Genomic DNA, 54133 nt, shown 5'->3' on the forward strand with positions numbered 1-54133 from the left:
TGACGGCGAGGCTTGGGCTTTCTGCGCCAGACTACACGCCGCATGCCCAGCGCGACCGTATCGTCGCCCTCGGAAGCTGGCTGTCGCAGGTCACGGGCGCGCTCGGCAAGATGGGCCAGGACGCAGCCCTGATGGCGCAGAACGAGATGGCCGAGATCGTGATGTCGGGCGGCGGCGCCTCCTCCGCCATGGCGCATAAGCAGAATCCGGTGCTGGCCGAGACGCTGGTGGCGCTCGCCCGCTTCAACGCCGTGCAGATATCGGGCCTGCATCAATCGCTGGTGCATGAGCAGGAGCGCTCCGGCGCCGCCTGGACGCTCGAATGGATGATCCTGCCACCGATGCTGAATGCAACCGCGACCGCGCTCGCCCATGCCGAAACGCTGGTCGCCTCGATCCGATCGGTGGGCAAACCCAATCCTTGAGCCGGATTGTGGCTGGCATTCCCGGGCGAATCCGCTAGCGTCAGCGAAACTCAGTTGGAAATCCGCATGCGCGTCCTGATCGTCGAGAATATTCATTCCACCCCCTGGGGCAATGTGGGCATCGCGCTCGAAGAGGCGCAGGCGGAAACCGTGCTCTGCCGCGCCTGGCAGGGGGATCCGCTGCCCGAGCCTGACGGCTATGACGCGATCGTGGTGCTGGGCGGCGAACAGAGCGCTCTCGATGACGACAAGCACCCTTATCTGCCCCATCTCGCCGCTTTGATGCGGCGCTTCGGCGAGGCGGACAAGCCGGTGCTCGGCATCTGCCTCGGCAGCCAGTTGCTGGCGCGGGGGCATGGCGCAACCAATCTTCTCGGCCAAGCGAGGGAAATCGGCTGGCGCGAAGTGCGGCGCACCGAAGCGGCGGCTGATGATCCCGTCCTGTCGGTCGTGGATGACGCTTTCCCGATCTTTCAATGGCATTCCGACACGTTCACCCTGCCGGAGAGCGCGGTGCGGCTGGCGACCAATGACACGGCGACCAATCAGTGCTTCCGGGTGGGTCGGGCGAGCTATGGCATGCAGTTTCATTTCGAAGCCAACCGGGATGTGGTCGCGAGCTGGGTGAAAACCTTTCCCGAGGCCGTGGCGCGCATGGACCCGGACTGGCTGCCCAGCTATCCCCAACGCGCCGAGACCGACGGCCGGACGGCCGATGCCATGGGGCTGGCGCTCGCCCGCGCCTGGGTGCTGCTGATCGGCGCCTGATCACCCGCCATGCATTGTTGCGGCTTTCTGGCGGCGACGAATTGCTCTAAAGGCAGGGCATGCCTCAGAAAGTGTTCATCCGACGTCTCGCGCTGACCGCCTATCGCAACTACCGCTCCGCCGCGCTAACCTTCGACGCGCGGCATGTGGTGCTGACGGGCGAAAACGGCTCCGGCAAGACCAATCTTCTCGAAGCGGTGTCGCTGCTCTCGCCCGGCCGGGGATTGCGCCGCGCGGTCTATTCCGACGTGGCGCTGAAGGGCGAAGAGGCGGGCTTTTCGGTGTTCGCCGAGGTCGAGGGCATGGAGGGCGATGTCGAGATCGGCACCGGCGTGCAGCCTGAGACGGCGGCGCGGCGGGTGCGCATCAACGGCACCGAGGCGAAAAGCGGCGACGAATTGCTCGATCACCTGCGCGTGCTCTGGCTGACGCCGGCCATGGACGGGCTGTTCACCGGCCCGGCCAGCGAGCGCCGGCGCTTTCTCGACCGGCTGGTGCTGTCGCTCGATCCCGCCCATGGCCGCCGCGCAGTCGATTTCGAGCGCAGCATGAAGATGCGCAACAAACTGCTCGAAGAAGGCCGCTATGACGCCGACTGGATGGCCTCGATCGAACGGCAGATGGCCGGCCTCGGCGTGGCCATCGCGCTCGCCCGCACGGAGGTCGTGGCGTTGATCGCGCGGCTGTCGGAACGGGCGGAGGAGGCGAGCCGCTTTCCGCAATCGCTGTTGACGCTGGAAGGCTTTCTCGACGGCGGGCTGGACCGGCCGGCGATCGATCTCGAAGACCATTACGCCGATCTCCTCGAACAGGGGCGCAGGCGCGACCAGGCGGCGGGTCGCACGCTGGATGGACCGCACCGCACCGATCTCATGGTGCTGCACAAGGAGAAATCCATTGAGGCCGCGCTCTGCTCGACCGGGGAGCAGAAGGCGCTTCTTGCGGGGCTGGTCCTCTCGCATGCCGAGCTGACGGCGTCGATGACCGGACATGCGCCCATCCTGCTGCTCGATGAAGTCGGCGCGCATTTCGACCGCCATCGCCGCGCCGCGCTGTTCGACCTCATGGACAGAATCGGCGCCCAGGCCTTCATGACGGGGACCGACGCGCATCTCTTCGAGGCGCTGGGCGACAGGGCGCAATACGTCCATGTGAACCAGGCAAGACTGGAGCCGCAGGCCCGTCCCATAGTGTGACGGCGCGCTCAGTATGTCTTTACATTAACAAGAATTAACATTTCTTTGCCTGGCCGATCCATTGAAATGCCACAAAGTCGGGGCCATCTCTTGGTCATAGCAGCCACGCCCCTAAGGCTGCAAAAGCCCGGCAAAAGGCAAGTCCCCCGCCCGGCCGGGCCCGCGGACAAAGACGCCCCTAACTCTTGTCCGCATCACAGAGACCGTCATGGCGCCGCCCTCCGGCCATGACGGTCTTTCTGTTTTTTTTGGGGGGGGGGGCTCCACCTTTGGTTGCGCCTGCAGTGAGTGTTCACTCCAGTCTTTCGCAAATCATGTCCGATTCCTTAATACATTTCCGCAGTTACTGTATGTTGCGGATTTTTCAGCAAAACTAGTGTACAAAATACGAGATAATTGCCTGATAGAAAGCCTCGAAGGGTTGCTTTAGCAAAGTCGAAAATTGAATTTTATTTCCCGAATAAATGATCCCTCGACAAATTGGCACATAAAAGCCGTTGACAACCTCCCCTGGTTGAATTCTTTTTCGTTGCAGCAAAACAGGGCAAGAAACGATTTAAGCGCGCGCATTCCGTAAGAGGAGATATAGGTTTGTCAGTAGTTGTTACTGTTATGAACATGAAGGGAGGCGTTGGGAAGACGACAGCAGCCGTAAATCTGGCCGGCATTCTCTCCTCCTTTAATATTGGTGGAAAGCCTGCCCTCAAGGTATTGGCTATTGATTACGATCCACAATTCAATCTATCGCAGGCCTTCCTGCCAGCGAAGGACTATTTTGCAGCTGAAGCCGCCCGACAGACAACCTTGGCAGTTCTGATGGACAGCGGAGTTGCGCTAAATCCCTACCAACTTCAGGTGTCGGGTAATCACAACCCACCGAGCGTTAAGACCCTAGCTAGAAATATCTTCTCATTTCAATCGAGTCGTCTCGACATTGTTCCGTCAACTCTCGACCTCATGTACGTAGCGCTGGGCCAAGCTACCACCAACACGAAGCCCATAGAAGAGCGTTTTGAGAAGTTTATTGCCGAGTGTCGAAGCCTATATGACTTGATACTGATCGACTGCCACCCTGCAGGCTCTTTGTTCACCAAAACATCGTTGATTAATTCGGACTTTGTGCTGATTCCCGTAGTGCCGCAAAAATACGCCGTTCGTGGCATCGGGCTCATGATGGAGTTCATTAAGGCAAAGAAAGCGGGCTCAAAAGGTCCGGCACCGCTCATATTGTTCAACGCTACGGCAAGGGCGGGCGTCTCTTCGGAAGAGTCATCCATCCGCGCAGACCCTAAATATGCCCCCTTTTGCTTATCTTCAACATTGAAATGGTATAAGGCTTTTGGTGAACCTGAAAGCGGAAGTGGCTTTGTGTGGCAGAGCACTAAGCCGTATAGCACCTCAGCGTTCCAAAATCTTGTATCTGTAGCACGTGAGTTTAGGACGAAGGTGGGGAAATGATTCAATCGTCGTCTCGGTACAAATCGCTCTTGAGGTCACTGTATTCTGCAATCCTGCAGACCGATCTGAATGCTAGTGACCTTAAGCAACTGTCCCATGAACTTCGTGTTGGTCGACTTCCTGAAGAACTAGCCTACATGCTAGATAAAGTAAGCATACATTTCACAGGCAGTGATCAACCGGAATTTTCTAATGATCTAGTGATGGAAGCCGAACGCATAATACGGGACCGCAAGATCTCCAAGTCGTCTTTGATCAATATAATTGCAAGCATTGATGAATCGAATTCAGTTTTCAACAATAACTCGCTGTCCGTGCGGCAAATGCTAATTCGGTTCTTTAATGACGCAAGCATGGCGCGAGCGAAGAAACTCCTGGAGGTTTTATCTTCGTTGGATGCACCTGATCCATACCTGAAAGGCATGACGGAATCCCGGAAATGAAAACCACGCTCCCCGAGGTTCTAAAGAGTGTCGATTGGTGTTCAAATATAGATGCCACGTTTGCAGATTCCCCAACGCTAAAGAAATTGGAGAACGCTCTTTTCAGGATTGCCGTATGGTCACATCAACTGGAATCCGCTGATCAAGACAATCCTGCGCTTTGCTTTGTAAGAGAGATGCAGCTTGCGGCTCAGCAGGGTGCGGCACTTATAGGTCTATGCCTATATAAATCTGCTGCTGCATCTGCAAGGACATTGTTAGAAACTTGTTTATATTACACTTACTTCCGCACGCATTTAGAGGAGTTATCTACGTTAATTCGTGTTGAGCGCTACTACATTTCAAAGACGGAAATAATCGAATACCACAAACTCCACACTATTGGGTTTATCCCACGCCAGGAGGCATTCGGATTAATTGGAAATATTGACAAATGGTATTCGAAAGTTTCTGCAATTGTCCATGGCCAGATACCCGGGGCCTGGAATGACCATGTAGCTCTGGATAAAATTTCATTCAGTGCAGCAACCAGCAAACTGGCTGTTGATACCTTTATAACTTGTGAGCAATTAGTTCATGAACTTCTCCTTAGCACAACGGGACACCAATTATGGGCGGGCTTTGCGCCTGATGCAAAAAAAGAACTCGTAAAGGGACTCCCTGGTGAGAAGCGACAGCTGCTTGGCTTGGACTTGAAGTAGCAGCAGGCTCTTTGAGTTTGGCTAGCATTATCCTGAGAGAACCAACGCCGAATATTGTTAGCGCTTCGGCTTTACCAAATCTCCCCCGACTGCGAACCCGAGACATCAGTGACCGCCCCCGTCCCGCCGTGGGGGCGAAGGGATCGAGGGCACCTAGGTCATGCCGATAGTCCATGAGCAGCCCCGGACGGTCGGGATGTTGGCGGGGCGACTGGCGATTGTGGTGACGTCTTTCAGGCCGATGCGGAATTCCGTGCCGATGGTCAGGCGCGGATTGCCTGCGCCACCGTGTCGGGGGCTTGCTCGATCACTTTCAGAAGCAGTATTGCCGCGCGATCCGGCCGGCGGCGCTTCTGCTCCCAATCCTTGATCGTGCCGGCGGGCAAGCCATAGCGCTTCGCAAACGCCGCTTGCGAGAGTTTCTGGCGCTTGCGAATGGCCGCAACGTCGATCGTTTCAGGAACAAAAACAGCGGCGGGTTCTGCGCGGCCCTCTGCGATCGCCAGTGCTTCATGTGCGCTCTGGATAAGCTCTTTTCCGAAGGTCATTCCGTATTCTTTCTCTGTCTGTAGGCATCGGCCAGCTTGGGAAGGATGCGGGCCAGTTCGTTCCGTTCCGCTTTCGAGAGGTTGCCCTTCTCGTTCTTTCCGTAAATCGCTAGGGCGAACACAGGAATATCTCCGCCCCCGAAGTAATGAACAGTCCGGAATCCTCCGCTTTTTCCTTGCCCTTCACGGGCATGACGCAGCTTGCGCGCACCGCCCGTTCCAGCCATCAGAACCCCAGCCTCAGGGTCCGCAGCGATCACGGCGACAATCTCTTGAAGATCTTCGTCGGACAGGCCACATCGTTTGGCCTGCATGAGAAACGTAGTCGTCTGGATTACGCTTTGCATGAGGAACTATACGGCAATGCCGTCTATTGGGCAAGAAACTATACGGCATTGCCGCCTAGTGCTGAGCCGCGAAAGCCGGTCGCACAAGGCTGACTTTCGCGCACGGCTTTTACGGCAGATTTCTCCCTGCAAAATCAGCGCGGGGATTTTTTGACCATTGCGTTGACCGTCCGTGACGGCAAGGGGCCAAAATGATCCCTACGACTCAACCCAATTAACGCCCCCCACCCCTCACCGTATCTCCCCCGCCTGAGGCCCCCAGACATCCGTGACCGCAAAGCCTTCCGCCGTGGGATCGAAGGGATCGAGCGCCACCTGGGTCATGCCGAAGGTCCAGGCGCGGCCGGAGATGGTGGGGATGATGGCGGGGCGGCCGGCGATGGTGGTGACGTCTTTGAGGCCGACGCGGAATTCGGTGCCGATGGTGGAGCGCGAGATGAAGGTGTCGCCGATCTTGGCCTTGCCGCGCGCGTGCAGCGTGGCGAGATTGGCGGAACTGCCGGTGCCGCAGGGCGAGCGGTCGACGCGGCCGGGCCACATGGTGGTGCAGGTGCGCACCGCGCCATCGGGCTCCTCGCCACGGAACATCACATAGGCGACGCCGCGGATTTCGGGGATTTCCGGATGCACGACGGGGATCGTGCGATTGATGAGATCCTTCAGCGCCATGCCGGCGGCGACGAGCTCGCGGGCGTTCGCCTTGTCGATGGTCAGGCCGACGGCGCTCGCGTCGGCAATGGCGTAGAACACGCCGCCATAGCAGAGATCGACCTTCACCTTGCCCCAGGTTCCGGTATCGACCTCGACATCGAGATCGAGCACGAAGGAGGGCGTCATGGTCAGCTCCACCCGTTCGCAACGGCCGTCGCGGCAGGTGGCGGTGGCCTTGACGAGGCCGGCGGCGGTGTCGAGCATGACCACCGTTTCCGGCTCCTTCATCTCGATAATGCCTGTCTCCAGCAGCGCCGTCGTGACGCAGATCGAATTGGAGCCGGACATGGCGTGCGCCTGATCGGCCTGCAGGATGATGAAGCCGGCGTCGGCGCCCTCGCGCTTGGGCGGCAAGAGCAGATTGACCGAGCCGAGCGGCCCCTGCCGGGGTTCGAGGCAGAGGAAACGGCGCAAGCTGTCATCCACGGTGTTGATGTAATTGAGCTGTTCGGCGATGGTCTTGCCGGGAATGTTCGGCACGCCGCCGGTGGCCAGCCGGCCGATTTCGCCTTCGCAGTGAACATCCACCAGTTGGATCGTGCGTTTCCAGCGCATGGGTCTTCCTCTTGTTCGGGGCCGCGTGTCAGTAGCGGTTGATGCGGTAAGGCGTGAGATCGATCGGCGGCGCCTGGCCGGTCATCAGATCGGCCATGGCGAGCGCGGTCGTGGCGCAATAGGTCAGGCCGAAATGACCATGGCCGGTGGAATAGTAAAGGCCGCGGGTGGTCGAAGACGCCGAGAGCACCGGGATCGTATCCGGCAGCGCCGGGCGATGCCCCATCCATTCGGTCGCCTCTTCCACCTTGAGACCCGGCAGCGCATACCGCGCATGCTCGACCAGGAAACGGGCCCGCCGCCAGTTGGGCGCGCGCTCAAGCCCGGCCATTTCCACCGAGCCGCCGACGCGGACGCCGCCCGCCGTGGGCGTGATCATGAAGGCGCGCTCCGGCCAGATCAACGACCATTTGAGATCGACGCCCGGGGCCATGATCTGGGTGTGATAGCCGCGTTCGGTCTCCAGCGGAATGGGCTCGCCCGCCGCCTTGGCGAGATCGCGGCTGTGCACGCCCATGGCGATCAGCACCCGGTCGGCCTCGATGCGCTTGCCGTCAGCGAGAATGACGGCGGTGACGCCGCGCGCGTCACGCTCCAGCCTGGCGACCTCGCCCTTGAGGAAAGCGCCGCCCTGGGCGCGCATGGCCTCGACCAGCCGCAGCACGAGGCCGTGGGGGCTGGTGACGAAATGATTGTCCGGGAGCAGCACCGCCTTGGGCAGAGCCGGATTCAGCAAAGGCTCGACTTCGCGCAGGCGCGGGCCGGAAAGCACCTCATATTTGAGGCCGAAATGGTCCATCAGCGCCAGATTGGCGCGGCCGGCCGCGAATTCGGCTTCCGTGCCGAACAGCTGCAGGCAGGCGGTGTCGCTGAGCATATCCATGGCGCCAATGCGGCCGAGCAGCGTCTTGAGATCGGCGAGCGAGCGCAGCGCCAGATTGGCGCCGGCCTCTTCGATCTCCTTGATGCGATCGGGACGGCCGGCGGCGAGGAAGCGCAGGAACCAGGGCAGCATCTTCAGCGCATACACCGGATTGACCGCCACCGGCGCGACGGGATCGGCGAGCCAGCCGGGGATCTTTTTCCAGACCGCCGGCCGCGACACGGCCTCGAAGCCATTGACGGCGATGCTGGCCATGTTGCCGAAGGAGGCGCCGAGGCCCGGCTCCTGGCGATCGATGAGCAGGACAGGCTCGCCGCGCAGCGCCAGTTCCGCCGCGGTCGACGCGCCGACGATGCCGGCGCCCAGGATGATGATCGGCTTCTTGGACATGCTTCCCTCTCAGGTCTTCAGCGCGAGCGGCGCGAGATGGGCGATTTTGGTTTCAAACATCCGGGCGGCGCGTTCGGCGGCCAGCGCTTCCGCGCGGTCTATGAGACGAAAGCGCAGCCGATCGCCGGCGCGGGCCTGGGCGAGCTTCCAGTGATCGGCCCCGATGACATGGCCGATCTTCGGATAACCGCCGCAGGTATTGGCCTCGGCGAGCTGGATCACCGCCTGTCCCGAGGGCGGCACCTGCACCGTGCCCGGCATGATGCCGTGGGAATGCAGCTCGAGCTTGCGCATGAGGATCAGCGGATCGCCTTCAAGCCGCATGCCCTGGCGATTGTTTTGCCGGCTAACGACGAAGTCGGAGCCGAGGAGGGCGCGGCGGGCCTCCTCGGTGAACTCGGTATATTCGGCGCCGGCCATGATGCGCAACAGCGTGGGATCGTTGCGGCCGAGCAGCGCTGGATCGAGGCCGTGGCCGGCGGGTTGAACAGCACGGATGCGGCTGGGGCCGAGCGTAAGGCGATCGCCGCGTTTCAGCGCCCTGCCTTCCAGACCGCCGAAGCCGCTTTTCAAATCCGTGGCGCGGGAGCCGAGGACGAGCGGCAGGTCGACGCCGCCCGAGAAAGCCAGCAAGACGCGCGCGCCGGCGCTGGGAGCCTCGATGCGAAGCTCGTCGCCGGCCTCAGCCTGCCGCGCCCACCAGGCGGGAAAGCTGCGATTGCCGAGCTGTGCGAAAGCGACAGCGCCTGTCATCGCCACGAGACAGGGCGCGTGAACGCGCATGCGGAACGGGAAGACGGCGATTTCCAGCCCCGCCGCGCCAGCCTCATTGCCGACGAGCAGATTGGCCGCCGTCAACGCCTGCCGGTCCATCGCGCCGCCGCGGCCGACGCCCTGATCGAGATAGAGGGGACGGCCGAGATCCTGGACGCTGTTCATCAGACCCGAGGTGAGGATTTCGATCATCGCCGCGCCTCCGGCACGAAGCGCAGTCGATCGCCAGGGGCGAACAGCGCCGGCCTGTCGCGGGTCGCGTCGAACAGGCTCAGATCGGTGCGGCCGAGAATATGCCAGCCGGACGGCGCCGTCACCGGCATGATGCCCGCCTGCGCGCCGCCGACAATCACGGAGCCATCAGGCACGCCGTCGCGCGGACTGGACAGGCGCGGCGCGGCCAGCTGCGGATCGAGCCCGGAGAGATAGACGAAGCCCGGCATGGCGCCGACCGCGGCCACCGAATAGAGCGGCGCCGCATGGCGTGCGATCACCTCGTCTGTGGTCATGCCCTTGGCGCGGGCGAAGCCTTCGAGATCGGGTCCATCCTCGCCGCCATAGCGAACCGGCACATCGCGAACCACGCCCTGAAGCGGCGCGCCTTTGGCGGCCCAATCGTTGAGGATGGTGGCCTGTAACACGTCTACGTCCGTCAGGAAGGAGTCGAAGACGAGGAGCAGGTTGTTCATGCCCGGAACCGTCTCGATCATGCCGGGGAAAGCGCGCAGGCTCTCGGCCAAGGCCCAGATCTTTTCCTGCACGGCGTCGGAAAACGCCCCCATCGCGCCGTCGATCAACAGCGCGTCGGGTCCTTCGAAGGACAAGCGGGGTGGGCTTACCTCTATCATCGATGTTCCTGTGTCTCCCGATCTGATATATCAGTCGAGCGAGCTTGCCTACTGGGGTGGAGAAGATTCTTTGTCGCGGGCGCGGTGACGGCCGGCCCGGCGCATGCTTTAAGGAAGCAACGGTGACGCAGGCAGGAGACGGCGATGAAGGTGGACCTCAATTCCGACATGGGCGAAGGCTTCGGAGCCTGGAAGATGGGCGACGACGCAGCGATGCTCGACATTGTCAGCTCCGCCAATGTCGCCTGCGGACTGCATGCCGGCGACCCGGAAGTGATGGCCAACACGTTTCGTCTGGCGAAGGAAAAAGGCGTCGCTGTGGGGGCGCATCCAGGCTATCCCGATCTCTGGGGCTTCGGCCGCCGCAACATCCCCTTCACCATGGGCGAGACGGAGCGGTTGATCGCCTATCAGATCGGCGCGGCCCAGGCGATGGCGGCCTATTCCGGCCATGCGGTCCGCTATGTGAAGCTGCATGGAGCGCTCGGCAATCTCGGCCAGCAGAATCGCGAGGTCGCGCTTGCCGCCTGCCGGGCGATCAAGGCCGTCGATCCCACCCTCATCTGCCTGACGATCGCGCTCGGAGAGATGGAGAAGGCGGCGGACGAGATGGGCCTCGACTATCGTTCGGAGATCTTCGCCGACCGGGCTTATACTGATGATGGTTTTCTCGTCGACCGCCGCCTGCCCGGCGCGGTGCTGCATGAGCCCGACGAGATCGCGCGCCGCATCCTCTCGATGCTGGAGGCGGGCGCGATCGAGACGGTGACCGGCAAACGGCTGAAGACCGCGATCCATTCGATCTGCGTGCATTCCGACACGCCCTCGGCCGTCGAGATCGCGCGCGCGCTGCGGCTGTCGCTGGAAAGCGCCGGCGTCACCTTCCAGTCTTTCGTGGAGTAAACCAATATGGATTTCGATCTGATCGACCGGCTGATGCGCATGCTCGAAGCCTCCGATCTCAACGAACTCGACGTGACCGAGGGCGGCATGCGCATAAGGCTGGTGAAACAGGCGTCGGAGGCCGAGCTTGCTTCATCTCCAAAGCCGTCGGCCGTCCCTCAAGCGCTTGCGTCGGCGGCGGATGCGCCGAGCGCGACGCGGCAGATCAAGGCCGGCATGGCCGGGACCTTCTACCGCTCGCCTGCGCCCGGCGCGAAGCCGTTCGTGCAGATCGGCGATCGCGTGCGCGACGGCGACCAGATCGCCATCATCGAGGCGATGAAGCTTCTCAATCCCGTTGAAGCGGACTGCTACGGAGTGATCACGCACATCCTGCCAGCCGATGGCGATGGCGTCGAACCGGGGACGCTGCTGTTCACAATCGAGGTCGATGCATGACCGACCGCAAGACAGAGCGCAGGCTGATGCGGATGATGGCCGCGCGCGGCATCGGGGCCATGACCTATGAGGACAGCGGGACAGATCTGACCATCACGCTGCCGAAGGACCTGATCGGCGCTGTCAGCGCGCCGCAGGCCGGGCGTTTCACGCTCTCGACGCCAGAGGGCGAAGAGCCCATGTTTCCGCGTCGCGTGCGGGCGGGCGAGATCCTCGCCTGTCTGCGCGTGGGGCCGCTGCTTCTACCCGTTTCGGCAACCTCAGAGGGAACCTGCCCTCCCCCGCTTGCGGAGGAAGGCGATCTCGTTGGTTTTGGAGAACTGCTGTTCTGACGATCAGCCGGCGGGCTGTTCAGCCGCGTCCGCCGCGCCGGATTGATCCGCTTCTTCGCGTGTCGGGCGGCGACGCACGGCGGCGCGGGTGATGCGCACCTTCTTGATGCGGCGCGGATCGGCGTCGAGTACGTGGAATTCGAAGCCAGGCACCGCCTGGACGACTTCGCCGCGCGCTGGAATACGGCCGAGTTCTGCGAAGATCAGACCGCCCAGCGTATCGACTTCGTTGACCTGGCCCGACACGTCGAAATCGGAGCCGATCGCCTGCGCGATTTCCTCGAGTTCGATGCGGGCGTCGGCGATGAACACGTCGTCCGACTGGCGGATGAACAGGATTTCCTCGTCGTCATGTTCGTCTTCGATGTCGCCGACCAACATTTCGACGATGTCTTCAAGCGAAACCAGGCCGTCGGTGCCGCCATATTCGTCGATCACCAGAGCCATCTGGATGCGCTCGGCCTGCATCTTGGCCATCAGTTCCGAGGCCAGCATGGAGGGCGGAACGAAAAGGACCGGCCGCAGGATTCCGGCGTCCTCGATCGACACATCGGTGTCGATGCGGCCGAGATCGAACGGCTTGGAATTCTTGGATGCGCGCGGCGCGGGCGCGCCTTCGACGGTGGGCTGCGCAGCGGCTCTCGGCGCGGCGCGGCGCCGCTTGGCCTCCTTGATCATATAGCCCATGAGGTCGCGGATATGGACCATGCCCTTGGGATCGTCGAGCGTTTCGGCGTAAACCGGCATGCGCGAGCGGCCGGTCTCGTGAAACATCAGCATGAGATCGCCGACGGAACGGTTCTGGTCGACCGCCTCGATTTCCGCGCGCGGCACCATCACGTCTTCCACCCTCACCTCGCGGAAGCGCAGGGTGTTCTTGAGCATGGCCCGTTCGATGGGGGAAAATCCGATGCTGGCGCTCTCTTCGGTGGCCAGCACATCCGCGAGATCCTCACGGAGACTATGCGCATTCTGCGGACGCAGAATTCTCGCGACCTTTGCCCAGAACGATTGCCTGGGCGCGGTGGTACTCTCGCCTTTTTGCGCGTTGGAACTGTCCTCGGCGGATTTGACCGCCGAAGCGCCTGTGTCGGTCTCGCTGGACCGTGTAGAATATTCGTTCATTGCCTCAACTGTCAGTTCCGGTCGTCATCCCGGTAGGGATTTTCAAGGCCAAGCTCCGCAAGTATGCGGATCTCCAGACCTTCCATGACCGCCGCTTCCTCTTCCGTCATATGGTCGTAACCAAACAGGTGCAGGAAGCCATGCACCAGAAGATGGGTCAGATGATCCTCGAATGCAACGCCGAGGTCAAGGGCTTCGCGCCGCAAAGTTTCCTCGGCGAGGATGATGTCCCCCAGCATCGGCCCGGGCTTGCCGCCCGGCGCGAGCGGAAAGGCGGGGAAAGACAGGACATTGGTCGGCTTGTCCTGTTCGCGCCATTCGGCGTTGATCTCGCGGATCGCGGCGTCGTTGGTGAAGACGAGCGACACTTCCACAGGCTGCTTCGGAAAGGGCTGACGCTCTTTCTCGGACAGATGCGCCGCCGCATGCTCGAGCACGCGGCGAGCGAAAGCCTCCAGAACCTCTTCGCTCTGCCAATCGCCCTCTTCGAGCGACAGCTGAATATCGAGACGTCCGGACATCAGTTGTCGCGACCGCTGTCGATCGCGCCTTCGGCGTCATAGGCTCGGACGATGCGCGCGACCAGCGGATGGCGCACGACGTCGACATCCTTGAAGCGGACGACGGAAACGCCCTCGACCGAATGCAGGATCTGCAGAGCTTCGACGAGGCCGGATTTCACGCCCCGCGGCAGGTCGATCTGGCTCGGATCGCCGGTGACGATCATCCGGGCATTGTCGCCGAGACGCGTCAGGAACATCTTCATCTGCATCGAGGTGGTGTTCTGCGCTTCGTCGAGAATGACGGCGGCGTTGGCGAGCGTGCGGCCGCGCATGAAAGCGAGCGGCGCAATTTCGATGACGCCCGCGGTGATGGCGCGCTCCACCTTGTCGCCCGGCATCATGTCATAGAGCGCGTCGTAGAGCGGCCGGAGATAGGGATCGACCTTTTCCTTCATGTCGCCGGGCAGGAAGCCCAGACGCTCGCCGGCTTCGACGGCCGGGCGCGAGAGGATGATGCGGTCAACCGCGCCGCGCTCCAGCAGCGCAGCGGCATGGGCCACCGCCAGATAGGTCTTGCCGGTGCCGGCGGGACCGACGCCGAAGACGAGCTCGGACCGCTCCAGCGCCCGCATATAGGCGTCCTGGGTGGGCGTGCGGGCGACGATGGTCTTCTTCCGGGTCGAGATCTGGCTCATGGACAACTTCGCCTTCTTCTCGAGCGCGGGAAACACCAGCTGATCGTCGGCGGCCTGGGCCATGCGCAGCGCGCCTTCGACGTCATTCGCTTCGATCTGGCCGCCGGTTTGCAGCCGGCCATAGAGATAATCCAGCGCCCGGCGGGCGACATTGGTCGCCTGCACATCGCCCGTGATCGACACCGTATTGCCGCGCGCACGCGCGTCGATATGGAGCCGATCCTCGATGAGTTTGAGGTTCTGGTCGAACTGGCCGAAAAGCTCGCTTGCGAGGCGGTTGTTCTCGAAGGTCAGGACGAAGTGATTGGCGTCTGCCGGGGGTCGCTTGGGCTGGCGCTCGTGGGAAGACATCGCTTCGGGTCTCGTCAAACCGCCTTGCTCCTTTTCATCGCCGGCGCCGGTCTGTCATGCGGGATCCGCGTGGAGACTGTTGGTCCCGGCCTTGGTGATTCGCACAGAGATAATGTCACCGATTTTCGCGGGGTTTGCATCAACAATCACCGGCAGCAGCCAGGGCGACCGGCCGACCATCTGGCCCGGCAGACGCCCCGGCTTCTCCATCAGCACATCCATGGTCTGGCCGACCAGAGACTGCTGGAAGGCGGTCTGCTGCGCCATCAGAAGCTTCTGCAAACGCTCAAGACGCTCGGCTTTCACCTCTTCCGGCACATGATCGGGCAAATCGGCGCCCGGCGTGCCGGGGCGGGCGGAGTATTTGAACGAGAAGGCGGAGGCGTAACCGACGCGCTCGACGAGCCGCATCGTATCTTCGAAATCCTCGTCAGTTTCCCCAGGAAAACCTGTGATAAAATCGCCCGACAGCGCCAGATCGGGGCGGACGGCGCGAATCTGGTCTACGAGGCGGATGTAATCTTCCGCCTTGTGACGCCGGTTCATGGCCTTCAGGATCTTATCCGAGCCCGCCTGAACCGGAAGATGCAGATAGGGCATCAGCTTCGGCAGGTCGCGATGCGCCTCGATCAGCCGCATGTCCATGTCGCGCGGATGAGACGTGGTGTAGCGCAGCCGCGCGATGCCGTCGATCTCGGCGAGATGGTAGAGAAGATCGCCCAGGCCCCAGGGCTTGCCGTCGGGACCCTCGCCATGCCAGGCGTTGACGTTCTGACCGAGCAGCGTGATTTCGCGCACGCCGGCGTCGACCAGGCGCTTGGCCTCGACGATCAGCTGCGAGAGCGGGCGCGACACTTCCGAGCCCCGGGTATAGGGAACGACGCAGAAGGTGCAGAACTTGTCGCAGCCTTCCTGCACGGTCAGGAAGGCTGAAACGCCGCGGGCGAGCGTCTTTTCCTTGTTGATGTCGGGCAGATGCTCGAACTTGTCCTCGACGGCGTATTCCGTCTCGATGACGCGCTGGCCGTTGTCGACGCGGGTGAGCACATCGGGAAGGCGGTGATAGGTGGTGGGGCCGATGACCAGATCAACCACCGGGGCGCGGCGGATGATTTCGGCGCCTTCAGCCTGGGCAACGCAACCCGCAACGCCGACCTTGAGATCCGGCGCGCCGGCTTTCGCCCGCTGGCGCTTCATCTTCTGCAGGCGGCCAAGTTCGGAATAGACCTTCTCCGAGGCCTTTTCCCTGATATGGCAGGTGTTGAGGAGGACGAGGTCGGCGTCCTCGACCGTATCGGTCGGCTCATAGCCCTGCTCCGACAGCGCGTCGGTCATGCGCTGGGAGTCGTAGACATTCATCTGACAGCCATAGGTCTTCACGAACACCTTGCGGGTGTTGGCGAGCGGCTTCTTTTCAGGGCTTTCAACGATCTGGTCCATGCCGGCTCTTTAGTGCCTTTCAGCCGAAAATGGAAGCGCCGGCGTCAAAGGTCGCGCACGGCGCGGTCGCGCAGGCATTCCTCCATCAGCCGGCGGATCTCGCTCTCGGCCTGGACAGCCAGCGCCTTGCGGTTCGTGGCCGTCGTCACCTCGATCGGCGGGCCGAAATTGACCTCGGCGTCGATGGCGCCGGTCTTCAAGACGCCGATCAGATGCGGCAGCAGATCGATATCGCCGGGCCAGGCGGCGACAGGGCGGTGATAGTGCCCCATGGGCATGCCGTGGATACGGGTATAGGCGATGGCCGCGGGTTGCACATCGACGCGGCCGGTGGCTGACGTCTGGGCTGCGGAGGTCGCAGCGGCGAAGAGCGTGGATTTGGTCACGAGCAGCCGATTGCCGTCGGAAGTCGTCCCCTCGGGAAACAGCACCACCACCTCGCCGGCGTTGAGTCGATCAGCCATCTCGTTGGCCTGGTCCTGGCTCTTTCGCTTCTGCTCCCGCTCTACGAAGATGGAGCGTTGCAGCCGGGCGAGCACGCCGAAAATGGGCCAGTCCTTGACTTCGGCCTTGGCGACATAGGTGACGTCCGCCACCGAGGCCATCACGAGAATATCGAGCCAGGAGGAATGATTGGAGACGATGAGCAACGGCCTGCGGTCGCCCAGTCTTCCCTTGACCTCGACCCGGACGCCGATTGCCCAGAGGGCGGCGCGGTGCCAGAGACGCGGAAGGCGCGCGCGCCAGCGATGTCCTGTCGCCAGAAAGATCAGCTGGAAGGGCAGCAGAAGGGCGGTGATGGCCAGGACGCCGATGAGGCTGACAGCAATCCGGAGCCAGGCGACCATGAATGCGCGCCTCAGCCCTGATCGTCGCGGGTGAGCGGCACGCCGTAAAGCTCCAGCCGGTGATCGACGAGCTTGAAGCCGTGTTCCCGGGCGATCCGCTCCTGCAGCGCCTCGATCTCGGGAGAGTGAAACTCGATGACGCGGCCGGTCTTGAGATCGATCAGGTGATCGTGATGCTCTTCAGGTACGGTCTCGTAGCGGGAGCGGCCCTCGCGGAAATCATGCCGCTCAATGATGCCGGCGTCCTCGAACAGTTTCACCGTGCGATAGACGGTGGCGATCGAGATGCGGGAATCGACCGCCGCCGAACGGCGATGCAATTCCTCGACATCGGGATGATCGGTGGATTGCTGCAGGATGCGGGCGATGACGCGCCGCTGGTCGGTCATCCTGAGGCCGCGTTCGGCGCAGAGTTCCTCGAGCGTGCGCGTGATATCCGCCATGAACGCGATCCTTCAGCTAGTTCGGCTGAGGAACTAGCGAAGATCAAGGCGCATGACAAGCGCGGTGGATCTGCCGCCCTTGTCGTCGGCATAATAGCCCTTGCGCTCGGCGACCTGGCGAAAGCCCAGTTTGCGGTAGAGCCCGAGCGCGGCGGCATTGCCTTCATCGACTTCGAGGAAGATGGTTTCGCCGCCGCGGGCGCGGATTTCGCGCATGGCGGCGAGCATAAGCCGCCAGCCGAGGCCTTGGCGTCCGAACCTGTCGGACACGGCGATGGTGAGGATTTCCGCCTCGCCCGCCGCCTCGCGCGCGAGCACGAAGCCGCCCAGACCCAGGCTCGGCCCACTGGTGACGCGGGCGGAAAAGCCGAAGACAGTGTCCTGGGTCATCAGCGAGTGGAACTCGCCATCGCCCCAGCGGCGATAGAAGCGCTCGCCATGCAGGCGAGAATACTCCTCGCAATCAGCGCTTTCAGCAGGAAAAATATCGAATTCGATTTTCCGGGCGAAGAGGTTTTCAAGAAAAGCGCCTGGTTTCATGGCTCCCATCCATGCATGCGAGGTATCGGAAGAATGAGCTTAAGCCCAACTTCTTTAGAAAACTATACGGACTTGACTTGCCTCACGCATGCTGCACTGCAAAACCAGTTTGCGGCTTTGCATCAGCACCCCGGATATAGAGGGGGCTGGCCTGTTCATCTTCATCGGCGCGAGAGGCGATGCGGCCGATCACAGCAAGGGGAAAGGCGTCGGCACCATCAGCGTCCCCACCCGTGAGGAGGCCTGCGCCCGAGCCGACGGTGATGGCCTGGAAGCGCGAGGCCGCGGCCTGCGCACCCGCATAGTCATAAGCGACGGGATCGGTCAGCGCTTCCCCCGCAGGGGAAAAGACCTGCCCATAGACCTCTTCGCGCTTGGCGTCGAGAACTGCCATGACCGGCGCCGGAGGGCCGATTTCCAGCACGCTTTCGGCAACGATTCGGAGCGTAGAGACGCCGACCACAGGCTTGCCCAAGGCGACGCCGAATCCCCGCGCCATGGCGACGCCGACGCGGATGCCGGTGAACGAGCCCGGACCGACGGTGACGGCGACGCGGTCGAGATCCGCAAGCGGCACGCCCGATTCGGCGACGATCTCGTCCACCATCACCGGCAGCAGTTCGGCATGACCCTTGCCGATCATCTCCGAACGCTGGGACAACAGGCTGCCGGCCTCCGCGTCATAAATCGCGGCGGCGCAGACAGGTCCGGAGGTGTCGATCAGAAGCAGGCGCATGCGTTGATATCAGACCGCCTCGACTTCGCGGACTTCCGGGATGAAGTGGCGGAGCAGATTCTGCACGCCATGCTTCAGGGTGGCGGTGGACGACGGGCAACCGGCGCAGGAGCCCTTCATATTGAGGAAGACGGTGCCGTCGCGGAAGCCCTTGAAGGTGATGTCGCCGCCATCCTGAGCCACTGCCGGACGCACGCGGCTTTCGAGCAGTTCCTTGATCGTGTCGACGATGGTGACATCGGCGGGATCGAAGAATTCGCCTTCGACATCTTCCGCTTCGGCGGAGCGAGCACCGCCCATGATCGGCGCGTCGGACATGAAATGCTCCATGATGGCGCCGAGGATGGCGGGCTTCAGATGCGCCCAGTCGGCGTCTTCCTTGCTGACGGTCACGAAATCATAGCCGAAGAACACGCCGGTGACGCCGCGCACCGAAAACAGCCGCTCGGCGAGCGGCGACTGGGCTGCATCCTCCGGGCCGCGGAAATCGGCAGTGCCGCTTTCGAGCACGACACGGCCGGGAAGGAATTTCAGCGTCTGCGGATTGGGCGTGGCTTCGGTCTGAATGAACATCTGGGGCTCCTGTGGTCCTCGCCGGTCAAGACGGCGGCACTTTAGAATGGTTTTAAACAAATAGGCTGTTTAACGGCCAATCGCAAGCGATATGCGCCTGAAACCTGCGCCAAACAAGGTTGGCTTGCTCAAGTTTTCGCGATCTTTTGCGGAGTCAGCTCAGCGCGTCGATATCCTCGTCGGTCAGGCTGTCAGGAATGATGGTGACGGGAATGGGGAAAGCAGCGCCGCGCCCGGCCACCTGCTGCACCAGCGGGCCCGGACCTTCCTTGCCGCTGCCGGCGGCCAGCACGAGAATGGCGATGTCTCGATCATCCTCGATCAGCTGCAGGATCTGGTCCGACGCCTTGCCTTCGCGAATCACCAGTTCCGGCTCTGCGCCGATCTCGTTGCGCACCCGCTGGGCGATGGTGGCCATGACGGTTTCGGCTTCCTCGCGGGCTTCGGCGCGCATGATGTCGCCGACGCCGATCCACTGGTTGAAGTCGGCGTCGGAGATCACATAGAGCAGCACCAGTCCGCCGCCGGAATTCTTGGCGCGCATGCCGGCGTAACGCACGGCGCGGCCGCATTCCGGCGTATTGTCGATCACCGCCATGAATTTGCGGCGGTGACCTTCAAGCCGCGACTGTCGCTTGGACACCATGATGATCAGCCCCCTCTGAACAGGGCCAAGACTTAGCGCAGAAATCCGACGATGTCGCGCACTTCATTCATGGTGACTTCGGCCCGCGCCCGCGCCCTTTCGCCGCCGTCCCGAAGGATGGCGTCAATATGGCTGGTGTCGTCCATCAGGCGGCGCATTTCGCCGGTGATGGGCGAAAGCACGTTGACGGCGAGATCGACCAGCGCCGGCTTGAACACCGAGAATTGCTGGCCGCCGAATTCGCCGAGCACATCGGCCTTGGTCTTGTCGGCGAGCGCCGCATAGATGCCGACGAGATTGTCGGCTTCCGGGCGGCCCTTGAGGCCGTCGATGTCGCTCGGCAAACCATCCGGATCGGTCTTGGCCTTGCGGATCTTCTTGGAGATGGCGTCGGCGTCGTCCATGAGGTTGATGCGCGAGAGATCGGAAGGATCCGACTTCGACATTTTCTTCGAACCGTCGCGGAGCGACATGACGCGCGGCGCCGGGCCGTCGATCAGCGGCTCGACCATCGGGAAATAGGCGTGCACGGGCTCGTCGCCGACCGTGATGTCGATCCCGAAGCCCGCCTTGCGGATATGCTCGGCATAATCGAGATTGAACTTCATGGCGATGTCGCGGGCGAGTTCGAGATGCTGCTTCTGGTCGTCGCCGACGGGCACATGCGTGCCGCGATAGACGAGAATGTCGGCGGCCATCAGGCTCGGATAGGCATAGAGACCGAGCGAGGCCTGCTCGCGATCCTTGCCGGCCTTGTCCTTGAACTGCGTCATGCGGTTCATCCAGCCGATGCGGGCGACGCAGTTGAAGATCCAGGCGAGTTCGGCATGCTGCGGCACGGTCGACTGGTTGAAGACGATGTTCTTTACCGGGTCGATGCCCGAGGCGATGAAGGCGGCGGCGATGGAGCGGATCTGGCCGCGCAGGTCGTCATGGACGAGCTGGGCCGTCAGCGCATGCATGTCGACGACGCAATAGATGCAGTCGTTGCCATCCTGCAGCGCGACGAATTTGCGGATAGCGCCGAGATAATTGCCGAGATGCAGATTGCCGGTGGGCTGCACGCCGGAGAAGACGAGTTTCTTGAATTCGCTCATGATCGACCTCATAGGGAGCGCTATGCTCAACGCTCCGGGCTTGTGGAGGGCCCCAAGGGCCAAAGGCCCATGTTGCTAACGGCCGCGCTTATGCACGGCGCATGCGGCGGGATCAAGAAGATTTGGCGTGCTGGATCAGGTCCCAGAGATTGCCGAAGGCGTCGCGGAAGACCGCCACGGTCCCGTAAGGCTCGTGACGGGGCTTCTCCAGGAAGGTTACGCCGCGGCCGAGATAGAGCGCGTGATCCCTCGCGAAGTCGTCGGTCGACAGGAAGAAGCTGACCCGACCGCCGGTCTGGGCGCCGATGACCGCCTGCTGATCCGCTCCGTCCGCCTGGGCAAGAAGCAATCCGGCGCCGTCGGTCTTGTCGGGCCGCACCACCACCCAGCGCTTGCCGTCGCCGAGCGGCTGGTCCACCACAAGGGTGAAATCCAACACGTCGCGATAGTATGCGATGGCCTCGTCGTAATCGGGAACCACCAGCGTGGCGAGAAACAGGCTGCGCATCAGTCCTCCGAATCTGTGGGAGGCGGCGTTGCGGCGCTGCGCTTGATATTGCGCCGGAGCATGCCGAGGCTGGCGCCGCCGATGGCGAAAGCGACCGCGAAATAAACCACCATGGCCACGCCGATCAGCGCGAGCACTGCGCCGACCTGCTCGAACAATCCGCTTTCGGCGCGAATATAGGGCGCGGCGTAGCGCGAGGCGTATTCCACCGCCGCCGCCATGATCAGCGCGGAGATGATCAGTCTCACGACGCGCCAGGCCATGGCCGGTTCGATTTCGAGATGGCCGCGACGCCAGAGCGTGATCCCCAGCAGCAGCGTCGAGATCCAGCCCGAAGCGACCTCGGCGGTGGCGATGCCGCGTTCGGCGATGAAAGGAAAGAGCGAGACGGCCAGCGCGCAATTGACCCCGACCGCGATCATGGTGAAGCGCATCGGCGTCTTGGTGTCCTCGCGAGCGAAAAAGCCGGGATTGAGCCCCTTGATCATCACGAAACCGGGAAGGCCCAGGCCATAGATCGCCAGGATCGAGGCGACGGTCGCGGTCATCGACGGATTGAAGGCGCCGTGTTCATAGACGACGCGGATGATCTCGTCCGACAGCACCCAGATGCCGGCAGCGGCCGGCAGCGTGAGGAACAGCACGAATTCCAGCGACCGGTTCTGGATGTTGGACGCTTCCTTGAGATGGCCGGCGCGCAGCGCGCGCGACAATTCCGGCAGCAGCACCACGCCGACGGCGACGCCGACGACGCCAAGCGGCAACTGGTAGATGCGGTCGGCATATTGCAGCGCCGCGATCGCGCCATCCTTGGTGGAGGCGATCATCTGGCCGATGAGCTGGTTGATCTGGGTAATGCCGCCCGTAACAGCCGCCGGCAGCGCCAGAACCAGGAGCCGCTTGACGTTCGGCGTCATGCGCGGCCGGCGGAAGGTGATCGACATGCCGGCATGCAACACGCCGAGATAGAGCACCGCCATCTGCAACAGGCCCGCGCCCAGCACGCCCCAGGACAGATACCAGGCAGTGGCGAGCGGATCGGCGCCGGTCCAGAGACCGTAGCCGAGCGCGCCGATCATCATGACGTTCAAGAAGACGGGCGCGATGGCGGCGGCGAAATAGTGATGCAGTGAATTCAGCATGCCCGACAGCATCGCGGTCAGCGACATGCACATCAGATAGGGGAACATCACGATCGCCAGCTTGACCGTGACTTCGTATTTTTCGGTGCCGGGCTCGAAACCGGGCGCGATGATGGTGCGCACGATCAGCGGCATGGCGAGCTCCATCACGATGGTGATTAGAAGCAGCACCGTGAACAGGACGCCGAAGACTTCCTCGGAAAAACGCTTGGCGGCTTCCTTGCCGCCGCCCTCGATTTCCTTGGCGAAGAGCGGCACGAAGGCGGCGTTGAACGCGCCCTCGGCGAACAGACGCCGGAAGAGATTGGGGAACCGGAAGGCGGCGTAGAAGGCGTCGGCCATCGGCCCGGTGCCCAGCGCCGCCGCCATCATGGTTTCGCGGGCGAAGCCCATGAAGCGGCTGCCGAGGGTGGCGCCGCCAACGGTCATGAATTTCTTGACGAGGCTCATGCGTTGGAGACCGGTTTGCGAACGCCTTTGGGTTGGAGCGGCGTGACGACGCCAGGGGCGACGCGGGAGGCCCCGTCGTCATCTTCCGGCATCACCGATTTGAGACGGGCTGCGATCAGCGCCTGACGGTTTTCGGTGGTGATCTTCTCGCCGGTCAGATCGGTCACGTAGAAAGTGTCGATCACCTTTTCGCCGAAGGTGGTGATGCGGGCCGAGGCGATGTCGAGCGACAGATCGGCCAACATCGAGGTGATGTCCGAGAGCAGGCCGGTCCGGTCGAGGCATTCGATCTCGATGACCGTGAACCGGTTGGACAGGCTGTTCGAGATCGTCACCGACGGTGTGATGGTGAAGGTCTTGTCCCGCTTCTTGCCCTTGGTGCGGGCGGCGATGACCTCAGGCAGGCGGCGTTTGCCTGAGAGGACATCCTCGATCATGCGGGTGATGGTGGTGGCGCGCCGCAATTCATCCTCGTCGTCCTTGAACTGGCGGCTGACATGGATCGTGTCGAGCGCCCGGCCGAAGGCGGTGGTGAAGATCTGCGCATTGACGATATTGGCGCCGGCCGCAGCACAGGCGCCGGCGATGATCGCCAGCAGGCGCGGATGGTCGGGCGCGAAGACGGTGATTTCGGTGATGGCGCGGAAGGCGTCGGTGCGCGCCATGGTGGCCAGCGCCCTGCCGTCCTTGTCGACGTCACGGATGAAGCCGGTGTGGCGCACCTGATCCTCGAGCGGCACGGACAGCAGATATGGCGCGTAATGCATGCGCACATAGGCCTTGCGCTCGCTCTCCGGCCAGTCGGACAGCGCATGCGCCAGCTTGTCGCGCGCGTTCTGGACGCGTTCCGTGCGGGTGACTTCGGAGAAGCCGCCAGCCAGCACCAGCTCGGTCTCGTAATAGAGGATGCGCAGAAGCTGGCCCTTCCAGCCGTTCCAGACGCCCGGGCCGACGGCGCGGATATCGGAGACGGTGAGGATCAGCAGCATCTTCAGCCGTTCGAGCGACTGCATGCGCATGGAGAAATCGTTGATCGTCTTCCAGTCGTTGAGATCGCGCGTCTGGGCGACCATCGACATGGTCAGATGCTCTTCGATCAGCCAGGCGACCATTTCGGTCTGCTTGGGGGAAAGGCCGAGACGCGGGCAAAGCTTGCGGGCCACCTTGGCGCCGGCGATGGAATGATCCTCGGGACGGCCTTTGGCGATGTCGTGCAACAGCGTGGCGACATAGAGCGTCTCGCGGTCCTCGATCGTCTTGATCAGGCCGGACGCAAGCGGATGCTCATCCTTGCCCTCGCCCTTTTCGATGGCGGAAAGCACGCCGACAGAGCGGATCAGGTGCTCGTCGACGGTGTAGTGATGATACATGGAAAACTGCATCATCGAGACGATTTTGCCGAATTCCGGAATGAAGCGGCCGAGAACGCCAGCCTCGTTCATCCGCTGCAGCACGAGCTGCGGATCGCGCCGCGTGGTCAGCGCCGACAGAAACAGCCGGTTGGCCTCGGCATTGGAACGCAGGTCGTCGTCGATCAGGCTGAGCGAGCGGGTGATGCTTTTGAGCGCATTGGGATGCAGCTCCAACCCGTGCAGATCCGCGACATGGAAGAAGCGGATCAGGTTGACCGGATCCTTCTTGAACACATCGGGGGCGGCGACATCGAGGCGGCCGCGATCTTCGACGAAATCGGCTGCGCCGGGGATCTTGCGGCGGCGATTGGCGAAGCGGCTGAAGACATTGGCGATGCCGGGCTGCTCCTTTGCCTGCTGGTCTTCGAGCGCGGCGCAGAGAATGCGGGTCAGATCGCCGGTGTCCTTGGCGATCAGGAAGTAATGCTTCATGAAGCGCTCGACGGCCGAGAGGCCCGGTCGCGACTGATAGCCGAGCGCTGCGGCCACGTCCGGCTGGAGATCGAAGGACAAGCGGTCCTCGGCCTTGCCGGTGATGAAATGCATATGGCAGCGCACCGCCCAGAGGAAATCCTCGGCCTTCTGGAAGAGGGCATATTCGGATTTCGAGAGAACGCCCAACCGCACGAGATCGGCGGTGTCGCGCACCCGGTAGAAATATTTGGCGATCCAGAACAGCGTGTGCAGATCGCGGATGCCGCCTTTGCCTTCCTTGACGTTCGGCTCGACCAGATAGCGCGTATTGCCGGACTTGGCGTGGCGATCGTCGCGCTCAGCGAGCTTGGCGGCGACGAATTCCGGTCCGGTGTTCTTGACAATCTCGCTGTCGAAACGCGCTTCGAGCTCCTGTTCGAGGGCGCGGGCGCCGCAGATATAGCGGGTTTCGAGGATTGCGGTGCGGATGGTCATGTCGCTGCGCGACAGGCGCAGGCATTCCTCGATGGTGCGGGTGGCGTGGCCGACTTTCTGGCCCATATCCCAGAGAAGATAGAGGATGAACTCCACCGCTTTATGGCCGATCTCGGTCTGCTTGCCCGGCAGCAGGAAGAGAAGATCGATATCTGAGCCCGGCGCGAGCGTGGCGCGGCCGTAGCCGCCCACGGCGGTGACGCAAAAATTGCCGCTGCCGGGATAGGCGTGGCGGGTGGCGTAATCGAAGGCGGCGGCGACGATCTGGTCTTCGAGCCAGGAAATGCGCCGGGCGCAGGCCATGCCCAGGCCTTCGGTCTCGAAGATCTCGCGCACCTTGGCGCGGCCTTCCGTGTTGACGGTCCGGAAAAATGTCAGAAGGGCCGCGCGGGCCTGGTCCGGCTTGCCCTTGTGCTCGACTGCAATAGCGTCAAGGGAGCGCTGGAATTCCAGCGTGTCCAGAATATCGGGATAGCCGGCGTCGGGCGACGGCGCCACGGCCTTCTTATGCTGCATCGGGAGACACCTCGTCGGTCATGCGGTCGGACGCGCCGAGTGCGGGCCTATAGCGCGGCGCCCCGTTGAAATACAGGAAATTCTTTTCGCCGGGATTAACGCTGCCAATGCGTCAAAATTCCGATGGCTGAGGATTTCCATATCATTCCGTTTTGGAATGAACTCATGCAAAAATAAGGATATTCAGGATGGCGTCGACCATTTAAGACCACAGGTCTAGGGCCGATCCGCACACATCAGAGGCAGCCATGCTCAACGATCCCCGCTCGCACGGTCTATGGGAAAAGACCGCCCCTTCGCCAGCATCCACGCCTGCCCTGTCAGGCGACGCCCAGGCTGATGTCGTCATTGTCGGCGGCGGGTTCACCGGCATTTCGGCGGCGCTACATCTCGCCGAACGCGGGACGTCGGTTATCGTGCTCGAAGCGCGCGAGCCGGGCTATGGCGGCGCTGGCCGCAATGTCGGCCTGATCAATGCCGGCATGTGGGTGATGCCCGACGACCTGCCGGGCGTTCTCGGCGATCTGCATGGCGAGCGACTGCTGGACCTGCTCGGCAACGGCCCGCGGCTGGTGATGGAGCTGATCGACAAGCATGCCATCGCCTGCGAACTGGAGCGTCAGGGCACGCTGCATTGCGCTGTGGGCGACGAGGGTCTGAAGGAGATCGAGGCGCGCTGCGAACAATGGGCGCGGCGCGGGGCGCCGGTGAGCCTGCTTTCAGCCGAAGAGACAGCCCGCCGCATCGGCGCATCCGCCTATCGCGGCGCGCTTCTCGACATGCGGGCCGGCACGCTGCAGCCGCTCGCTTATGTGCGCGGCCTCGCCCGGGCCGCTCTGGCCGCCGGCGCACGGCTTTGCGGCGACAGCCCGGTCATCGCGACCGAACGGCAGGGATCGCGCTGGAAAGTCTCGACCGCGCAAGGGTCGGTCACCGCCGACTGGATCATCGTCGCCACCGACGCCTATAGCACCGGCCCCTGGGAGCAGGTGCGCTATGAGCAGATCCACCTGCCCTATTTCAACCTCGCCACGGCGCCGTTGTCGGCCGATCTTCTGAAAGAGATCCTGCCCAACCGCGAGGGCTGCTGGGACACCAAGGAAATCCTGTCCTCCTTCCGCATGGACCGAGCGGGACGCATGGTGTTCGGCAGCGTCGGCGCGCTGCGCAATGGCGGCCAGACCGTGCACAAGAACTGGGCGCGGCGGGCGCTCTCCAAGCTCTTCCCGCAACTGGGCGAGGTGGATTTCGAAAGCGAATGGTATGGCCAGATCGGCATGACCGACAACGCCCTGCCCCGTTTCCATCGTTTCGCCGACAATGTCGTGGGTTTTTCCGGCTATAACGGCCGCGGCATTGCTCCCGGCACCGTGTTCGGCAAGGTTCTCTCGCAACTGATTCTCGGCGACATGACGGAACAGGATCTGCCGCTGCCGGTCACCGATCCGCGCGCGCCGAGCCTTCGTCCCATCAAGGAAGCCTGGTATGAGGCGGGCGCCCAGGTGGCGCATTTCGCCGAACACCGTCTCTGATCAACATTCAACGCCCTCCAACCTTCGGAAGACGATCATGACCCTCTCCACTCTCGACCTCGCCAGCGAAACCGCCCAGCTGATGGCGTCGCTCGGCGTTCCCGCCTCGCGCCTCACCGGCGGCTCGCTCAAAGTCTTCTCGCCGGTCACTGGCAAAGAGATCGCCACTGTCGCTGAAGACGATGCGGCGGCGACCGACGCCGCCATCGATCGCGCGCATGCCGCCTTCCTCGCCTGGCGCAACATCCCGGCTCCCAAGCGCGGCGAACTCGTGCGCCTGCTCGGCGAAGAACTCCGCGCCCACAAGGATGCGCTCGGCCACCTCGTGTCGATCGAAGTCGGCAAGATCACCTCGGAAGGCCTGGGCGAAGTGCAGGAAATGATCGACATCTGCGATTTCGCCGTCGGTCTCTCCCGCCAACTCTACGGCCTGACCATCGCCACCGAACGCGGTGACCATCGCATGATGGAAACCTGGCATCCCCTGGGCGTCACGGGCATTATCTCAGCCTTCAACTTCCCCGTCGCCGTCTGGTCGTGGAACGCGGCGCTAGCGCTGGTTTGCGGCAATTCCGTCCTGTGGAAGCCGTCGGAAAAAACCCCGCTGACGGCGATCGCCACCCACGCCATTCTCGACCGCGCCATCGCCCGTTATGTCGAAGCCGGCTACGCCGCGCCCGAAGGCCTGTCGCAGCTCTTGATCGGCGGCCGCGCCATCGGCGAGACACTGGTCGATCATAAGAAAGTGGCGCTCGTGTCCGCCACCGGCTCGACCGCGATGGGCCGCCAGGTGGGTCCGCGCGTCGCCGCCCGCTTCGGCCGCTCGATCCTCGAGCTCGGCGGCAACAATGCCGCGATCATCTGCCCTTCGGCCGATCTCGATCTGGCGCTGCGCGGCATCGCGTTTGCCGCCATGGGCACCGCCGGCCAGCGCTGCACCACGCTGCGCCGTCTCTTCGTGCATGACAGCGTCTATGACGCGCTGGTGCCGCGTCTGATCAAAGCCTATGGCTCGGTGCAGATCGGCAATCCGCTCAAGACAGGCACTCTGATCGGCCCGCTGATCGACGCCCGCGCCTATCAGGCGATGCAGTCCTCGCTCGACGCCGCGAAAGCCAATGGCGGAACCGTGCATGGCGGCGGCCGTGTGCTCGAAACCGAAGGCGACAACGCCTATTACGTTCGCCCGGCGCTGGTGGAAATGCCGTCGCAATGCGGCCCGGTGGAGCACGAGACCTTCGCGCCCATTCTCTATGTGATGAAATATTCCGATTTCGACGCCACGCTTGAATTGCACAACGCCGTGCCGCAGGGCTTGTCCTCGTCGATCTTCACCAATGACCTGCGCGAAGCGGAAGCGTTTCTCTCGGCGCGAGGCTCGGATTGTGGCATCGCAAACGTCAATATCGGCCCCTCGGGCGCAGAGATCGGCGGCGCATTCGGCGGCGAGAAGGAAACCGGCGGCGGCCGCGAATCCGGCTCCGACTCCTGGAAGGCCTATATGCGGCGTGCGACCAACACCATCAACTACGGCCGCACCCTGCCGCTCGCCCAGGGCGTGAAGTTCGACGTCGAATAAGACGTCCGGACCGTGAATAAGAAAAAGCCCTTTCCGGCGGCGCCGGAAAGGGCTTTTTCATGGGGCTATTGGCCGACGGATCAGGCGCGTTTGGCGGCCGGCAGCAGTTCCTCGCCGAGCGTGGCGATCCTGTGCATGGCGATCTTCAGATCCTCATCCGGAACGGTGAGCGACAGGCGCAGGAAATTGCGCGCCTGAACGCCGAAGGAATTGCCCGGCATGACAGCGACATGCTTGTCCTTCAGCAGCTTCCAGGCGAAATCCTCGCCCGACAGGCCGGTCGCGGAGACGTCGAGCAGGATGAACATGCCGCCTTCGGGCATCAGCGGCGCGATGGCGTTCGAGCCTTCCAGCGCCTCGCGGGCGATATTGGCGCGGCGCCAGTAATTGTCGCGCATCACCGCGGCGGTGTCGAAATCCTGGCTGAGCGCCATGGCCGTCATGTCGGAAATGAACGGCTGAACGCCGAACAGCATGGTCTCGGACACCGGCAGCAGCCGCTCGCAGAATTCCGCCGGACCGATGGCCCAGCCGGAGCGGAAGCCCGGCGCGGCATGCGACTTGGAAATCGAGGAGACGACGATGACCCGGTCGGCAAGCTCGGGATCGTCGAAGGGCGAGGCGAAGGCCTTGTCGAAGATCAGCTCTTCATAGACTTCGTCGCAGACGATCCAGAGATCATGCTTGCGGCAGACTTCGCCAATCTCGGCGACTTCACGCGGGCTGAGCACCGCGCCCGAGGGATTGTGCGGATTGTTGAGCAGCAGCACGCGGGTGTTGGGCGTGATTGTCTTTTCGAGATCGGCGGCCTGGAGATGGAAGCACTGTTCGGCGCGAAGCGGCACGGTGGCGAGCCGCGCGCCGGTCGAGGCGACGACGCCTTCATAGGTGGCGTACAGCGGATCGCCTGTCAGTACGACATCGCCTTTTTCGACGAGGCCGAGCATGACGGTGAACAACGCCGTCTGCGTGCCAGGGAAGCAGAGAACATTGGCGGAGGTGACATCGTCGCGACGCTTGCGATATTTCTCGACCAGCGCCGCCACGACGCCCGGCTCGCCACGACCATTGGAATAGCGGGTGCGGCCGGCATACATGGCGCGGGCGCATTCATCGAGCAGTGCGCGATCCGGCGGCAGATCGGGTTCGCCGATGGTCAGCTGGATCACGTCGACGCCGTCATGCGCCATCTGCCGGGCGGCGATGTGCAGCGCCCATTTGCCGGAGCCGAGCCCGTCGAGCCTTTCGGTGATGGAGGCGTAGCGCATGATGTCAGTCCTTTTTAAGAAAATGCGGATCTTCGATGGGCAGTGTCAGCCCGGTCAGACGCTCGACGGCGAGAAGCGCGATGCGCCCGAGTTCGCCGTCGGAAAACATGTCGGCGGCCATGCAGCCTTCGAGCCAGAGACCGTCGATGACGCCGTTGATGGCGATGGCCTGGGCGCGGCGATCCTCGGGGGTCGAGGCCTTGCCAGCGGCCTCCATCGCGTCCTTGACGAGATGTTCGATCGTCTCGCGATAGGAGATATAGCCCTCGCGATGAATGCCGGCCAGCGCCGGATCGACGCCGGTCTGGGCGATGAAGGTGGCCCAGAGCGCCAGCATGCGCTGGTCTATGACCGGCGGCTTGAAATTGGCGAGCACGAAGACGGAGAGACGCGCGAGCGGATCGCCCTGATGTTCGTCGGCCGAGCGCTGGGCCGTGTCGAACATGGTCTCGACCACTTCGCGATAGGCGGCCTGGAAGAGATTGTCCTTGCCGGCGAAATAGTGCCGGATCAGGCCGGCTGTCACCCCGGCGCGATCGGCGATCTGACGTACCGTCGCGCCCTGCAGGCCGAAATCGACGATGCACTCGAGCGTGGCGGCCACCAGAGCCTGCCGCCGCGCATCCTCGCTTTCATGATGAAAGCTGCGTCGCGTCATCTCAGTCCCTTCTCAGGATCGGCCGCGTGAGGCAGGTCGGGCCGCCTTCGCAGGCGATGCAGAGCGCATCGGCCTCAAAGGTCTGGACCTCGCAACCGGCGGCCTCCATGGCGGCTTTGGTCTTGGGAAAGCCGTCGATCATGATCACCTTGTAGGGCGAGGTCGGCAGGACGTTGAGATTGAGGCCGTTGCTGTCGGCGAATTCTTCCGGCGGCGCGACGATCATGCGGATGCCGCGCTCTTTGAGCAGCAGATAGAAGCTCGCCGGCAGAAGCGGCGCATGCACGAGCGCCAGATCTTCGGCGAGCGGCGAGATCACGCTCATCAGATGCAGGCAGGCTTCTTCACCCTGCCAGAGCGGCAGGTCGAAGCCGAGCACGGTGACGCCGAGCGGCGCGAGAATCGTCTGAAGCTGATCAATGCCGGCCTGATTGGAGCGCACGCCGCGGCCGATGCAGAGCGTCTGCTTGTCGAGCCAGACGCAATCGCCGCTTTCCACCGTGCCCGGCGCTTCGAGACGACCGAGAATAGGGATTCCGGCAGCCCGGTAGGCCGCCTCGTGCAGATCAGCCTCCTGGCGGCGCAGCGGCTTGCCCATGCGCAGGATGACGGCGCCCTTGTCGGTGACGAAAGACGGGTCCTGGGTGAACATCGAATCGGCAAGGCCGTCGCCCTCGTCTTCCAGCCAGAGGATTTCGGCGCCGGATTGTTCGACGAGACGCGCAAAGGCCTGATACTGCTCTATCGCCTTGGGCGCATCGAAGGTCGGACCGTAATGCCATTCCTGCGGATCCGCAGCGAGAAGGCTCTTGCCGGGGCGTCGCATCAGGACGCGGGCAAGAGAGGTGGACATCGCCTGGGAACCATAGGCGCTCATGGAAAACTCCGAGATCGGGGACGTAAGCGGAATTGCTGCCCTGCAAGATAATTGGATTATACACTTGAATAATTGCAAAACAAGTGATTTACTTTTCTGAACGGCCGGGCGGAGGCCAGTGACCGCACCGGTGAATGATAAGACTGGGGAACAAAAAACATCACGAATGGGCGGCTCCACGCCCATGTTTGGCGGTATTCATGACAGAGACGGCGAAAGCCATCGAGGTTCACGATCTACACAAAAAATTCGGCCCGCTCGAAGTGCTCAAGGGAGTTTCGATCTCTGCCAGCCAGGGCGACGTGATCGCCATCATCGGCGGCAGCGGCTCCGGCAAATCGACATTCCTGCGCTGCATCAACATGCTCGAACTGCCGAGCGCCGGATCCATCCGCATTCACGGCGAGGAAATCGCCCTGAAACGCGACGGACAGGGCAACCTGCAGCCCGCCAATCGCAAGCAGGTGCAGCGGATCCGGTCACGGCTCGCCATGGTGTTCCAGAGTTTCAATCTCTGGCAGCATATGACGGTCATGCAGAATGTGATCGAAGTTCCCGTGCATGTGCTGGGCCTGAAGCGTGACGAAGCGATCGCCAAGGCCGAGACGATCTTGAAGCGGGTGGGCCTTTATGAAAAGCGCGACATCTATCCCGCCTTCATGTCCGGCGGCCAACAGCAGCGCGCGGCGATCGCCCGCGCCCTCGCCGTCGATCCGCTCGCCCTGCTATTCGACGAGCCGACCTCGGCGCTCGACCCGGAACTGGTGGGCGAAGTGCTCGCCGTCATCGGCGATCTGGCCAAGGAAAATCGCACCATGCTGCTCGTCACGCATGAGATGAATTTCGCCCGCAACGTGGCGAACCATGTCGTCTTTCTTCACAACGGGCTCATCGAGGAGCAGGGCCCGCCGGATCAGGTCTTCGGCGCGCCGAAATCGGACCGTCTCCGGAAATTCATCAGCTCCATCCACTGATCACAACAGAAAACAGGGGAACCTCATGATCAAGGCATTGAAAACCGCAGCGCTGGCGCTGGCGGTCGTTCTGGGCGGCGCCGCAGCGGCCTCGGCGGAAAGCGTGAAGATCGGCTTCATCACCGAGCCCTATCCGCCCTTCACCTCGATGGACGCTTCCGGCAAATTCGTCGGCTGGGAAGTCGAGCTTCAGGAAGCCGTCTGCAAGGAAGCCAAGCTCGATTGCGTCATCACGCCGGTCTCCTGGGACGGCATCATCCCGGCGCTCACCTCGAAGAAGATCGACGTGATCATCGCCTCGATGTCGATCACCAACGAGCGCCTGAAAACGATCGACTTCACCGACAAATATTACAACACGCCCACCGGAATCATCGGCCGCAAGGAAGACAGCTTCAAGCCGACCGCCGAAGGCCTGTCCGGCAAGATCATCGGCGTGCAGGTCTCGACCGTGCATGCGGACTATGTGAAGAAGCACTTCGCCTCGACCGCCGCCGAAATCAAGGAATACCAGACCCAGGACGAAGCCAATCAGGATCTCGCGGCCGGCCGCGTCGACGCCGTCCAGGCCGACGCCATCGCGCTCGACGCCTTCCTGAAGTCTGAAGCCGGCGCCGCCTGCTGCGACTACAAGGGCGATGTCGCCGCCGACCTCGAAATCCTCGGCCCCGGCGTGGGCATGGGCGTGCGCAAGGAAGACACCGCGCTCAAGGACAAGCTGAACGCCGCCATCAAGGCCATCCGCGCCAATGGCGCCTACGACGCCTTCTCCAAGAAGTATTTCGACTTCAACATCTACGGCGATTGATCGCCACCGGCGCGACGGCTGACCGTCGCGCCGCTTTTCCTTCCGGCGGCGATTGCGATTTCGATGTTTGACGCGCTGATATCCCTCTCCAATCTCGGCATGCTGTCGCTGGAGCCGCCCGGCTGGGGCGGCGTGCTGCTCGACGGCTTTCTCGTCTCGATTGAAATCGCCATCGGCGGCTTCGGACTCGGCGTGCTGATCGGCGCGCTCGGCGCCTCCGGCAAGCTCTATGGCGGGCTCGTGACCCGCGACCTGATGGAAGTCTATACGACGCTGGTGCGGGCCATTCCCGAGCTCATCCTGATCCTGCTGCTCTATTACGCCGGGACAGATCTCGTGAACCAGGCGCTCACCGCGTTTGGCCACGATCCCATAGACATCAACGGACTGGTCGCCGGCATCGTGGTGATCGGCTTCGTGCAGGGGGCCTATTCGACCGAAGTGATCCGTGGGGCGATCAAATCCATTCCGCCCGGACAGATCGAGGCGGCCCGCGCCTATGGCATGGGACCAATCCTGATCTTCCGCCGCATCATCCTGCCGGCCATGCTGCCCTATGCGCTGCCGGGGCTCGGCAATCTCTGGATGATCGCCACCAAGGACACCGCGCTGCTGGCCGTGGTCGGCTTCACCGAACTCACGCTCGCCACACGGCAGGCGGCCGGCGCCACCAAGGCCTATATGACCTTCTTCCTCGCCGCCGGCGCGCTTTATCTGGCGCTCAGCATCGTCTCCGGCCTGATCATCAAGGCGCTCGACGCGCATTTCCGCCGCGGCATTGCGAGGCCGTCATGAATGCTGCGACACCAATGGCAAAGCCGGGTTTCTGGATGCCGCATCGCATCGTCATGGCGGCGTTGTTCGTCGCCCTGATCGCATCGGCGGCGCTGCTGATGCGCTGGGATTGGCTGCCGCGCTATATTCCCCTGCTCGGTCAAGGCATCCTGCGCTCGCTTGCAATGCTGTTTTCCTCGGCGATCGTCGGCTTCTTCTTCGCCATCCTGCTGGGCATCGCGCAAGTGTCGGGACCGGTGCCGATCCGCTGGCTCGCCTCCGGCTTCTGCGGAATCATCCGCGGCACGCCGCTGCTGCTGCAACTCTGGTTGCTGTATTATGGATTGGGATCGCTTTTCGCGCAGTATCCGGAAATCCGCCAATCCTTCCTCTGGACCTATCTCAGACAGGGCTGGCCTTATGGATTCACCGCGCTGATGATCTCCTTTGCCGCCTATGAAGGCGAGGTGATGCGCGGCGCCTTTGCCGGCGTGCCCAAGGGCGAGATCGAGGCGGCCAAGGCCTATGGCATGAGCCCGTTCACGCTCTTCCGCCGCATCTGGCTGCCGCGCGCCGTGCAGCGGGCGCTGCCGACGCTCTCAGGCGAGACGGTGCTGCAGCTGAAATCGACGCCGCTCGTGGCGACGATCACGGTCATCGATGTCTATGGCGTGATTTCGAAAGTGCGGCAGGAGACTTACCTCACCTACGAGCCGCTTTTGCTGCTTGCGGCTATTTACGTCTGCCTGACCGGGCTTCTGGTCGTGACGTTCCGCTATTTCGAGAACAAGATCCCGGTCAAGGGCTGAGGGACGTCACAAGTTTATTTGAAAATCTGGGGAGTAACCTCCCTCTCCCGGCGAACCGGGAGAGGGAGTTCGGGCTTTCGCCGAGTGGGCGTCTCGACCCTTCCGAACCCCGCATCGGAGGGGAGACGCACCGACTGCCAAGCCATCGGCGAAAGCCTTGACCGAATGGGTCAGGCGGCGGACGCCATTGTCAGGCGTCCCATGTTTTTGTCGTCAGGCCGTCTTTTCCAGCGACGGCATCGGCTTCAGAATGCTCATCAGCGCGCCATAGGGCAAGAGCATGATGAGCGCCACCAGCATCTTCACCGTGAGGTCGCCCAGCGCCCAGGAAATCCAGCGCGGCGCCTCCGTCGTCATCACCCCGAAAATCGGCGCGACGCCCAGTGCGAAGTCGTCATTGGGGCCGAGGAAGGAGAAGAAGGCCGCAAAGGACAGGCTGAAGAACAGGGCGGTGTCGAGCACCGAGCCGAACAACGACGCCATCAGTGGCGCGCGCCACCAGGACATGCGGCGAAGACGGTTGAACACGCTGATATCCAGCATCTGGCCGCAGAAGAAGGCTACGCCAGAGGCGATGGCGATGCGCGGGGCCGAGAACCACCAGGACAGCGTGACGCCGACCACGAAACCGGCAATCACCACGAGACGGGCGTATTTCGGCCCGAACTGGCGATTGGTCAGATCGGTAATGAGGAAGGCCACCGGATAGGTGAAAGCGCCCCAGGTCAGCAAGTCGGCGAGATTGACGCCAAGAAGCGTCCCGCTCAGCGGATACTGGACGAGAATATTGGAGGCGACGACCACGAGGGTCATCAGGAGCACATAGATAGTCGTATAGCGTTGAGCCTGCATTTTTTTATCCTGGGTGATGCCACCAGTTGGAGGACGGATCTGGGTCGATAAAGCACAAAGAGAAAAGGCCTGAACGACGCCGTTCAAGCCCTCATCTCATGCATGCGCAGCCTGAAATCAGGCAGCAGCCTTCTTGGCGATCTGGCGCTTCAGCAGGCGGGCGCGAACGGACAGTTCGCCTTCGTCAGCCTTGGCGAGGAACGCATCGAGACCACCGCGATGTTCGACCGAACGCAGAGCGGCGGCGGACACGCGAAGACGGAAACGCTGGCCGAGCGCGTCGGAGATCAGCGTGACGCTGCACAGGTTCGGCAGGAACCGGCGCTTGGTCTTGTTGTTCGCATGGCTAACATTGTTTCCCGACTGGACGGCCTTGCCGGTCAATTCGCAACAACGGGACATGATATCACCTATTCTTTTTCGAGCCCTACGACATGACTTTCCGGCCCGATAGTCGGGCCCGCACGCCGCCGGCCTGTTTTGGAAGTTGCGGTTCCATAGAGAGATGGCGCGGCCCTGTCAAGCCAAAGCAAGCGAAAGAGGCAAAAATCTCGACTCGGAGCGCCTGGCGCTTCACCTTGCGGCCAGCGCAGAAAAACCACATTGACCGCCTAATCAGTCTCGCAAATGATCGTGGCCGCCATGCAGAATCGTCTTCTCCCGCTCCTCGTCTCCGCTCTGATCGCCACGGGCGCATCCGCCGCGCGCGCCGACGACCCCGTCAACAAGGCCGAATTCAGCATCGCGCTGTCTGGCCTGCCGATCGCACGGGCCGAATTCACCACGACGCTGCGCGACACGCGCTACGAGGTCTCCGCCGCGCTCAGGACCACGGGGCTCGCCCGCTTCATCACCGACACCAAAGCCGAAATCAAGGTCGACGGGCTTGCCGGACGCAAGAGCTGGCGGCCGCGCGATTTCTCCTTCCATTATGACTATGGCCGTCGTTCGCGATCCTTCCAGACGCGCTTTCTGCATGATCAGGTGACCTCTTCGACGATCACGCCGAAGCCCGATTACAGCAAGCGCAAGAACTGGGTGCCGACACGGCCGGAAGACCTGCGCAACGTGACCGACCCGGTGACCGCGCTCATCGTCCCCGCGGCGGGCGATCCCTGCCGCGCCATGGTCGGCGTGTTCGATGGAGAGGCCCGGATGAATCTCAGGCTCGCGCCCAAACGGACCGACAAGTTCAGCGCGACGGGATATGATGGCGAGGTGACCGTCTGCTCGATCCGCTACGAGCCGGTGTCCGGCCATCGTCGCAGGAGCAAGGATATCGATTACGTCAAGCGGCTCGACAATATCGAGATCTGGTTTGCGAAATCGGCCAAGCTCGATGTATATGCGCCTGTCTATCTCGCCGTGCCGACGAAATATGGGGTGATCAGCATCACCGCCACGCGTTTCGAAGGATAGCGGCCGCTTCCGGGGGCTTCTCAATGACGCGCGCCACGCTGATCGGTTTTTCCGCCATTCTGATGTGGTCGCTGCTGGCGCTGATGACCGCCGCCTCGGGCAAGATGCCGCCCTTTCAGATGAACGCCGTCTGCTTCGCCATCGGCGCTTTGCCCGGGCTTATCCTGTTTGCGGTCAAGCCGGAGCGGATGAAATTACTGCGCCAGCCTACGCCGGTGTGGATTCTCGGCATAGTCGGCCTGTTCGGCTATCACTTTCTCTACTTCACCGCGCTGCGCAACGCTCCGGCCGCCGACGCCAGCATGATCGCCTATCTCTGGCCGCTGTTCATCGTGCTCGGCTCGGCCATGCTGCCGGGCGAAAAGCTGAAGGCGGTCCATATCCTCGGCGCGCTCGCAGGACTGGCCGGCGCCGTTCTGATCGTTTCGGCGCGGTCGACGGATGGAGCCGCCAGTTTCAGCGAAGGGCAATTGATGATCGGCTATGGCGCAGCGCTCGCCTGCGCCTTCTTCTGGTCGGGCTATTCGCTGATCAGCCGCAAATTCGGCTCGGCGCCGACCGACGTGGTGACCGGCTTCTGCCTCGCGACGTCGCTCCTGTCGCTCGTCTGCCATCTGGCGCTTGAAACCACGGTCTGGCCGGAGACGGCGACGGAATGGCTGGCGGTCGTCGGCCTCGGGCTCCTGCCGGTCGGCGCCGCCTTCTACACCTGGGATTACGGGGTGAAGAAGGGCAATATCCAGATCCTCGGGGTCGCCAGCTATTCGGCGCCTGTGCTTTCCACCCTCGTGCTGATCGTCGCCGGCTTCACCGAACCGTCCTGGCGAATTTTGATCGCCTGCCTGCTGGTGACCGGCGGGGCGCTGATCGCCGTGTCGGGATCGCTGCTCGGCAAGAAGCAGCCGGCTTGAGACATGACGCCGGTCTTCCGCTTCGCGCCCAGTCCGAACGGAGAGCTGCATCTCGGCCATGCGCTGTCGGCGATCCTCAATCACGACATGGCGCGTGACACGAGCGGCCGGTTTCTGCTTCGCATCGAGGATATCGACCCGCAGCGCTGCCGGCCGGAATTCGAAGCGCAGATCTTCGAGGACATGCGCTGGCTGGGGCTCAACTGGGAAGAACCGGTTCGCCGGCAATCCGAGCATGTCGACGTCTATCGCAACGCTTTGGAGACATTGCGCGGCATGGGACTCGTCTATCCCGCCTTCCTGTCCCGCGCCGAGGTCAAGCGCCGGGTTGCGGAGGTGGAAGAGCAAGGCGATAACTGGCCGCGCGATCCCGACGGCACGCCGCTTTATCCGACCGAAGAGCGAGAACTCGATTCGGCGCTCGCCGCGTCGCGCCTTAAAGCCGGGGAGCGGCATCTCTGGCGGCTCAATATGGACCGGGCTCTGCAGCGTCTGGGATCGGAGACGCTGCATTGGCTCGAGACCGGGGATGCCGCGCCCGAACGCATCCCGGCCAATCCTGCTCGCTGGGGCGACGTGGCGCTCTGGCGCTGGGATGCGCCGTCGAGCTATCATCTCTCGGTGGTGGTGGACGACGCGCTTCAGGGCGTGACGCATGTGGTGCGCGGCCGGGATATCTATTGGTCGACGCCGGTTCACAGACTGTTGCAGCGCCTGCTCGATCTGCCCCAGCCGACCTATCTGCATCATCGGCTGCTCCTCGACGAGGGCGGTCAGAAACTGTCGAAAAGCCTGCAGTCGACAGGGCTCAGGTCGCTCAGGCAGGCGGGCGAGACGCCCTCAGATATCCGACGCCGGATCGGGCTCTGAGGTTGGAGAACCGCTGATGCTGCGCTTGATCAGCCGACGGACGCGATATTTCATCAGCGCCGCGTTGATCTCAGCGCCCAGCATCAGGATCACGCCGAGCATATAGAGAAACACCAGCGCGATCATGATCGAGGCCAGGCCGGCATAGGTGGCGGCGTAATTGGCGAAGGTGGAGAGATAATAGCCGAACACCTTGGCCGCCGCATACCAGGCGATGATCGTCAGGACGATGCCGGGCAGCACGTCGAGAAAGCTGCGCTTGCCGGCCGGCAGGAAGAGATGGGCGACGAAGAGCACGATCAGGATCGTCGCAAGCGCGCCCCATACGCTCCAATTGTCGATCAGCGTCATCAGATCTGAAGCGATCGGGATGTACCGTCCGGCGAAATGCACGGCGAGCGGCGCGGCCACGAGGAATGCCGAGAGCAGAACTAGCGCCATCACCGCCGCCAGCACATAGCCGAGGCTGATCATGCGGGTGATGTACCAGCGCCTGGGATCATAGACGCGATAAGCGCGGTTCATGGAAATGCGCAGCGCCTCCACGCCATTGGAGGCGAAGTAGAAGGCGGCGAGCACCGAGATCGTCAACAATCCGCCGCGCGGAATGGTCAGCACCTGCACGACCTCCTTGGAGATCGGGCCGGCGATCAGGGCCGGGAGATTGTCGAAGATCAGATGCACGGCGGTTTCGGAGAATTCATCGGCTCCGAGAAAGGAGGCGAGCGTCGTTCCGAAAATCAGAAACGGGAAAATCGCGAGCAGCGCCGACAAGGCCACGTGACTGGCCATCGCCCAGCCGTCATCCTCGCTGAAATGCCAGAAGGCGTCGAAACCCACTTTCCAGGCCAATCTTATGGCTGCCGGCATTCCATCTCCACGTCTTTTCTCCTGGGCTCAAAGGGAATATGGGAAGGCTTTGTTCCTTTGTACAGGAAAAGCGTCGAAATGACCGAGAAGCCGAGCATCATCGTCACGGGCGCATCGAGCGGCATCGGCGCCTATTGCGCCCGCGCCCTGAAAGCCGAGGGATGGCGGGTCTTTGCGACCGTCCGGAGAGAAGAAGATCGCGCGAGCCTCGAAGCCGATGGCATCGAGACCTTTCTGATGGATTACACGCAAGTCGAGACAATCGACGCCTTGGTGGGCGAAGTGTTGGCGCGAACCGGTGGAACGCTCGACGCCCTGTTCAACAACGGCGCCTATGGGCAGCCGGGCGCGGTCGAGGATCTGACGACGGACGTGCTGAGGCGACAATTCGACGCGAATTTCTTCGGCTGGCACGATCTGACCCGGCGGGTGATCCCCGTCATGCGGCAGCAGGGCCATGGACGAATCGTACAATGCTCGTCGATCCTCGGCCTCATTCCCTATCCCTGGCGCGGCGCTTACAACGCCTCGAAACATGCGCTGGAGGCGCTGTCGCTCACCATGGCGATGGAGCTTTACGGTTCAGGCGTGCATGTCTCGCTGCTGGAGCCCGGGCCGATCGAATCGCGTTTCACCGCGAATGCGCTATCCCATGTCGAGGCCAATATTGATCTCGAAGGGTCCGTCCATCGTAAGGAATATGAGAGGCAGTTGGCGCGCCTGAGAGGCGAGCGAACCGGCATGAAGGGCAAACTCGGCCCCGACGCCGTCTATCGGGAATTGCGCCACGCCTTGACGTCGCCGCGGCCGAAGCCGCATTATGTCATCACACGACCGGCCAGGCAGGGCGTTCTGCTGAAACGGCTTCTGCCGGCGGGGCTGCTTTACAGACTGCTGGCCCGGCTGGGTTGAGATTGGATTTTTCGATGGGCACAGTCACCTATTTCGCGGCCATCGTCATCATGTTCCTCGTCGTGGTCGTACTCGGACGCGGCCTCTACAACATGATGGTGGGCGGCAGCGGCAACACATCCAACAAGCTGATGCAGTTGCGCATCGTGCTGCAGGCGATCGCGGTCGCGCTGATCATGCTGACGCTGTGGCTGACCGGAGGCGGTCGCTCCTGACATGGTGAAGCTCAACAAGATCTATACCCGCACCGGCGACGACGGAACGACCGGGCTGGCGATCGGCCCGCGCCGGCTGAAATCCGACCTGCGCATCGAAGCCTTCGGCGCGATCGACGAGGCCAATTCCGCCATCGGGCTGGCCATTCTCCATTGTGGCGAAAGGGCTGAACTCGCCACGGCCCTGCGCCGCATCCAGAACGATCTCTTCGATCTCGGCGCGGATCTCGCCACGCCGGAGACCGGCGAACCTCTCGCCTGGGAGCCGCTGCGCATCCTGCCGGCTCAGGTGGCCTGGCTGGAAGGCGAGATCGACCGGCTGAACGACAAGCTCGAGCCGTTGAATTCCTTCATCCTGCCCGGCGGATCGGCGCTCGCGGCGCATCTGCATCTCGCCCGCACCATTGCGCGGCGGGCGGAGCGGGTGATGGTGGCGCTGCGCGATGGCCAGCAGGAGATCGTCAACGCGGAAGCGCTGAAATATGTGAACCGCCTGTCGGATTACCTGTTCGTCGCCTCGCGGCACGCCAATCATGACGGGCGCGACGATATTCTCTGGGTTCCCGGCAAAAACAGGTAAGGGCTGATCAGGCGCATGTTCGTTCCAATCTATGACGTCAATGCGCTCAAACATATCCGCCTGCAATATGTGACGCTGGGTCTGATCGCCCTCAACACCATCGTGTGGCTCGCGACCGGTTTTTTCGCCACCGAGGATTTCGCCGCCGGCGCCTCGCTCGGTCTCGGCTTCATCCCGGCGCTCATCCACGACTATGCGGTGCTCGACACCGAACTCAAGATCGCGCCTGAGGGCGCGACCTACATTACCTATGCCTTCCTGCATGGCTCCTTCATGCATCTGGCCAGCAATATGCTGTTTCTCTGGGTGTTCGGGGACAATGTCGAGGACGCCATGGGGCATGTGCGCTTCATCCTCTTCTACCTCCTCTGCGCCGCCGCCGGCGCCTGGCTGCACGGGATGGTGCTGCCGCAATCGGACGGGCCGCTGATCGGCGCCTCAGGGGCGATCTCCGGCGTCGTCGCCTCCTATTTCTTCCTGCATCCGCGCGTCCGGGTCTGGGTGCTGATTCTCTGGCGCTTCCCGCTGCCGCTGCCGGCCTTCATTCCGCTGATCTTCTGGATCGGCCAGCAATTCTACATGCTTCTGGTCGACGCCGACGGCTCTGTGTCCTGGGCGGCGCATGTCGGGGGAATCATCGCCGGCCTCGCTCTGACGCCCCTGTTGAAACGGCGGGAGACGCCGCTGCTCGACAGGCAGATCGTCAAGCCGGCGGGCGTGGAATTGACGCAAAAAGAAGAGACCGCCGGAAATGACGACACGCCGCGCTGGGGTCGCGGATAAAATCGATTGGGCCAGACCAACCCGATGTTGACGGTCCCTCAGGCCGCCTATATTCCCATTGCGACATCTATTTCGGGAGGACTGTCAGCATATTCCGTCTTTCGAATGGCAGAATCGTGCTGGAAACTGACGCCGATAGACAAATGAACCGGGCGAAGATGGCGCATTTTCGCCAGCAGAGCTGAACAGGAAGGGAACCCATGAAAATCCTTGTGACCGTCAAGCGCGTGGTCGATTACAACGTCAAGATCCGGGTGAAAGCCGATGGTTCGGGCGTCGAACTCGCCAATGTGAAGATGTCGATGAATCCCTTCGACGAAATTTCCGTCGAGGAAGCGCTGCGTCTCAAGGAAGCCGGCAAGGCGAGCGAAGTCGTCGTCGTGTCCGTGGGTCCGGCAAAGGCCGAGGAAACCCTGCGCACCGCGCTCGCCATGGGCGCTGACCGCGCCATCCTGGTCGAGACCGACGCTGAGGTCGAGCCGCTCGCCGTCGCCAAGATCGTCAAGGGCGTGGCGGAAGCCGAACAGCCTGGTCTGGTGATCGTCGGCAAGCAGGCGATCGACGACGATTCCAACCAGACAGGCCAGATGCTGTCGGCCCTGCTCGGCTGGCCGCAGGCCACCTTCGCCTCCAAGGTCGAAATCAAGGACGGCTCCGCCGACATCACCCGCGAAGTCGACGGCGGCCTGCAGACCATCAATGTCAAGCTGCCGGCGGTGGTGACCTCGGATCTCCGCCTCAACGAGCCGCGCTACGCCTCGCTGCCCAACATCATGAAGGCCAAGAAGAAGCCGCTCGACAAGAAGAGCCCGGCCGATTTCGGCGTCGACATCGCCCCGCGCCTGAAGGTCGTCAAGACCGAAGAGCCGGGCGGCCGCAAAGCCGGCGTCAAGGTCAAGACCGTCGCTGAGCTGGTCGAAAAGCTGAAAACCGAAGCCGGCGTTCTCTAATTCAGGAAAGGGACAAGACAGATGGCTATTCTTCTTCTCGCCGATCACGACAATTCCACTCTTTCCGACCAGACCGCCAAGGCGCTGACGGCGGCCGCCCAGATCGGCGGCGACGTGCATGTGCTGGCCGCAGGCAAAGGCGTGTCCTCCGTGGCCGAACAGGCCGCCAAGCTCGCAGGCGTCGCCAAGGTGCTGACGGCTGACGGCGACGACTACGCCCATCAGCTGGCCGAGCCGCTCGCAGCCCTGATCGTGTCGCTGGCTCCGGCCTATGACGTGATCCTCGCCGCCGCCACCGCGACGGGCAAGAACGTCTCGCCGCGCGTCGCAGCGCTCCTCGACGTCGCCCAGGTGTCGGAAATCATCGAAGTGGTGTCCGCCGACACGTTCAAGCGCCCGATCTATGCCGGCAACGCCATCCAGACCGTGCAGTCGACCGACACTAAAAAGGTGATCACGGTCCGCACCGCCGGCTTCGCGGCAGCTTCCGACGGCGGTTCCGCCGCGATCGAAGCCGTGGCCGGCGCCGGCAATCCGGGTCTTTCCAGCCATGTCGCCGACGCGCTGTCGTCGTCTGATCGTCCGGAGCTGACCTCGGCCAAGATCATCGTCTCGGGCGGCCGCGCCGTGGGTTCGGCCGAGAAGTTCCGTGAAGTGATCCTGCCGGTGGCCGACAAGCTCGGCGCCGCCGTGGGCGCAAGTCGCGCCGCCGTCGACGCCGGCTACGCGCCGAACGACTGGCAGGTGGGCCAGACCGGCAAGGTGGTCGCGCCCCAGCTCTATATCGCCTGCGGCATTTCCGGCGCCATCCAGCATCTCGCCGGCATGAAGGACTCCAAGATCATCGTCGCCATCAACAAGGACGAGGAAGCGCCGATTTTCCAGGTGGCCGATTACGGCCTGGTGGGCGACATTTTCGAGATTCTGCCGGAACTCGAAAAGGCGCTCTGATCCCAGAACCCTTTCTTCGCACCTGCAAAAAAAGCTGGCGCGAAGATCATAAGGGAAGTATCAAAATGGCCGGGCTTGCGAAAGCAGCGCCGGCCATTATGATGTTTATGGGCCGGGCGCCCAAGGGATAGACAAGACTTCATAAAAAGCGGAAACGGACAGGACAATGGGCAGTGAAATCAAGTCTGTAGGCGTCATCGGGGCTGGCCAGATGGGCTGCGGCATCGCGCAGGTGTCGGCAGCTTCCGGCTACCAGGTGCAGATCTACGACCTGTCGCCTGACCGTATCGAGGCAGGGCTCGCCACCATCAACGGCAATCTCGCCCGCCAGGTGGCGAACGGCAAGATGAGCGAAGAGCAGCGGAAAGCGTCGCTGGCGCGGATCTCCGGCTCGGCCGATCTCAACGACCTTGCATCCGCCGACATCGTGATCGAGGCCGCGACGGAGGACGAATCCGTCAAGCGCAAGATCTACTCTTCCGTCTGTCCGGTTCTGAAGCCGGATGCGATCCTGGCCACCAACACCTCGTCGCTGTCGATCACCCGTCTGGCCTCGGCGTCGGACCGGCCGGAAAAGTTCATGGGCATCCATTTCATGAATCCGGTGCCGGTGATGAAGCTGGTGGAACTGGTGCGCGGCATCGCGACCGACGAGGCGACCTTCAAATCCGCACGCGCCTTCGTGACCAGCCTCGAAAAAGAAATCACCGTCGCCGAGGATTTCCCGGCCTTCATCGTCAATCGCATCCTGCTGCCGATGATCAACGAAGCCATCTACACGCTTTATGAAGGCGTGGGCACGGTGGACGCCATCGACACGGCGATGAAGCTCGGGGCCAACCATCCAATGGGCCCGCTGCAGCTCGCCGATTTCATCGGCCTCGACACCTGCCTGTCGATCATGCAGGTGCTGCATGACGGTCTGGCCGACAGCAAATATCGCCCCTGCCCGCTGTTGGTGAAATATGTCGAAGCCGGCTGGCTCGGTCGCAAATCCGGCCGCGGTTTCTACGATTATCGCGGCGAAGTGCCGGTTCCGACCCGCTGAACCGCGACCCTCGCGCCTCTTCGAACGGCCGGCTCTCGTCGGCCGTTTTTTGTTGCGCCCGGACATAAAATCATACAATTTCCCGCGCCATCAGACTGCGCAAAGGGGGACATATGGCCAAGGTGGAAGATTTCGGCGTCGACGCGAGCGGCGCGAAGGTTGCGCGCATCACCCTGACCGGCGGCGGCCTGACCGCCAAGGTGCTGACCTGGGGCGCGGTCATTCAGGACCTTCGGCTTGAGGGACATGCGCCGCCGCTGGCGCTCGGCTTCGAAACCATGGAGCCCTATCTCTCCCATTCGCCCTATTTCGGCGCGACGCCCGGGCGCAACGCCAATCGCATCGCCAAGGGCCGTTTCACGCTGGACGGCCAGCAACACCAGCTCGAAAGCAACGAGCAAGCGATCACCCATCTCCACGGCGGATCTGACGGCATCGGCGTCAGCAACTGGACGCTGGAAGAGGCAGGAGACGATTTCGTCCGACTGTCCATCGTCGATCCCGATGGTCGCGCCGGCTATCCCGGCAATTGCAGCGTGACCTGCACCTACAGGCTGAGCGGAGACGGCGTGTTGAACGTGCTCTATGAAAGCCGCACCGACCGGCCGACCATCGCCAATATCTGCCAGCACAGCTATTTCAATCTCGACGGCCTGTCCACGACCGACGAACATGAGTTGATGATCAAGGCCGACGCCTATCTGCCGACCGATGAGGAGCAGATCCCGGTTGGCGGACCACGCGACGTCACCGGAACGCTCTTCGATTTCCGCGAACCGGCTTCCGTGGTGCGGCGCGACGACAATGGCGAGCAGTTGCTGCTCGACCATAATTTCTGCCTATCGCCGGAGCGCACGGACAAGCGTCTTGTGGCGCGGCTGGCAAGCAAGGCGTCCGGCGTCGCCATGGATGTGCTGACGACCGAGCCCGGCGTGCAGGTCTATGCCGGCTTCAAGATGGACGTGCCCGTCCCGGGCCTCGAAGGCCGTCGCTATGGCCCCTTTGCAGGGATGTGCCTGGAAACGCAGATCTGGCCGGACGCCATCAACCAGAAGGGCTTTCCCAACGCCGTGCTGCGGCCGGGCGTGGTGTTGCGGCAGGAGACCGACTACGTCTTTTCCCACGCCGGCTGAGGCGCAGCGGCGGATGTAAATTCTCGTCGGGCGATGGAACTCAAGCGCTCCCTACCGGTTTAGCGAAGGGAGTTTTCGGGAACATCGCCATGACCACACCGCTTGCGCTGGACGGCTGCGCCGTTCTCGTCGTCGAAGACAATTATTTCGTTGCGGTGGATACGCAACGCACGCTGATCACCGCCGGCGCCGTCGTGTTCGGCCCCGCCGCCAACGAGCAGGATGCGATGCGGATGATGCAGACCATGTCGCCGACTTTCGCCGTGGTCGACGTCAATCTCGGCCAGGGTCCGTCTTTTCATGTGGCCGAGGCGCTCGCCGATCGCGGCGTGCCGTTCATCTTCGTCACCGGCTATTCGGACCTCGACGCGCCCGATCGCTTCAAGGACATCGTGCGCATCGAGAAGCCCGCGCCGATGGAGAATATCGTCAACGAACTGCACCGGATGAAGAAAGATATTCTGGCGCGCCCCAGCTGATCAGCTCTTTACGGGCGGCACCTTCATCGCGTAGCAACGCACCAGTTCCTCGATGGCGGGATCGAGATCCTGCTGTTCCCAGCCGGCGGCAAGTCCGTCTTCGACCAGACGCAAGCGGATCGGCTTGAGATCGAGAAAGGCCGTATCGGCCTTCAGCGCGAGATCGAGAAACAACGCTTCCAGCGCTTCCTGACAATCGAGATCACGGTCCGTGTAGGGACCCTCTGCGCGCGGCGGACGTATCATCCGGTCTCCCTTTCCCAGCGCGTGAACCTGACCCGGCCGACGCCCCGGCCTGGCGATTTCATGCAATGCGCGGGGACGCAGTAAAGTTCCGGCCATCCGCAATTTTCCTAAAAAAATGTGAGACGGTTGGGCTTTGGAAGTGGTGGGGCCAAGGCCGGAAGGGTCGTGACCTGAAATCCAATCAAGGAATATTTGCTGACCGCGCCCAAACATCGACCGCACAAGGACTACCCGCGGTGACACGAGCGCGTCGGTCGGCATCATCCAGTTCGAAAATTGGCAAGCGGCGATCCGTCGGACCTGGTGATTGTTCCGTTCAGAAATTCTGAGCTTGCGGAATCAAGGTGGAGGCGGACAGAAACCTCGTCGCCAGCGTCAATGTTGCCACGAAACAGCATGGAGAATGGCGCACCGAGACGCCGCACGGCGGCGCTACCCTCCCGCATGCAGAGAACTCCGGTCACCAACGCTGCGAATTCTGCGAAGTAAAACAGTCCCGCGCCGTTGAATTCCTCAAAGGGGCAGGGACGCGTCGTCATTTGATGGATCGGCGCCCCCTGGGGCTCTCGCCACTCCTTGATCGCCTGAATATCCTCCGCGAACTGGCTGGGCCTATGATTGGTTTCAGGTTGAAAATGGCGAATGATCGAACGGCGAATGGAGCGGTTCTCGGCCGCGGCCCGAGCGACGAAAGTCGACTGCAGCAAGACGGAGCCGATCGGCTCGCCATTGACGCTCAATCGATGCAGGCTTTCCATACGGGCATCCGAAACAGCGTAGAGATCCGACGACAGGCCGAGAATGTCGTTCGGACAGGCGGCCGAAAGACGTGCATCGACCTTGAGGGCCGAAATTGCCGCATAGGCTTCCTGGTTGTCGGGGGTGCGGAAGTCTGCGTTGGCGAGGCCGAGGCGCCTTGCGAGCAAGATCCAGTGTCGGTGCCCCAGTTCTTTCAGAAGCCATGTTCGGGAGAGGCCGAATGGTGTGAGATGCGGCATTCCCAACAGCAGTTCCGGACAAAGGGCAAGGCGGAACAGCGCATCGCTCCTGTTGTCCACCGGGCTGGGATCGCGCGGCATCATGTTCATGTGAAATGCACCTCTCTCCGTGGCAATGCGGTCTTCGTCGCGCCGGCCCCGGACGTTTCCAAGGGCCGGTCTGTATTGTGGGGCGGCTTGTCAGGCACCCGAGGCGCGCCGCAAGGGCGTTGCGGCGGCGTCGAGGAAGCGTGCGAGATGATCGACGACGTATTCGGCATCCTTGCCCATGCCGAGGAAGCGGCCGGAGCCCCATGTCCACAACCATGGAAGTCCGAGCACATACACCCCGGGCTCGCGCGTGACGCCGCGACGCTGGACCGGATAACCGGTCCCGTCGAAGATCGGCAAGGCGGCGAAGGACCAGTCGGGCGTGAAGCCGGTCGCCCAGATCACGCTGGTGACGCCAGCGGCTTCGAGATCGAGTTGGGTGATCTCATCCCGAGGCTCCCAGACCGGTTCGTAGATGGTCGGCGGCGGCGCATCGACGCCCTTTTCCGCTATGTAGCGATCGATCAGCGCATTGATGCCGTTATAGACGCGGTCAGCTTCGTCGAGGTTCTGTTTGAGGTTCGGCCGGAAGATCATCTTGCCGCCGGTGACGGTCTCCATGCGTCCGTAGAGCGCCATTCCCTCGAGCGCGAACTGGCGCAGATCAATGTCGCGGCCGCCGTCGCGCCCTGTCAGGTAGTGGTTGGTGTCGTGCTTCTTCTTCGACATTCCGTCATGCTCGATGGTAATTTCGTACTGACCGATATCCGTCAGCCAATCCACCACATCACGACCTCGATAGAAGCGCGCGCAGCGCGGAGCGTTTCCGGTGACCAGATGCACCTTTCGTCCCGCCAGATGCAGGTCCTCGGCGATCTGGCAACCGGATTGGCCTGAACCCACCACCATGACCGCGCCCTCCGGCAAAGAAGCCGCATTGCGGTAATAGGCGGTGTGGACCTGGAGGATCGCTTCGGGCAGTTTCGCCCCGGCGCGGGGAATGAAGGGGTCGGCATAAAGACTGGTCGCCAGAATGACGCTGTTTGCGGTGACGGCGCCTGCGGAGGTCTCAATCAGAAAGACGTCGCCCGAGCGTTCGACAAGGCTTACTTCCGTGTGCTCGACAATGGGAGCCTTCACCTTGGCGATGAAGCGGTCGAGATAGGCGACGATCTCGTCCTTGACCATGAAACCATGCGGATCATCGCCATCATAGGCATGGTCGGGGAGGAGGCACTGATGATTGGGGGTCACCAGGCAAAAGGCGTCCCAGCGCTCGGTCTTCCATTTATGCGCCGCTGTCTTCTTTTCGAAGACGATGTGATCGATGCCGGCTTTCGAGAGATAGTAGCTGGCGGATAATCCGGCCTGGCCGCCGCCGACGACAACGGTCTCGTAATGGTTCTTCAGGGTCGTGTTCGACATGGATAGGCCTTTCAAAGCAGGAAAGTCTTGATCTGGATTTCGGCGTGCGGATCCGTGAAATCGCCTGCACGCTGTTCGATGCGGGAAAGCTGGCCGAGCGCCAGCGAGCAGGCAAAACCGTAGCGTTGCCGGACGCGGTCGCTTGCAATGGTTAGGGACTCGCGACTGCGCGTCAGGAAATCGGACAGGGCATAGCGGCGCCCTTCCTCAAAGTAGTCACGGATGACGAGTGAAGGGGAATAGCACTCTTCCTCGACCCCATCCGGCCATTTCACGATGAAGCGCATTTCAGGCATAGAGCCCCTCCTTTTGGTCGAGAAACGCGTGGTAGGCGGGAAGATGCGCCGCGGCGACCCGATGCCAGTCGTAGCGAGCGGCAACCGTCTGAGCGGCGGCCGTGCAGGATGCTTTTGCTTCTGGCGATAGCGCCGCCAGCATGGCGCCGGCGATGGACGCGGGCTGGTGAGGGTTGCACCATAACGCCGCCGGTGGCGGAACATATTCGGTGAATGGCGCGATCGCGGACAAAACGACCGGCGTCGCGCTCGCCATGGCTTCCAGCACGACAAGCCCGAACCCTTCCTTGAGCGACGGGAAGACCAGGGCGTCTGCATTCCGGAACAATGCGGGCATGTCCTCATCGGCAATGCGTCCAAGACAGGTGACGGCGGCCGCAAGAGCCGGATTCTGAGACAATATTGTCGAGAAGGCGGCCTGATAGCCGCTGTGATCAAGTAAGGAAACGCCGCCCGCGATAAACAGCCGCGCATCCGGGTGAACCGCGAGAACCTGTTCGAAAGCGTCGAGAATGCCGAGCGTGTTCTTGCGCTCCTCGACCCCGCCGACCGCAAGAAAGATCGGGCCTGAACCACGTTTCAGGGTCTGTGCCATGGCGCTATCCGTCGCATTGCGTACAGGTGTGAAGCGGTGTCCATCGACGCCATTGCCGACAGTAACGGCGTTTCGCCCGCGCTGCTGGAACCAGCCGCGCCAGTATTCGCTGACGGTGAACAGCTGATCGGCTTCGTTGATCGAACGGGCCTGCAGTCGGCTTAACTCCGGATCTGCGAATTCATCGATGTGGTGGACGGTTCGAAAAAAGCCGGAAATTCGGCCCTGTCGCTTGAGCGCCGCCAGCGCATTGCCCGAAATGCCGTCATGGGCATGGAAAAGGTCGAATTGCGCAGTTCCGCTCACCCGGAAATAGGCGAGATAATCTTCGATGCGCTGGACGACCATGGCCGTCATATTCGAGGGCGCCGGTCCAACCGGAAAGGGGGCAACCTCGCATCTGGCCGCACGAAAGAAGCCTTTGCCTGCGGCATCAGGCGCGTGCAGAACAACCGAATGGCCAAGCTCGTTCAGCGCCTCCGAGAGCTGCAGGGCGTGAACCACTCCCCCGCGCGGATTGGTGGAATGGGCCAGCATGGCGATGCGCAGGGACTTTATCATGCCTTCTTCGCGCCTCCGAACTGCAATTGCATCAAGGGCTCGTCCCGAAAATTGCGGATGACCGCATGGGATTGGCCTGCTCGTACGGAAACGCTGCACCCGGCCTCAACGGCGCCGATCACCGCTGCGGTCAGTCCCCGGGCAGCGAAGATATCGAGAACAGCCTGCGCCTTGTCGTTAGCCACGGACAGCAGGTAGCCATAGCTTGGAAAGGTGGCGAGCCAGCGCTCGAGCGAGACGCCATAGGGGATCGGTATCCGGTTCAGATCGATGTCGATCGACACGCAGGAACATTCGGCGAGCATGATCGCGGTGCCGACAATGCCGCCCTGGCTGATATCCTTGGCGGCGCGGCAAAGGCCGGCCTCGGCGATCTGCGGCAAGAGATCGAGATCGCCACGCAGGCGCTCGGGCGGCGCATCAAGAGCCGCCTGCCAGTTGTTGAAGGGCTCTCGATAGGCACCGCGATGATCGACGACGGCAATCAGCCAGTCGCCCGGGGCCGCGTCGAAGCTGGTCAATAGAGATTTCGCACGGCCAAGGACCGCAACGGAGAGCTGGCCGCGATCGGTTTTCAGATTGGTGTGTCCACCGACGATCGGCACGGCGAATGTGGACGATGCCGCCTTGAGGCCCGACAGAATGGGGTCGGCTCCTTCCTCACCCTTCGCCCAGACAGCATCGACGACCGCAATCGGTCGGCCACCCATCGCGGCGATGTCCGACAGATTCACCATTACGCCGCACCAGCCCGCGAACCAGGGGTCGGCGGCGACGAATTCGTTCATGAAACCTTCGATCGCAAACAGAAGGTGGCCGTCGCCATCGGGAATAGCCGCGCAGTCATCCCCGACCGCGACCGCTCCGTCCGTCAGCGACAGGCGGTCGGCCGCAAAGGCAATGTCGCGTTTGGCAGAGATGCCTGCGCTCTTCCGCAAGGCGGAGACGATGACCTCGAATTCCGGATGCGTGATCATGCGGCCTTCCTCGGCAAAGCAATGAAGCCTGTTTGCGGTGAAAAGCATGGCGGATAATGTGCGAGGTCCGCCTGCATGCGCAGATGCGGCTTCCCGTGAATGTCCACCTCATCCAGCACCCGCCAATGCAGCCGCCGGAAAAGGAGTTCGTTCTGCGCCTGCACATGCGCGAGGAAAATATGTGCGCCCATGGCGTGCGCCGAGCAGACGGCCAGCCGGATCAATGTCGCGCCCAATGCGCCGATCTTGCGATAGTCGCGGTGAACCGCGAGCCGGGAACCCCACCAGACGCCCGGCTCCGGCTGATGAATGCGCACGGCGCCGACGACATCGTCCGCCACGACGCCGAGCATGGACAGCGCGACGATGGGGATGGCGACCTCGTCTATGGCGTCGTGATCATCGCCGTGGAAAATGCCCTGCTCCTCGCAGAACACCGCCCGCCGAAGCGTGTGAGCGCGATCCTTCTCCCAGGGACATGTGGCGAATTTCACCTGATATTCAGCCGCCCGAAAAGCTTGTGTGGGTTCGATGATCATGCCGTCAGCCTCCGCTCATAGGTGGAGAGCGCCGAACAGGCCCCGCACTTGCCGCAACCGGCCTTGATATCGACGGACTTCAAGCCGCTCGATACGAGCATTTCCGACAAAGGCTTCAGGATAGAGTGCATGAAGTCTGGCGAGGGGGCCGGATGGCTTTCGAGCGGTGTGCCGGAAATGGGAACGAAAGGCACGACGAACGGATAGACGCCGATCGCTGCCAGTTTTTCGCAGATCTCCAGGATTGCTTCGCGTGTGTCTCCAAGGCCTGCGAGGATGTAAGTCGAAACCTGTCCGCGACCGAAGACCTCGACCGCAGCCTTGAAGGAGGACATGTATTTTTCGATCGAAACCTGCGCCTTGCCTGGCATGATCCTGACACGCACCTCCGGCGTGACCGCTTCCAGATGCATGCCCAGCGTATCGACGCCGGCGTCTTTCATGCGCTGGAACCAGAGGTCGTCCTCGGGCGGTTCGCATTGAGCCTGAATCGGGAGATCCACGGCGGCCTTGATGGCGCGTGCGCTCTCGGCCAGGACGGCCGCGCCGCGATCATCGCCCTTCGGCGTGCCGGTCGTCATCACCATATGCTTGACGCCATCCAGCGCGACCGCAGCCTTGGCGACTTCCGCCAACTGTTCCGGCGTCTTGTGGGCGATGGTGCGGCCGGCGGCCAGGGATTGCCCGATCGCGCAGAACTGACAGGTCTTCGTCCGGCTCTGGTAGCGAATGCAGGTCTGCAGCACGGTGGTCGCCAGCACGTCGCGGCCATGCAGAACGGCAATCTGCGAATAGGGAACGCCATCCGCCGTCTTGCCCTCGTAGAACCGGGGACGCAGAGGAAACGTCACCTCGCCCAGCACCTCGCCATTCCGGCTGATGCGGCTTTTGCCGGCCTCATCCGGCTTTTCGACAAGATAGGGGCTTTCGAAGGCGGGCGCCGTGTGAACGGGCACCATCACCGTCATGCCGTCGATGGTCAGGGCCTTGTGATCGGAGGGACCCGCGCCGCCTCTGCGGCTTTCATGGCCAGCCCGGGGAACAACGAGCCTCGCTCCGTAGGACTGCAACTCGTTGATCAAGGTTTCGGTCTTGGGAGACGCCAGACTGTCCATCGGTTTCACTCCTTGTCTGTCTGTTGAACGGGATGGGCTCGACGCTGGCCAGCGGCGCGGCGACACGGTTGTCGAGAAAAAGCTGGAGCAGTTCAGGCCGAGCATAGTGGCCGACCGAATCCATCATGCGCTTGCGCTTGATGATCAGACTCATGTCGAGGTCGGCGATCAGCAGCCCCTCTCCCTCCGTCAATGGAGGGACCAAATGTTTGCCTTCCGGGGAGATGATCGCTGTCATGCAGCCGCCGCGCAGAGCCTTCTGCAGGCCTTCATCGGGGGTAATCGACGCGATCTGCTCGTCGGTCAGCCAGCCGGTGGCGTTGACGACGAAACAACCGCTTTCCAAGGCATGGTGGCGGATGGTGACTTCCATCTGATCGGCGAAGATCGGGCCGACCATGGAGCCCGGGAATTGCGCCACATGAATCTCTTCATGCTGCGCCAT

Annotated in this window: 61 protein-coding genes (2 of these 61 running past the window's edge); 26 read left to right on the top strand and 35 right to left on the bottom strand. The window is 62.5% G+C overall.

From position 1 onward, the window contains the following. The 5 genes from E8Q41_RS02245 to E8Q41_RS02265 all read left to right on the top strand — a co-directional run. A protein-coding gene (locus tag E8Q41_RS02245; RefSeq protein WP_137153880.1) for a 3-carboxy-cis,cis-muconate cycloisomerase crosses the window boundary here: on the top strand, positions 1-425 show its end. 637 nt of this gene lie to the left of the window's left edge; the window shows 425 of its 1062 coding nt (coding positions 638-1062); its start codon lies off the left edge, out of view; it ends in the stop codon at positions 423-425. Positions 426-491: 66 nt separating this feature from the next. Further along, positions 492-1193 (top strand): type 1 glutamine amidotransferase, encoded by a 702-nt coding sequence (locus E8Q41_RS02250; RefSeq protein WP_137153881.1) that lies wholly within the window; start codon positions 492-494, stop codon positions 1191-1193. Between the two features lie 59 nt (positions 1194-1252). Next, positions 1253-2389, top strand: coding sequence for a DNA replication/repair protein RecF (recF, locus tag E8Q41_RS02255; protein ID WP_137153882.1), 1137 nt, complete (start codon positions 1253-1255; stop codon positions 2387-2389). Between the two features lie 591 nt (positions 2390-2980). Continuing rightward, complete coding sequence (locus tag E8Q41_RS02260) at positions 2981-3847, top strand: ParA family protein (protein ID WP_137153883.1); 867 nt, start codon at positions 2981-2983, stop codon at positions 3845-3847. Between the two features lie 439 nt (positions 3848-4286). Then, positions 4287-4991, top strand: a complete 705-nt coding sequence (locus E8Q41_RS02265) for a hypothetical protein (protein WP_137153884.1) — start codon at positions 4287-4289, stop codon at positions 4989-4991. Between the two features lie 263 nt (positions 4992-5254). On the opposite strand, the gene E8Q41_RS02270 is transcribed toward E8Q41_RS02265, so the two are convergent. From E8Q41_RS02270 to pxpB, 6 genes are all read right to left on the bottom strand, one after another. After that, a complete protein-coding gene (locus tag E8Q41_RS02270; RefSeq protein WP_137153885.1) occupies positions 5255-5539 on the bottom strand; it encodes a helix-turn-helix domain-containing protein in 285 nt (94 codons plus the stop codon). Then, positions 5536-5886: a type II toxin-antitoxin system RelE/ParE family toxin gene (locus E8Q41_RS02275; RefSeq protein ID WP_137153886.1), complete on the bottom strand. Its 351-nt coding sequence runs from the start codon at positions 5884-5886 to the stop codon at positions 5536-5538. Before E8Q41_RS02275 ends, E8Q41_RS02270 begins: the two co-directional genes overlap by 4 nt. A gap of 231 nt (positions 5887-6117) precedes the next feature. Further along, on the bottom strand, positions 6118-7152 hold the full coding sequence (locus E8Q41_RS02280; protein ID WP_137153887.1) for a proline racemase family protein: 1035 nt from the start codon (positions 7150-7152) through the stop codon (positions 6118-6120). A gap of 28 nt (positions 7153-7180) precedes the next feature. Beyond that, complete coding sequence (locus E8Q41_RS02285) at positions 7181-8425, bottom strand: FAD-dependent oxidoreductase (RefSeq protein ID WP_137153888.1); 1245 nt, start codon at positions 8423-8425, stop codon at positions 7181-7183. Positions 8426-8434: 9 nt separating this feature from the next. Beyond that, positions 8435-9391, bottom strand: coding sequence for a biotin-dependent carboxyltransferase family protein (locus tag E8Q41_RS02290; protein ID WP_137153889.1), 957 nt, complete (start codon positions 9389-9391; stop codon positions 8435-8437). After that, positions 9388-10047, bottom strand: coding sequence for a 5-oxoprolinase subunit PxpB (gene pxpB, locus E8Q41_RS02295; RefSeq protein WP_137153890.1), 660 nt, complete (start codon positions 10045-10047; stop codon positions 9388-9390). Before pxpB ends, E8Q41_RS02290 begins: the two co-directional genes overlap by 4 nt. A 144-nt stretch (positions 10048-10191) precedes the next feature. On the opposite strand from pxpB, the gene E8Q41_RS02300 reads away from it, so the two are divergent. Genes E8Q41_RS02300 through E8Q41_RS02310 form a run of 3 tightly spaced genes read left to right on the top strand, consistent with a single transcriptional unit; the run spans position 10192 to position 11720 of the window. Next, positions 10192-10950 (top strand): 5-oxoprolinase subunit PxpA, encoded by a 759-nt coding sequence (locus tag E8Q41_RS02300; RefSeq protein WP_137153891.1) that lies wholly within the window; start codon positions 10192-10194, stop codon positions 10948-10950. A gap of 6 nt (positions 10951-10956) precedes the next feature. After that, entirely contained in the window at positions 10957-11388 is a 432-nt protein-coding gene (locus E8Q41_RS02305) for a biotin/lipoyl-containing protein (protein WP_137153892.1), read from the top strand. Further along, positions 11385-11720, top strand: a complete 336-nt coding sequence (locus tag E8Q41_RS02310) for a hypothetical protein (protein WP_137153893.1) — start codon at positions 11385-11387, stop codon at positions 11718-11720. The genes E8Q41_RS02305 and E8Q41_RS02310 overlap by 4 nt, the downstream gene beginning before the upstream one ends. 3 nt (positions 11721-11723) lie before the next feature. Here E8Q41_RS02310 and E8Q41_RS02315 read toward each other — a convergent pair whose 3' ends face one another. From E8Q41_RS02315 to E8Q41_RS02380, 14 genes are all read right to left on the bottom strand, one after another. Further along, positions 11724-12845, bottom strand: coding sequence for a hemolysin family protein (locus tag E8Q41_RS02315; protein WP_137153894.1), 1122 nt, complete (start codon positions 12843-12845; stop codon positions 11724-11726). A gap of 11 nt (positions 12846-12856) precedes the next feature. Next, entirely contained in the window at positions 12857-13366 is a 510-nt protein-coding gene (gene ybeY / locus E8Q41_RS02320) for an rRNA maturation RNase YbeY (RefSeq protein WP_137153895.1), read from the bottom strand. Next, positions 13366-14394 (bottom strand): PhoH family protein, encoded by a 1029-nt coding sequence (locus tag E8Q41_RS02325; RefSeq protein ID WP_137153943.1) that lies wholly within the window; start codon positions 14392-14394, stop codon positions 13366-13368. The genes ybeY and E8Q41_RS02325 overlap by 1 nt, the downstream gene beginning before the upstream one ends. Before the next feature lie 54 nt (positions 14395-14448). Next, entirely contained in the window at positions 14449-15834 is a 1386-nt protein-coding gene (gene miaB, locus E8Q41_RS02330; RefSeq protein WP_137153896.1) for a tRNA (N6-isopentenyl adenosine(37)-C2)-methylthiotransferase MiaB, read from the bottom strand. 44 nt (positions 15835-15878) lie between these two features. Further along, positions 15879-16682: a lysophospholipid acyltransferase family protein gene (locus E8Q41_RS02335; protein WP_137153897.1), complete on the bottom strand. Its 804-nt coding sequence runs from the start codon at positions 16680-16682 to the stop codon at positions 15879-15881. An 11-nt stretch (positions 16683-16693) separates the two neighbouring features. After that, positions 16694-17125, bottom strand: coding sequence for a Fur family transcriptional regulator (locus E8Q41_RS02340; RefSeq protein ID WP_137153898.1), 432 nt, complete (start codon positions 17123-17125; stop codon positions 16694-16696). Between the two features lie 33 nt (positions 17126-17158). After that, positions 17159-17665, bottom strand: a complete 507-nt coding sequence (locus E8Q41_RS02345) for an N-acetyltransferase (RefSeq protein WP_137153899.1) — start codon at positions 17663-17665, stop codon at positions 17159-17161. Between the two features lie 82 nt (positions 17666-17747). Then, positions 17748-18401, bottom strand: coding sequence for a tRNA (adenosine(37)-N6)-threonylcarbamoyltransferase complex dimerization subunit type 1 TsaB (gene tsaB / locus E8Q41_RS02350; RefSeq protein ID WP_137153900.1), 654 nt, complete (start codon positions 18399-18401; stop codon positions 17748-17750). Between the two features lie 9 nt (positions 18402-18410). After that, the gene (locus tag E8Q41_RS02355) at positions 18411-18974 is read right to left on the bottom strand and encodes a NifU family protein (protein ID WP_137153901.1); all 564 of its coding nucleotides are present in this window, start codon (positions 18972-18974) and stop codon (positions 18411-18413) included. 154 nt (positions 18975-19128) lie between these two features. Continuing rightward, positions 19129-19620 carry a universal stress protein gene (locus E8Q41_RS02360; protein ID WP_137153902.1) on the bottom strand — a complete coding sequence of 164 codons (492 nt, stop codon included), beginning with the start codon at positions 19618-19620 and terminating at the stop codon, positions 19129-19131. 32 nt (positions 19621-19652) lie between these two features. Then, complete coding sequence (trpS, locus tag E8Q41_RS02365) at positions 19653-20717, bottom strand: tryptophan--tRNA ligase (protein WP_137153903.1); 1065 nt, start codon at positions 20715-20717, stop codon at positions 19653-19655. Between the two features lie 112 nt (positions 20718-20829). After that, positions 20830-21225 carry a VOC family protein gene (locus E8Q41_RS02370; RefSeq protein ID WP_137153904.1) on the bottom strand — a complete coding sequence of 132 codons (396 nt, stop codon included), beginning with the start codon at positions 21223-21225 and terminating at the stop codon, positions 20830-20832. Continuing rightward, entirely contained in the window at positions 21225-22817 is a 1593-nt protein-coding gene (gene murJ, locus E8Q41_RS02375; protein WP_137153905.1) for a murein biosynthesis integral membrane protein MurJ, read from the bottom strand. The genes E8Q41_RS02370 and murJ overlap by 1 nt, the downstream gene beginning before the upstream one ends. Further along, positions 22814-25654: a [protein-PII] uridylyltransferase gene (locus tag E8Q41_RS02380; RefSeq protein WP_137153906.1), complete on the bottom strand. Its 2841-nt coding sequence runs from the start codon at positions 25652-25654 to the stop codon at positions 22814-22816. The genes murJ and E8Q41_RS02380 overlap by 4 nt, the downstream gene beginning before the upstream one ends. A gap of 248 nt (positions 25655-25902) precedes the next feature. Between E8Q41_RS02380 and E8Q41_RS02385 the strand changes: the two genes are divergently transcribed. Together E8Q41_RS02385 and E8Q41_RS02390 are read left to right on the top strand one after the other, a co-directional pair. Further along, positions 25903-27186 (top strand): FAD-binding oxidoreductase, encoded by a 1284-nt coding sequence (locus E8Q41_RS02385; RefSeq protein WP_137153907.1) that lies wholly within the window; start codon positions 25903-25905, stop codon positions 27184-27186. Positions 27187-27223: 37 nt separating this feature from the next. Continuing rightward, positions 27224-28765 (top strand): aldehyde dehydrogenase family protein, encoded by a 1542-nt coding sequence (locus E8Q41_RS02390; protein WP_137153908.1) that lies wholly within the window; start codon positions 27224-27226, stop codon positions 28763-28765. 80 nt (positions 28766-28845) lie between these two features. Here E8Q41_RS02390 and E8Q41_RS02395 read toward each other — a convergent pair whose 3' ends face one another. Genes E8Q41_RS02395 through E8Q41_RS02405 form a run of 3 tightly spaced genes read right to left on the bottom strand, consistent with a single transcriptional unit; the run spans position 28846 to position 31568 of the window. Next, complete coding sequence (locus E8Q41_RS02395; protein ID WP_137153909.1) at positions 28846-30033, bottom strand: pyridoxal phosphate-dependent aminotransferase; 1188 nt, start codon at positions 30031-30033, stop codon at positions 28846-28848. Positions 30034-30037: 4 nt separating this feature from the next. Next, positions 30038-30691, bottom strand: coding sequence for a TetR family transcriptional regulator C-terminal domain-containing protein (locus E8Q41_RS02400; protein ID WP_137153910.1), 654 nt, complete (start codon positions 30689-30691; stop codon positions 30038-30040). A gap of 1 nt (position 30692) precedes the next feature. Further along, positions 30693-31568: an arginine deiminase family protein gene (locus tag E8Q41_RS02405; protein ID WP_137153911.1), complete on the bottom strand. Its 876-nt coding sequence runs from the start codon at positions 31566-31568 to the stop codon at positions 30693-30695. A gap of 200 nt (positions 31569-31768) precedes the next feature. On the opposite strand from E8Q41_RS02405, the gene E8Q41_RS02410 reads away from it, so the two are divergent. The 4 genes from E8Q41_RS02410 to E8Q41_RS02425 all read left to right on the top strand — a co-directional run bounded on the left by E8Q41_RS02410 (position 31769) and on the right by E8Q41_RS02425 (position 34933). Further along, positions 31769-32542: an ABC transporter ATP-binding protein gene (locus E8Q41_RS02410; protein WP_137153912.1), complete on the top strand. Its 774-nt coding sequence runs from the start codon at positions 31769-31771 to the stop codon at positions 32540-32542. Between the two features lie 25 nt (positions 32543-32567). Continuing rightward, positions 32568-33350 (top strand): transporter substrate-binding domain-containing protein, encoded by a 783-nt coding sequence (locus tag E8Q41_RS02415; RefSeq protein WP_137153913.1) that lies wholly within the window; start codon positions 32568-32570, stop codon positions 33348-33350. 63 nt (positions 33351-33413) lie between these two features. Beyond that, entirely contained in the window at positions 33414-34145 is a 732-nt protein-coding gene (locus E8Q41_RS02420; protein ID WP_137153914.1) for an ABC transporter permease subunit, read from the top strand. After that, the gene (locus E8Q41_RS02425) at positions 34142-34933 is read left to right on the top strand and encodes an ABC transporter permease subunit (RefSeq protein ID WP_137153915.1); all 792 of its coding nucleotides are present in this window, start codon (positions 34142-34144) and stop codon (positions 34931-34933) included. The genes E8Q41_RS02420 and E8Q41_RS02425 overlap by 4 nt, the downstream gene beginning before the upstream one ends. A 213-nt stretch (positions 34934-35146) precedes the next feature. Here E8Q41_RS02425 and E8Q41_RS02430 read toward each other — a convergent pair whose 3' ends face one another. Together E8Q41_RS02430 and rpmB are read right to left on the bottom strand one after the other, a co-directional pair. Further along, on the bottom strand, positions 35147-35785 hold the full coding sequence (locus E8Q41_RS02430; protein WP_137153916.1) for a VUT family protein: 639 nt from the start codon (positions 35783-35785) through the stop codon (positions 35147-35149). Positions 35786-35902: 117 nt separating this feature from the next. Next, a complete protein-coding gene (rpmB, locus tag E8Q41_RS02435) occupies positions 35903-36187 on the bottom strand; it encodes a 50S ribosomal protein L28 (RefSeq protein ID WP_137153917.1) in 285 nt (94 codons plus the stop codon). Positions 36188-36427: 240 nt separating this feature from the next. Here rpmB and E8Q41_RS02440 point away from each other — a divergent pair, with 240 nt between their 5' ends. The 3 genes from E8Q41_RS02440 to gluQRS are packed head-to-tail and all read left to right on the top strand — an operon-like array spanning position 36428 to position 38985. Next, positions 36428-37204 carry a DUF3108 domain-containing protein gene (locus tag E8Q41_RS02440; protein ID WP_170976335.1) on the top strand — a complete coding sequence of 259 codons (777 nt, stop codon included), beginning with the start codon at positions 36428-36430 and terminating at the stop codon, positions 37202-37204. A 23-nt stretch (positions 37205-37227) separates the two neighbouring features. After that, complete coding sequence (locus E8Q41_RS02445; RefSeq protein WP_137153919.1) at positions 37228-38115, top strand: EamA family transporter; 888 nt, start codon at positions 37228-37230, stop codon at positions 38113-38115. A 3-nt stretch (positions 38116-38118) separates the two neighbouring features. After that, a complete protein-coding gene (gene gluQRS, locus E8Q41_RS02450) occupies positions 38119-38985 on the top strand; it encodes a tRNA glutamyl-Q(34) synthetase GluQRS (protein ID WP_137153920.1) in 867 nt (288 codons plus the stop codon). Here gluQRS and E8Q41_RS02455 read toward each other — a convergent pair. Continuing rightward, a complete protein-coding gene (locus E8Q41_RS02455; RefSeq protein ID WP_137153921.1) occupies positions 38956-39855 on the bottom strand; it encodes a YihY/virulence factor BrkB family protein in 900 nt (299 codons plus the stop codon). The genes gluQRS and E8Q41_RS02455 overlap by 30 nt on opposite strands. Positions 39856-39933: 78 nt before the next feature. On the opposite strand from E8Q41_RS02455, the gene E8Q41_RS02460 reads away from it, so the two are divergent. The 9 genes from E8Q41_RS02460 to E8Q41_RS02500 all read left to right on the top strand — a co-directional run bounded on the left by E8Q41_RS02460 (position 39934) and on the right by E8Q41_RS02500 (position 46906). Beyond that, positions 39934-40767 (top strand): SDR family oxidoreductase, encoded by an 834-nt coding sequence (locus E8Q41_RS02460; protein WP_137153922.1) that lies wholly within the window; start codon positions 39934-39936, stop codon positions 40765-40767. 14 nt (positions 40768-40781) lie between these two features. Continuing rightward, positions 40782-40982, top strand: coding sequence for a twin transmembrane helix small protein (locus E8Q41_RS02465; RefSeq protein ID WP_137153923.1), 201 nt, complete (start codon positions 40782-40784; stop codon positions 40980-40982). A 1-nt stretch (position 40983) separates the two neighbouring features. Next, the gene (locus E8Q41_RS02470) at positions 40984-41562 is read left to right on the top strand and encodes a cob(I)yrinic acid a,c-diamide adenosyltransferase (RefSeq protein WP_137153924.1); all 579 of its coding nucleotides are present in this window, start codon (positions 40984-40986) and stop codon (positions 41560-41562) included. Between the two features lie 15 nt (positions 41563-41577). Further along, on the top strand, positions 41578-42345 hold the full coding sequence (locus tag E8Q41_RS02475) for a rhomboid family intramembrane serine protease (RefSeq protein ID WP_137153925.1): 768 nt from the start codon (positions 41578-41580) through the stop codon (positions 42343-42345). Positions 42346-42545: 200 nt separating this feature from the next. Continuing rightward, complete coding sequence (locus tag E8Q41_RS02480; RefSeq protein ID WP_137153926.1) at positions 42546-43295, top strand: electron transfer flavoprotein subunit beta/FixA family protein; 750 nt, start codon at positions 42546-42548, stop codon at positions 43293-43295. Positions 43296-43316: 21 nt separating this feature from the next. Then, positions 43317-44246, top strand: a complete 930-nt coding sequence (locus E8Q41_RS02485; RefSeq protein WP_137153927.1) for an electron transfer flavoprotein subunit alpha/FixB family protein — start codon at positions 43317-43319, stop codon at positions 44244-44246. Between the two features lie 166 nt (positions 44247-44412). Continuing rightward, positions 44413-45294: a 3-hydroxybutyryl-CoA dehydrogenase gene (locus tag E8Q41_RS02490; protein ID WP_137153928.1), complete on the top strand. Its 882-nt coding sequence runs from the start codon at positions 44413-44415 to the stop codon at positions 45292-45294. Between the two features lie 113 nt (positions 45295-45407). Next, positions 45408-46427, top strand: a complete 1020-nt coding sequence (locus E8Q41_RS02495) for an aldose epimerase family protein (protein WP_137153929.1) — start codon at positions 45408-45410, stop codon at positions 46425-46427. 89 nt (positions 46428-46516) lie between these two features. After that, complete coding sequence (locus E8Q41_RS02500) at positions 46517-46906, top strand: response regulator (RefSeq protein ID WP_137153930.1); 390 nt, start codon at positions 46517-46519, stop codon at positions 46904-46906. Here the strand turns inward: E8Q41_RS02500 and E8Q41_RS02505 are convergent, their stop codons facing one another. From E8Q41_RS02505 to E8Q41_RS02545, 9 genes are all read right to left on the bottom strand, one after another. Next, on the bottom strand, positions 46907-47152 hold the full coding sequence (locus tag E8Q41_RS02505; protein ID WP_137153931.1) for a hypothetical protein: 246 nt from the start codon (positions 47150-47152) through the stop codon (positions 46907-46909). 260 nt (positions 47153-47412) lie between these two features. Continuing rightward, the gene (locus tag E8Q41_RS02510) at positions 47413-48240 is read right to left on the bottom strand and encodes a Pnap_2097 family protein (RefSeq protein WP_137153932.1); all 828 of its coding nucleotides are present in this window, start codon (positions 48238-48240) and stop codon (positions 47413-47415) included. Positions 48241-48330: 90 nt separating this feature from the next. Next, positions 48331-49605, bottom strand: coding sequence for an MSMEG_0569 family flavin-dependent oxidoreductase (locus E8Q41_RS02515; RefSeq protein WP_137153933.1), 1275 nt, complete (start codon positions 49603-49605; stop codon positions 48331-48333). An 11-nt stretch (positions 49606-49616) separates the two neighbouring features. Then, positions 49617-49901 carry an MSMEG_0570 family nitrogen starvation response protein gene (locus tag E8Q41_RS02520; RefSeq protein ID WP_137153934.1) on the bottom strand — a complete coding sequence of 95 codons (285 nt, stop codon included), beginning with the start codon at positions 49899-49901 and terminating at the stop codon, positions 49617-49619. After that, the gene (locus E8Q41_RS02525) at positions 49894-51057 is read right to left on the bottom strand and encodes an MSMEG_0565 family glycosyltransferase (RefSeq protein WP_137153935.1); all 1164 of its coding nucleotides are present in this window, start codon (positions 51055-51057) and stop codon (positions 49894-49896) included. The genes E8Q41_RS02520 and E8Q41_RS02525 overlap by 8 nt, the downstream gene beginning before the upstream one ends. Beyond that, on the bottom strand, positions 51054-52034 hold the full coding sequence (locus tag E8Q41_RS02530; protein WP_137153936.1) for a sll0787 family AIR synthase-like protein: 981 nt from the start codon (positions 52032-52034) through the stop codon (positions 51054-51056). Before E8Q41_RS02530 ends, E8Q41_RS02525 begins: the two co-directional genes overlap by 4 nt. Further along, positions 52031-52573 (bottom strand): MSMEG_0567/Sll0786 family nitrogen starvation N-acetyltransferase, encoded by a 543-nt coding sequence (locus E8Q41_RS02535; protein ID WP_137153937.1) that lies wholly within the window; start codon positions 52571-52573, stop codon positions 52031-52033. Before E8Q41_RS02535 ends, E8Q41_RS02530 begins: the two co-directional genes overlap by 4 nt. After that, positions 52570-53688 carry an MSMEG_0568 family radical SAM protein gene (locus tag E8Q41_RS02540; protein ID WP_170976336.1) on the bottom strand — a complete coding sequence of 373 codons (1119 nt, stop codon included), beginning with the start codon at positions 53686-53688 and terminating at the stop codon, positions 52570-52572. Before E8Q41_RS02540 ends, E8Q41_RS02535 begins: the two co-directional genes overlap by 4 nt. After that, positions 53597-54133 carry the 3' portion of a Nit6803 family nitrilase gene (locus E8Q41_RS02545; RefSeq protein WP_137153938.1) on the bottom strand. It continues 522 nt past the right edge of the window, so only the last 537 of its 1059 coding nucleotides appear in the window; its start codon lies beyond the right edge, outside the window; the stop codon is at positions 53597-53599. The genes E8Q41_RS02540 and E8Q41_RS02545 overlap by 92 nt, the downstream gene beginning before the upstream one ends.

This window comes from Rhizobium sp. FKL33 (genome assembly GCF_005222915.1).
Taxonomy (GTDB): Bacteria; Pseudomonadota; Alphaproteobacteria; order Rhizobiales; family Rhizobiaceae; genus Rhizobium_E.

Excerpts from the sequence above, each read along its gene's own strand:
- E8Q41_RS02520 (WP_137153934.1), bottom strand. The coding sequence starts at position 49,901 with ATGCCTGAAATGCGCTTCATCGTGAAATGGCCGGATGGGGTCGAGGAA.
- E8Q41_RS02325 (WP_137153943.1), bottom strand. The coding sequence starts at position 14,394 with ATGTCTTCCCACGAGCGCCAGCCCAAGCGACCCCCGGCAGACGCCAAT.
- E8Q41_RS02275 (WP_137153886.1), bottom strand. The coding sequence starts at position 5,886 with ATGCAAAGCGTAATCCAGACGACTACGTTTCTCATGCAGGCCAAACGA.
- E8Q41_RS02380 (WP_137153906.1), bottom strand. The coding sequence starts at position 25,654 with ATGCAGCATAAGAAGGCCGTGGCGCCGTCGCCCGACGCCGGCTATCCC.
- pxpB (WP_137153890.1), bottom strand. The coding sequence starts at position 10,047 with ATGATAGAGGTAAGCCCACCCCGCTTGTCCTTCGAAGGACCCGACGCG.
- E8Q41_RS02390 (WP_137153908.1), top strand. The coding sequence starts at position 27,224 with ATGACCCTCTCCACTCTCGACCTCGCCAGCGAAACCGCCCAGCTGATG.
- ybeY (WP_137153895.1), bottom strand. The coding sequence starts at position 13,366 with ATGTCCGGACGTCTCGATATTCAGCTGTCGCTCGAAGAGGGCGATTGG.
- E8Q41_RS02530 (WP_137153936.1), bottom strand. The coding sequence starts at position 52,034 with ATGATCACGCATCCGGAATTCGAGGTCATCGTCTCCGCCTTGCGGAAG.
- E8Q41_RS02495 (WP_137153929.1), top strand. The coding sequence starts at position 45,408 with ATGGCCAAGGTGGAAGATTTCGGCGTCGACGCGAGCGGCGCGAAGGTT.
- E8Q41_RS02360 (WP_137153902.1), bottom strand. The coding sequence starts at position 19,620 with ATGGTGTCCAAGCGACAGTCGCGGCTTGAAGGTCACCGCCGCAAATTC.
- E8Q41_RS02345 (WP_137153899.1), bottom strand. The coding sequence starts at position 17,665 with ATGAAACCAGGCGCTTTTCTTGAAAACCTCTTCGCCCGGAAAATCGAA.
- E8Q41_RS02300 (WP_137153891.1), top strand. The coding sequence starts at position 10,192 with ATGAAGGTGGACCTCAATTCCGACATGGGCGAAGGCTTCGGAGCCTGG.
- E8Q41_RS02485 (WP_137153927.1), top strand. The coding sequence starts at position 43,317 with ATGGCTATTCTTCTTCTCGCCGATCACGACAATTCCACTCTTTCCGAC.
- E8Q41_RS02355 (WP_137153901.1), bottom strand. The coding sequence starts at position 18,974 with ATGTTCATTCAGACCGAAGCCACGCCCAATCCGCAGACGCTGAAATTC.
- miaB (WP_137153896.1), bottom strand. The coding sequence starts at position 15,834 with ATGGACCAGATCGTTGAAAGCCCTGAAAAGAAGCCGCTCGCCAACACC.
- trpS (WP_137153903.1), bottom strand. The coding sequence starts at position 20,717 with ATGAGCGAATTCAAGAAACTCGTCTTCTCCGGCGTGCAGCCCACCGGC.
- E8Q41_RS02500 (WP_137153930.1), top strand. The coding sequence starts at position 46,517 with ATGACCACACCGCTTGCGCTGGACGGCTGCGCCGTTCTCGTCGTCGAA.
- E8Q41_RS02265 (WP_137153884.1), top strand. The coding sequence starts at position 4,287 with ATGAAAACCACGCTCCCCGAGGTTCTAAAGAGTGTCGATTGGTGTTCA.
- E8Q41_RS02490 (WP_137153928.1), top strand. The coding sequence starts at position 44,413 with ATGGGCAGTGAAATCAAGTCTGTAGGCGTCATCGGGGCTGGCCAGATG.
- E8Q41_RS02440 (WP_170976335.1), top strand. The coding sequence starts at position 36,428 with ATGCAGAATCGTCTTCTCCCGCTCCTCGTCTCCGCTCTGATCGCCACG.
- E8Q41_RS02335 (WP_137153897.1), bottom strand. The coding sequence starts at position 16,682 with ATGGTCGCCTGGCTCCGGATTGCTGTCAGCCTCATCGGCGTCCTGGCC.
- E8Q41_RS02510 (WP_137153932.1), bottom strand. The coding sequence starts at position 48,240 with ATGAACATGATGCCGCGCGATCCCAGCCCGGTGGACAACAGGAGCGAT.
- E8Q41_RS02470 (WP_137153924.1), top strand. The coding sequence starts at position 40,984 with ATGGTGAAGCTCAACAAGATCTATACCCGCACCGGCGACGACGGAACG.
- E8Q41_RS02270 (WP_137153885.1), bottom strand. The coding sequence starts at position 5,539 with ATGACCTTCGGAAAAGAGCTTATCCAGAGCGCACATGAAGCACTGGCG.
- E8Q41_RS02370 (WP_137153904.1), bottom strand. The coding sequence starts at position 21,225 with ATGCGCAGCCTGTTTCTCGCCACGCTGGTGGTTCCCGATTACGACGAG.
- E8Q41_RS02480 (WP_137153926.1), top strand. The coding sequence starts at position 42,546 with ATGAAAATCCTTGTGACCGTCAAGCGCGTGGTCGATTACAACGTCAAG.
- E8Q41_RS02290 (WP_137153889.1), bottom strand. The coding sequence starts at position 9,391 with ATGATCGAAATCCTCACCTCGGGTCTGATGAACAGCGTCCAGGATCTC.
- murJ (WP_137153905.1), bottom strand. The coding sequence starts at position 22,817 with ATGAGCCTCGTCAAGAAATTCATGACCGTTGGCGGCGCCACCCTCGGC.
- rpmB (WP_137153917.1), bottom strand. The coding sequence starts at position 36,187 with ATGTCCCGTTGTTGCGAATTGACCGGCAAGGCCGTCCAGTCGGGAAAC.
- E8Q41_RS02445 (WP_137153919.1), top strand. The coding sequence starts at position 37,228 with ATGACGCGCGCCACGCTGATCGGTTTTTCCGCCATTCTGATGTGGTCG.
- E8Q41_RS02280 (WP_137153887.1), bottom strand. The coding sequence starts at position 7,152 with ATGCGCTGGAAACGCACGATCCAACTGGTGGATGTTCACTGCGAAGGC.
- E8Q41_RS02310 (WP_137153893.1), top strand. The coding sequence starts at position 11,385 with ATGACCGACCGCAAGACAGAGCGCAGGCTGATGCGGATGATGGCCGCG.
- E8Q41_RS02465 (WP_137153923.1), top strand. The coding sequence starts at position 40,782 with ATGGGCACAGTCACCTATTTCGCGGCCATCGTCATCATGTTCCTCGTC.
- E8Q41_RS02415 (WP_137153913.1), top strand. The coding sequence starts at position 32,568 with ATGATCAAGGCATTGAAAACCGCAGCGCTGGCGCTGGCGGTCGTTCTG.
- E8Q41_RS02340 (WP_137153898.1), bottom strand. The coding sequence starts at position 17,125 with ATGGCGGATATCACGCGCACGCTCGAGGAACTCTGCGCCGAACGCGGC.
- E8Q41_RS02395 (WP_137153909.1), bottom strand. The coding sequence starts at position 30,033 with ATGCGCTACGCCTCCATCACCGAAAGGCTCGACGGGCTCGGCTCCGGC.
- E8Q41_RS02385 (WP_137153907.1), top strand. The coding sequence starts at position 25,903 with ATGCTCAACGATCCCCGCTCGCACGGTCTATGGGAAAAGACCGCCCCT.
- E8Q41_RS02460 (WP_137153922.1), top strand. The coding sequence starts at position 39,934 with ATGACCGAGAAGCCGAGCATCATCGTCACGGGCGCATCGAGCGGCATC.
- E8Q41_RS02505 (WP_137153931.1), bottom strand. The coding sequence starts at position 47,152 with ATGATACGTCCGCCGCGCGCAGAGGGTCCCTACACGGACCGTGATCTC.
- E8Q41_RS02425 (WP_137153915.1), top strand. The coding sequence starts at position 34,142 with ATGAATGCTGCGACACCAATGGCAAAGCCGGGTTTCTGGATGCCGCAT.
- E8Q41_RS02430 (WP_137153916.1), bottom strand. The coding sequence starts at position 35,785 with ATGCAGGCTCAACGCTATACGACTATCTATGTGCTCCTGATGACCCTC.
- E8Q41_RS02455 (WP_137153921.1), bottom strand. The coding sequence starts at position 39,855 with ATGCCGGCAGCCATAAGATTGGCCTGGAAAGTGGGTTTCGACGCCTTC.
- E8Q41_RS02285 (WP_137153888.1), bottom strand. The coding sequence starts at position 8,425 with ATGTCCAAGAAGCCGATCATCATCCTGGGCGCCGGCATCGTCGGCGCG.
- E8Q41_RS02540 (WP_170976336.1), bottom strand. The coding sequence starts at position 53,688 with ATGGACAGTCTGGCGTCTCCCAAGACCGAAACCTTGATCAACGAGTTG.
- gluQRS (WP_137153920.1), top strand. The coding sequence starts at position 38,119 with ATGACGCCGGTCTTCCGCTTCGCGCCCAGTCCGAACGGAGAGCTGCAT.
- E8Q41_RS02305 (WP_137153892.1), top strand. The coding sequence starts at position 10,957 with ATGGATTTCGATCTGATCGACCGGCTGATGCGCATGCTCGAAGCCTCC.
- E8Q41_RS02475 (WP_137153925.1), top strand. The coding sequence starts at position 41,578 with ATGTTCGTTCCAATCTATGACGTCAATGCGCTCAAACATATCCGCCTG.
- E8Q41_RS02420 (WP_137153914.1), top strand. The coding sequence starts at position 33,414 with ATGTTTGACGCGCTGATATCCCTCTCCAATCTCGGCATGCTGTCGCTG.
- E8Q41_RS02315 (WP_137153894.1), bottom strand. The coding sequence starts at position 12,845 with ATGAACGAATATTCTACACGGTCCAGCGAGACCGACACAGGCGCTTCG.
- tsaB (WP_137153900.1), bottom strand. The coding sequence starts at position 18,401 with ATGCGCCTGCTTCTGATCGACACCTCCGGACCTGTCTGCGCCGCCGCG.
- E8Q41_RS02535 (WP_137153937.1), bottom strand. The coding sequence starts at position 52,573 with ATGATCATCGAACCCACACAAGCTTTTCGGGCGGCTGAATATCAGGTG.
- E8Q41_RS02400 (WP_137153910.1), bottom strand. The coding sequence starts at position 30,691 with ATGACGCGACGCAGCTTTCATCATGAAAGCGAGGATGCGCGGCGGCAG.
- E8Q41_RS02525 (WP_137153935.1), bottom strand. The coding sequence starts at position 51,057 with ATGATAAAGTCCCTGCGCATCGCCATGCTGGCCCATTCCACCAATCCG.
- recF (WP_137153882.1), top strand. The coding sequence starts at position 1,253 with ATGCCTCAGAAAGTGTTCATCCGACGTCTCGCGCTGACCGCCTATCGC.
- E8Q41_RS02405 (WP_137153911.1), bottom strand. The coding sequence starts at position 31,568 with ATGAGCGCCTATGGTTCCCAGGCGATGTCCACCTCTCTTGCCCGCGTC.
- E8Q41_RS02250 (WP_137153881.1), top strand. The coding sequence starts at position 492 with ATGCGCGTCCTGATCGTCGAGAATATTCATTCCACCCCCTGGGGCAAT.
- E8Q41_RS02410 (WP_137153912.1), top strand. The coding sequence starts at position 31,769 with ATGACAGAGACGGCGAAAGCCATCGAGGTTCACGATCTACACAAAAAA.
- E8Q41_RS02515 (WP_137153933.1), bottom strand. The coding sequence starts at position 49,605 with ATGTCGAACACGACCCTGAAGAACCATTACGAGACCGTTGTCGTCGGC.